This window comes from Rugamonas fusca (assembly GCF_014042365.1).
Taxonomy (GTDB): Bacteria; Pseudomonadota; Gammaproteobacteria; order Burkholderiales; family Burkholderiaceae_D; genus Rugamonas; species Rugamonas fusca.
The window spans coordinates 112,292-169,151 of the sequence record NZ_JACEZS010000008.1 but is presented as its reverse complement, the minus strand read 5'-3'; the positions used below and the strand labels follow the sequence as shown (position 1 = coordinate 169,151).

Sequence of the window (56,860 nt, the reverse complement as noted above, 5' to 3'; positions counted from 1 at the left end):
CGCGAGGTCGTAGTACGGGTTGGGCAGGGCGCGCACGTCGAACACGAAGTCGGCATCGAGTGGCACGCCCACCTTGAACGCGAACGATTCGAAGAACAGCGTCAGCGGCGCCCGTTCGATCGCCACCAGGTCCTTGATCCACGTGCGCAGCTTGTTGGCGCTCATTTCGGACGTGTCGATCACGTGGCCCAGCTGTTCGATGGCCGACAGCCGTTCGCGTTCCTCGGTGATACATTCGATCAGGGTGCGGCGCGAGGCCGGGTTCTGGCCCGGCCGCATTTCATGCGACAGCGGATGGCTGCGCCGCGTTTCGGAGAAGCGCGCCACCAGCGAGTGGGTGTTCGCCGTCAGGAACATGACCTTGACGTCGTGGCCCGCCTCGCGCAATTTCTTGACGTCGCCCGGCAGCGTGGCCAGCGACTCGGCACTGCGCGCATCCACGGCCACGGCCAGCGCTTCCGTGCCTTCTTCCAGCAAGGTCGTGACGAGGCTCGACAGCAGGGCAGGGGGCAGGTTGTCCACGCAATAGTAGCCCGTGTCCTCAAGTACATTGAGGGCGACGGATTTGCCGGAGCCGGAGATGCCGGTGATTAGGACGATGCGCATGGGGGAGATGATAGCCTAAGGATTGGTGGGCTGCATCAGTCTCCGCTCATTGCTTGTCGTTGCCGCTCCATGAACTCCTGTAGCGTATCGATACCGCGCAGTTGCAAGATGGTGTTGCGCACGGCGGCTTCCAGCAGCACGGCGATGTTGCGGCCGGCCGCCACGGGGATGACGACCTTGCGGATCGGCAGGCCCAGCACGTCCTCGGTGGGGAACTGGAACGGCAGCCGTTCCACTTCTTCTTCGAGCGCGCTGCGGCGCACCAGGTGCACGATCAGCTTGAGGCGCATCTTGCGGCGCACGGCCGTCTCGCCGAAGATGGCCTTGATGTCGAGCAGCCCCAGGCCGCGCACTTCCAGCAGGTTCTGCAGCAGGGCCGGGCAGCGGCCTTCGATCATGTTGGGCGCGATGCGCGAGAACTCGACCGCGTCGTCGGCCACCAGGCCGTGGCTGCGCGAGATCAGTTCCAGGCCCAGCTCGCTCTTGCCAAGGCCCGAGTCGCCCGTGATCAGCACGCCCACGCCCAGCACGTCCATGAACACGCCGTGCATGATGATGCGCTGGGCCAGTTTCTTGGACAGGTAGACGCGCAGGAAGTCGATCACTTGCGCGGCTGGCAGCGGGGTGGAGAACAGCGGGATGTTCTTCTCGTCGCAGATGGAGAGGATGTCAGGCGGCGTTTCCAGCCCTTGCGCGATGATCAGCGCCGGCGGTCCGCCCGCGATCAGTTCGCCGATCACGTGGGTGCGCGTGAGCGATTTCAAACGCTGGTAGTAATTGATTTCCTGGTGGCCGAACACCTGGATACGGCCGGGGTGGATGGTGTTCAGGTGGCCCACCTGGTCGGCGGCCGAAGCCACGTCGCCGGAGATCAGGCGTTCGCCGCCGGGAAACCCGGCGAACCAGCCGAGCTGCAAACTTTCGCGATTGTCGTCGTACAGCCTTTGTATCGTCAGCGGGGTTTGCAGCATGGGCGCTCTTTGCAAGGAGTGATAGGCAGCCCGTAGTTTAGCATGGCGGCAAAAGTGCAGCCCCGGCGCCGCTGCGGATCAGCCCGTCGCTTGCAGGGTGGGCACCCAGTTGATGATGCGCGAGTGGACCGATTTCGGGTCCGGGTCCGTCGTCAGGGCGGCGCGGAAGGCGTCGTCGGAGAACATTTCCGCGATTTCAGACAGGATCTCGAGGTGCTGCTGGGTCACGTGGTCGGGAATGAGCAGGAAGAACAGCAGGTTGACGGGCTTGCCGTCGGGCGATTCGAACGGGATCGGCTCAGCCAGGCGCACGAAGGCCGCCAGCGGCGACTTCAGGCTCTTCATCCCCTTGATGCGCCCGTGCGGCACGGCCACGCCATGCCCCAGGCCGGTGGAGCCCAGGCGCTCGCGCGCGAACAGATTGTCGGAGACGGTGGAGCGGGCGATGCCGCAGTTGTTCTCGAAAATCAGGCCAGCCTGTTCGAAAGCGCGCTTCTTGCTCGACACTTCCAGATCGAGCAGGACGTTTTCAAGAGAAAGTATTTTGCTGAGGTTGTTCATAACACGACAAGATATGGTGCAACGCACAATGGTGGTGGCTTGCGAGCAGAATTATAGGCTGGTTTCACCACCTTGTAACATGAATTCGCTTGCACTGGCGTGTCCGCCACGAGGTGCGCGGGGCAGGTCTTGCTGTTGTAAAAAATACACTGCGTTCGGCATACGCCATTTCCGCTTGAAAAATTCGGAAAGCGCCGCTGATTCGACAGGATACGGCCGGTTTTTCCGATTTTTTCCTGTTTTCACTGCAACTGTGCCGGAACAAACCTCGTCCAGCCCATTTTCACATCATACGCCGAAGTTTTATTGTCTGATTGAAAATTGTATTCCTTTCGCTGGTGGCGTGCGCGCCACGCCACGGCAGGCGTGCGCCTGCTTGCGCCAGCGCAAAAGGCTGGCGCTGGTCCGCGTTTATTGGCGCGCACCGCGCAGGTTGGGCGGGCGCTGGGCGCTGCTGAAGTTGCTGCGCCAGGGGTTGATGTCGAGACCGCCGCGCCGGGTGTAGCGGGCGTACACGGCCAGTTGCTGGGGCGCGCACTGGCGCAGGATGTCGGTAAAGATGCGCTCCACGCATTGCTCGTGGAATTCATTGTGGTCGCGAAAGCCGATCAGGTATTTGAGCAGGCTTTCCTGGTCGATCTGGGGGCCGCAGTAGTGGATCTGCACGCTGGCCCAGTCCGGCTGGCCCGTCACCAGGCAATTGGACTTGAGCAGGTGCGACACCAGCGTTTCCTCCACGGGCAACTCGTCGTGGTTGGCCTTGAGCAGTTCGGGCGCGGGGCGGTAGTGGTCGATCTCCACGTCCAGCCGGTCCAGCAGCGTGCCTTCCAGTTCGCCCATGGCGATGCTGGAGAAGGCGTCGGGCAAGGTCAGCACCACGTGCACATTGGCGCCGAAGCCGGCCGACAAATCCTTTTGCAGCAAGGCTTTCAGCGCTTCCGGGCTGTCGAGGCGGGTCTGGTTGAACGAGTTCAGGTACAGCTTGAACGACTTCGATTCGATGATGTTGGGCGAATCGGCCGGTACCGTGAAGCGGGCGATGGCCACTTGCGGCTTGCCGCGCTGGTTCAGCCACGACAGTTCGTAGGCGTTCCAGATGTCGACCCCGAAGAAGGGCAGCGTGCCGTGCAGGCCCAGTTCATCGCGCTTGCCCTGGCGCGGGATGGGGAACAGCAGTTCGGGCGCATAGTCGGTGCGGTAGGCGGAAGTTTTGCCCAGCGGCGACAGGTCGGCGAGGTCGGCGGTATTGGTCATGGCGGTGAGGAAATCGATGTGCAAAAGCGCATGGTAGCGCATCGGCGGCGGCCATGCCCATGGGGTCAACGCCAACATGCCTATATGCGCTCGCATACGAATGGTGGCGTTGACCCCGCAGGGGAGGGTTAGCCCAGGAACAGCTTGTAGACGGGGTTGGCCGTCTCGTCCCAGTAGCGGTAGCCCAGCGTGGTGAGGAAGCGCGAGAACTCGCCCATTTCCTCGGGCGGCACTTGCAGGCCGATCAGGATGCGGCCCACGTCGCCGCCCTGGCTGCGGTAGTGGCACAGCGAAATGTTCCAGTTTGGCGCCATGCTGTCGAGGAAGCGCATCAGCGCGCCGGGACGCTCGGGGAACTCGAAGCGGTACAGGATCTCGTCCTGCGCCAGGGTGCTCTTGCCGCCCACCAGGTGGCGGATGTGGGCCTTGGCCAGTTCGTCATGGGTGAGGTCCAGCGTGCGGAAGTCGTTCTGCTCGAACTTGCGGGCCACGGCGCTGGACTCGCCGCGGTCGGCGATCTGGATGCCGACGAACACGTGGGCCTGGTCCTGGTCGCTGATGCGGTAGTTGAACTCGGTCACGTTGCGCGGGCCGATCAGCGAGCAGAAGCGCTTGAAGCTGCCGCGCTGTTCCGGCATCGTCACGGCGAACACGGCTTCACGCGCCTCGCCCAGTTCGGCCCGTTCGGCCACGAAGCGCAGCCGGTCGAAGTTCATGTTGGCGCCGCTGGCCACCGTGATCAGGGTGGCGTTCTCGATCGGATCTTTGGTCAGCGCAGCGCGCTCCACGTAAGCCTTGGCGCCGGCGATGGCCAGCGCGCCCGACGGTTCCAGGATGCTGCGCGTGTCCGTGAACACGTCCTTGATGGCGGCGCAGATGGCGTCCGTGTCGACCAGGATCACGTCGTCCACGAACTGCTGGCACAGGCGGAAGGTTTCCTCGCCGGCCAGACGGACGGCCGTGCCGTCGGCGAACAGGCCCACGTCGGCCAGCGTGACGCGCTCGCCCGCCTTCAGGCTGCGCGCCATGGCGTCCGAATCCAGGCTCTGCACGCCGATGATCTTGATGTCGGGACGGATCTGCTTGACATACGCGGCGATGCCGGCGATCAGGCCGCCGCCGCCGATGGGCACGAAGATGGCGTGGATGGGGCCGGCGTGCTGGCGCAGGATCTCCATGCCGATGGTGCCCTGGCCGGCGATCACTTCGGGATCGTCGAACGGGTGCACGAAGGTCAGCTTCTGTTCTTTTTCCAGTTGCAGCGCGTGGTTGTAGGCGTCCGTGTAGGACTCGCCGTGCAGCACCACTTCCACGTCCGCGCCGCCGCGCGCCTTGACGGCATCGACCTTCACCAGCGGCGTGGTGGTCGGCATCACGATGACGGCCCGGCAACCCATGCGCGCAGCCGACAGCGCCACGCCCTGGGCATGGTTGCCGGCCGAGGCGCAGATCACGCCGCGCTTGCGCTGCGCGTCGCTCAGGTGGGCCATCTTGTTGTAGGCGCCCCGAATCTTGAAGCTGAACACGCTCTGCATGTCCTCGCGCTTGAAATAAATTCGATTGGCGTAACGCTGCGACAGCGTGGGGGCCAGTTCCAGCGGGGTTTCGGCGGCGACGTCATAGACGCGGGCGGTCAGGATCTTCTTCAGGTAGTCGATAGTCATGGTCTGCAAACAAAATGATTCTGGGCCGGGCGGGGGATGCCAGTCCGGGGCGATGCAAAGACAAGCTACTCTCGTATCCGGCGGGTGGCCGGGGGCGGCATGGTGCCGGCGTGGCGCGGGTGGGCGTAAAACCGGACTGTTCCTTGGTACTGCTGAACGGGTGAGCTTAATTATAATGGACACCTTTCGCCAACTTCAAAATCACGATGATCGCTTCCGCCATCAGTTGGCTGCTGCACGTGCTGGCCGCGCCCGAAGTGGGGCTCACGTCCGTGTTCCTGGTCAGTTTTATCTCCGCCACCTTGTTGCCGCTGGGGTCGGAGCCGGCCGTATTCGCCGTCATCAAGGCCAATGGCGCGCTGTTCGTGCCTGTCATTCTCGTGGCCACGGTCGGCAACACGCTGGGCGGCATGGTCGATTACTGGATGGGCTACCAGGCCAAGGAGACCTTCGCGGCCGAGCGCGCAAGCCGCTGGTTCCACTGGCTCGAGCGCTACGGCGCCAAGACCATGCTGCTGTCGTGGTTGCCCGGCGTGGGTGATCCGCTGTGCACTCTGGCCGGCTGGCTGCGCCTGCCGTTCTGGCCCAGCGTGGCATATATGGCGGCCGGCAAGCTGGCGCGCTATATTTGCATGACGACGGCCTTGTTGTACGTCCCTGACGGCTTGTGGCACCGGATCGGCGCCTTGCTGGGCTGATTTTGCTGGCAAACGTCATTTCGCAAACTATACTGAAAGCGGAATAATATTTGCTGGTGAAATTGCAATTTGCGCAAACGTGCCAACGATCTCGTCGTTTTGCAAATTAATTTCGGCATCACACGTCACGAATAGCCCTTAGCGAGGCTAAGGCTGTTCCGGCATGGTGCGGCGCAATACGCTAGAATGACCCTCCCGGGTTCAGTTTACACGTCCAATCTCAATGAATGCCCCAGCACAACTCCAAGCTTTGTTAGCCGATACGCCTCATGGTCCCGCGCCCACCCGGCTGCGCGAAATCCCCTACAACTACACGTCGTTTTCCGATCGCGAAATCGTCATCCGGTTGCTGGGCGAAGCGTCGTGGGGTCTGCTGGACGAGCTGCGCGGCGCGCGCCAGACGGGCCGCTCGGCCCGCATGCTGTACGAAGTGCTGGGCGATATCTGGGTGGTACGGCGCAATCCCTACCTGCAGGACGACATGCTGGACAACCCCAAGCGGCGCCAGGAACTGATCGACGCCCTGCATCACCGCCTGGCCGAAGTGGACAAGCGCCGCCTGCAGGTCGATACGGCAGAGGCGGGCGAGGCGGCCGACGTGGCCCGCCGCCGCAGCGCCAACGTGGAGCAGCTGCTGAAGGCGGCCAGCAAGGCCGTGGCCGACTTTGGCGAGGAATTCCGCCAGACCTGGGACTTGCGCAAGCGCGCCACCAAGGTGCTGGGCCGCTACACGGAAAAACACAACATCAAGTTCGACGGCATGTCGCGCGTGGCCCACGTGACCGACGCCACCGACTGGCGCGTGGAATACCCGTTCGTCGTGCTCACGCCCGACACGGAAGACGAGATGGCCGGCCTGGTCAAGGGCTGTATCGAACTGGGGCTGACCATCATCCCGCGTGGCGGCGGCACCGGCTACACGGGCGGCGCCATTCCGCTGACGCCCATGTCGGCCGTCATCAACACGGAAAAGCTGCTCAACATGGGCGCCGTGGAAATGAAGGTGCTGCCTGGCCTGGAGCAAGAATACGCGACCATCTACACGGGCGCCGGCGTGATCACCAACAAGGTGTCGGAAGCGGCCGAGAAGGCTGGCTTCGTGTTCGCCGTCGATCCGACTTCGGCCCATGCTTCGTGCATCGGCGGCAACATCGCCATGAACGCGGGCGGCAAGAAGGCCGTGCTGTGGGGCACGGCGCTCGACAACCTGGCCTCGTGGCGCATGGTGGACCCGAACGGCGACTGGCTGGAAGTGACCCGTATCGAGCACAACCTGTCCAAGATCCACGACGCGCCGGTGGCCAAGTTCAAGCTCGAATGGACCCATCCGAACGGCCGCGGCGAAGCCAAGGGCCAGCCGTTCAAGACGGAAATGCTGGAAATTCCCGGCCGCAAGTTCCGCAAGGAAGGCCTGGGCAAGGACGTGACGGACAAGTTCCTGGCCGGCCTGCCCGGCATCCAGAAGGAAGGCTGCGACGGCCTGATCACGTCGGCGCGCTGGATCCTGCACAAGATGCCCAAGCACGCCCGTACCGTGTGCCTGGAGTTCTTCGGCCAGGCGCGTGACGCCATCCCATCGATCGTGGAAATCAAGGATTACCTGGACGGCTTGCCGGCCAAGGGCGAGCAGTTCCGCACCATCCGCCTGGCCGGCCTGGAGCACCTGGACGAGCGCTACCTGCGCGCCGTCGGCTACTCCACCAAGTCCAAGCGCGGCGTGCTGCCGAAGATGGCGCTGTTCGGCGACATCGTGGGTGACGACGAGAACGCGGTGGCGCTGGCCGCCTCGGAAGTGGTGCGCCTGGCCAACACCCGCGTCGGCGAAGGCTTCGTGGCCGTGAGCCCGGAAGCGCGCAAGAAATTCTGGCTCGATCGCGCCCGCACGGCCGCCATCGCCAAGCACACCAACGCCTTCAAGATCAACGAGGACGTGGTGATCCCGCTCAACCGCATGGGCGAATACACGGACGGCATCGAGCGCATCAACATCGAGCTGTCGATCAAGAACAAGCTGGAACTGGCCGGTGAACTGGCCGCCTTCATCGCCGCCGGCAATCTGCCGGTGGGCAAGAGCGACGACGCCACCGACGACCGCGTGACCGACGCCGAGATGCTGGGCGACCGCGCCCAGCAGGCCAGCACCCTGCTGGAACAGGTGACGGCGCGCTGGAGCTTCCTGCTCAAGGAGCTGGACCAGCCGCTGGCCGCCGTGACGGCACAACTGGCCGCGCTGGGCCTGGAGCACCTGGCGCCCGTGCTGGCGCAGCGCCTGCAGGACCAGCCCAAGGCCACGGTGTTCGACGTGGTGCAGGACCGCACCATCCGCATCTCGTGGAAGCAGGAAATCCGCGCCCAGCTGCGCCAGATCTTCAACGGCGCCGCGTTCAAGCTGATCCTCGACGAAGCGACCGCCATCCATAAGCGCGTGCTGCGCGGGCGCGTGTTCGTGGCGCTGCACATGCACGCCGGCGACGGCAACGTGCACACCAACCTGCCCGTCAACTCGGACCATTACGAAATGCTGCAGGATGCGCACCACGCCGTGGCCCGCATCATGAAGCTGGCCCGTTCGCTCAATGGCGTCATCTCGGGCGAGCACGGCATCGGCATCACCAAGCTGGAGTTCCTCACCGAGGATGAGATCGGCGAATTCCGCGACTACAAGCTGCGCATCGACCCCGAAGGCCGTTTCAACAAGGGCAAGCTGCTGAACCTGGACGGCATGGGCGCCGACTTGCGCAACGCCTACACGCCATCGTTCGGCCTGATGGGCCACGAATCGCTGATCATGCAGCAGAGCGACATCGGCGCCATCGCCAACAGCGTCAAGGATTGCCTGCGCTGCGGCAAGTGCAAGCCCGTCTGCTCGACCCACGTGCCGCGCGCCAACCTGCTGTACTCGCCGCGCGACAAGATCCTCGCCACCTCGTCGCTGATCGAAGCGTTCCTGTACGAGGAACAGACGCGGCGCGGCATCTCCGTCAAGCACTGGGAGGAATTCGAGGACGTGGCCGACCACTGCACCGTGTGCCACAAGTGCGTCACGCCATGCCCGGTCAACATCGACTTCGGCGACGTGTCGATGAACATGCGTAACCTGCTGCGCAAGATGGACAAGAAGAGCTTCAATCCGGGCAAGGCGGCCGGCATGTTCTTCCTGAACGCGACCGACCCGGCCACCATCAACGCCACCCGCACGGCCATGATAGGCTGGGGCTACAAGGCGCAGCGCCTGGGCCACGACTTGCTGTCCAAGTTCGCCAAGAAGCAGACCAAGGCGCCGCCGCCGACGGTCGGCAAGGCGCCCGTGCGCGAGCAGGTGATCCACTTCATCAACAAGAAGATGCCGGGCAACCTGCCCAAGAAGTCGGCGCGCGCCCTGCTCGACATCGAGGACAACAAGTTCATCCCCATCATCCGCGATCCGAAGAAGACCACGGCCGATACGGAAGCCGTGTTCTACTTCCCCGGCTGCGGTTCCGAGCGCCTGTTCTCGCAAGTGGGCCTGGCCACCCAGGCCATGCTGTGGGAAGTGGGCGTGCAGACCGTGCTGCCGCCGGGCTACCTGTGCTGCGGCTATCCGCAACGCGGCAGCGGCGAGTACGACAAGGCCGAGAAGATGATGACGGATAACCGCGTGCTGTTCCACCGCATGGCCAACACGCTCAACTACCTGGACATCAAGACCGTGCTCGTGTCGTGCGGTACCTGCTACGACCAGCTGGCCACCTACGAATTCGAGAAGATCTTCCCTGGCTGCCGCATCATGGACATCCACGAATATCTGCTGGAAAAACAGGTCAAGCTGGACGGCGTGACGGGCACGCGCTATATGTACCACGAGCCCTGCCACAACCCGATGAAGCTGCAGGAGTCGAGCAAGACCGTCAACGCGCTGATCGAGACCGTGGACCACGTGAAGATCGAGAAGAACGACCGCTGCTGCGGCGAGTCCGGCACGCTGGCCGTGGCCCGTCCCGACATCTCGACCCAGGTGCGCTTCCGCAAGGAAGAAGAAATGGTCAAGGGCGCCGACAAGCTGCGCGCCGACGGTTTCAACGGCGACGTCAAGATCCTCACCAGCTGCCCGGCCTGCCTGCAAGGCTTGTCGCGCTACAATGACGATTCGGGCACGACGGCCGACTACATCGTGGTCGAGATCGCCCGCCACCTGCTGGGCGAGAACTGGATGCCCGACTACGTCAAGCGCGCCAACGATGGCGGTATTGAAAGGGTGCTGGTATGACGACGCATTGCCACCTGTGCAAGCTGAACGCGGCCATCGACCAGGGCACGGCGCCGGCTGGCACCGTGGTCTGGCGCGATGCCCAGGTGTCCGTGATCGCCGTGGACGAGCCTGAGTATCCGGGCTTTTGCCGCGTGATCTGGAACAGCCACGTGAAGGAAATGAGCGACCTGATGCCGCGCGAGCGGCACTGGATCATGGATGTCGTATGGCAAGTCGAACTGGCCCAGCGTGAAATCATGCTGCCGGAGAAAATCAACCTGGCCAGCTTCGGCAACCAGACCCCGCACGTACACTGGCACGTGATCCCGCGCTACCTGGACGACGCCCATTTCCCCCATCCGACCTGGGCTGCAGCCCAGCGCAGCTCGCTGCCGGAAGTGCTGGCCGCGCGCCGCGCGCTGCTGCCGCAACTGCATGCCGACATCGTCGCCCGCCTGGGCGGCTGAAAGGGACCTGAGCCATGAGTAACAGCCCACTGCCGACCGGCCTCACGGTGCACAACAAGTCGCGCATGCTCGACGTGAGCTTCGACGACGGCGCCAGTTTCACGATTCCCTTCGAATTGCTGCGCGTGTATTCGCCATCGGCCGAAGTGCGCGGCCACGGCGCGGGCCAGGAAGTGCTGCAAGTCGGCAAGCGCGAGGTAGGCATCGCCGCGCTGGACCCGGTGGGCAACTACGCGGTCCAGCCCACCTTCACGGACGGCCACAACACGGGCCTGTACAGCTGGGATTATCTGTACAAGCTGGGCCGCGAGCAGGCGCAACTGTGGACCGACTACCTGGCCCGTCTGCACGCGGCCGGTTTCGAAGGCGACAGCGGCCGCGAGCCCGGCGCCACGCTGGCCGCCTCGGCGCCCAAGTCGCACGGCTGCGGCGGCCGGCATTGAGCTCAACGGCAGCGCCTGACGCTGCCTTTTTTTCGTCTGTCACGCGCTCCCGCATCCGCATCCGCATCGGTCATCCGGACGCCGCAAGCACTGCAGGACCGCTGCGACGTCTGGGATCATATCGCTGCCGATAGCCTGCACGCCGCCATCCGCATGGACGGGTTGTTCAGCGCCGCAGCGGATAACCTGGCCACACACCCAAAGCTGGGGCACCCCGGCAAGATATCTGGCACGCGCGAACTGTTACCCCATGCCCCCTATGCCCATTTCCGGCTCGTTTACGAAATCCGTGACGATGTTGTATGGGTACTGGCGCTGGCCCACACCGCACGGCGGTGGCCCTCCGATTCTCCTTAGACCGCTCCCGGCCACACGATGGCCTGGCACACGATCACTTGCTTGCCGTTGAAGGTGGCTGCCGGCGAGCCGTGCAACTGGTAGCCGAGCGCCAGCGCTTCGCTCACGCGGCGGCAGAAGGCGGAATCGTCCGGCCCCGTCAGCAGGCGGTAGATGGGTAGCTCGTTCGGTGGCAAGGCGGCGTGTGTCATGGCTGATTCCTCCCGTGTTGGTGTCGTCGCGCGGCTTGTCGTCCGCGCATGCTTGCATGTTTGTCTATGATAAAACAGACGGACGACCATGGTGTGACACGATTCTCCAAATTGCTGTTTATGGCGTAACAAATCAGTACAATCTGTATTCGCAGCAACGGCGTCAGGCGCAATCCGGCAGGCATTAACGAGGCGGAGACGGCATATGTTGGGCTTTTTGGCGAATTTCTTCAGCGAAGACGGCTTCATGCCCCACGGGCATTGTTACCTGTGGACGCCAGATTTGTTGTGGACCTATGTAGTGTCCGATTCCATGATCGGCCTCGCGTATTACACGATCCCGGTGGCCATGCTGTATTTCGTGCGCAAGCGCAGCGACCTGCAATTCTCGTGGATCTTCGTTTGCTTCTCGATCTTCATTTTCGCCTGCGGCACCACCCATTTCCTGGCCGTCTGGACCATCTGGCACCCCGACTACTGGGTCGATGCCTTGCTCAAGGCCGTCACGGCCGCCGTGTCCATCATCACGGCAATCCTGCTGTGGCCGCTCGTGCCCAAGGCGCTGCAGATCCCCAGCATGCGCCAGCTGAACCAGGCCCTGCAGGACCGCGAGCGTGAGCTGGCCGAGCGCAAGCGGGTCGAGACGGCCCTGGTGGCCCTGAACGAAAGCCTGGAATTGCGCGTGGCCGAGCGCACGGCCGAAGTGTTGGCCGCCCAGCGCGAGGTCAACGAGTTGCTGGTCAAGGAGCGGGCCGGACGCAAGGAGGCCGAGCGCGTCAGCCTGATGAAGGATGAGTTCCTGCTCACGTTGTCGCACGAGTTGCGTACGCCCCTCAATTCCATCTTCGGCTGGACCCAGATCCTCGACAGCAATTACGAGGATGCGGCCATCGTGCGCAAAGGCATTGAAGTGATCGACCGTAACGTGCGCCTGCAAACCCGGCTCATCGACGAGTTGCTGGACCTGTCCTCCATCGCGTCGGGCAAGATACGGCTAGAGATGCAGCCGGTTGAGCTGGCCACGGTGATCGGTGCCGCCGTGGAGTCGATCATGCCGGCCGCCGAGTCGAAGCACATCGAGCTGGAATACGTGGCCGACCCGGCCGCGCCCCTGGTCAGCGGCGATCCGGCCCGCCTGCAGCAGGTGTTGTGGAACCTGCTCACCAACGCCGTCAAGTTCACCCCCAGGCAGGGCCGCATCAGCGTGCTGCTGGAACAGGCCGGCAGCCACATGGTGCTCACCATCGCCGACACGGGCGAAGGCATCCCCGAGGACTTCCTGCCGTTCGTGTTCGAGCGTTTCAGCCAGGCCGACTCGTCCACGCGGCGCCGGCATGGCGGCCTGGGCGTGGGCCTGGCCGTAGCCAAGAACCTGATCGAGCTGCATGGCGGCCACATCAGCGTCAGCAGCGCGGGGGCGGGGCAGGGCACCACCTTTTGCGTCAGCCTGCCGATCCGGGTGCGCAACGAGGCCGAGGCGCGTGCCGTGCGCGAGCGCGCCGGCAGCCGGACCGAGGCGCCCGCAGCCTTGCCGGCGCTCGATGGCCTGCGGGTGCTGGTGGTGGACGACGAGCCCGATGCGCGCGGGCTGCTGCAGCAATTGCTGCAGCAGCAGCGGGCCCAGCCCGTCTGCGCCGCCTCGGTGGACGCAGCGCTGGCCGCCGTGGAGCGCGGCGATCCCCACGTAATCATCTGCGACATCGGCATGCCGGGCCAGGATGGCTACGACTTCATCGCCGCCCTGCGCGGGCGCGGCGACACGCGCCCAGTGGTGGCCTTGAGCGCGTTCGCCCGCTCGGAGGACCGGGTACGCAGCCTGAAGGCCGGTTTCCAGGCGCACCTGGCCAAGCCGGTGGACCCGGCCGAACTGCTGTCCGTGGTGGCCAGCCTGGCCGGGCAGTACAGCTAGGCGGCCGGGTGGGCATGGCGCCCACCCGGACCGGCCCGCCTACGATGGCATGCCGAAGTTGATGGCGGCGGCCAGTCCGCTAACGCTGGCCACGCCCACCAGCACGATCGAGCCGCCCGGCAGGCTGATCAGCAGGTCGTTGCCCGTGTCTGTCACGTATTTCGCCACGAAGGCGTCGGCCGTCATGGGCGTGGACAGGATGTCGGCGAAATACAGCTTGTCGCCTTCGGCCAGGTGGAAGTCCGTGATGCGGTCGTTGCCGAACTGCGGTTCGAACACGAACTTGTCGGCGCCGCTGCCGCCGGTGAGAATATCGTTGCCTTTGCCGCCGAACAGGTAATCGCCTTCCGTGCCGCCGTCGAGCGTGTCGTTGCCCAGGTCGCCGTACAGGTAGTCGATGCCGGCGCCGCCCGACAGCTTGTCGTCGCCGTTGCCGCCGTACAGGGCGTCGGTGCCGCCGTAGCCGGTCAGCGTGTCGTTGCCGTTCCCGCCTTGCAGCACGTCTTCCGCGTTGTTGGTGGCGTTGCCCGACAAGCTATCGTTACCGTTGCCGCCGACGAGATTGACGCCCTTGTCGGCCGTCGAACCGTTGATCAGCAGCGCGATGCTGTCGCTGCCCGACAGGCCGCCGTGGTCGGTCACCGTATAGTTCAGCGTGGCGCGGATGACCTGGCCGGTGGTCATCCAGTCCAGTTCCGTCGGGGTGGTGATGGTCAGGTTGCTGCCATCGGCCGACAATGTGGCTTGCGCCGCCAGCGTGGCCAGGCTGACGGCCGCGTGGGTGACGGGATTGATCAGCGACTGCGACGTCGAGTCCGCGCTCCAGGACAGCGACACCGTGCCGGAGGCCAGCGCGAAGCTCAGCGTGTCGCCCGCGTCCACGTCGCTGACGGCGTTGGAGAGCGAGGTGGTGATGACGGCGTTCTCGATAGTGGTCAAGCTGACGGGCGAGGCGGTGGGCGCTTCGTTGACGTCGGTGATGCCCAGCGTGACGGCTTGCTGGCTCGCGTTGCCGAAGCTGTCCGTGGCCAGCACGGTGAAGTGGTAGCTGCTCTTGGTTTCGAAGTCGGGATTGGCGGTCAGCGTGACGGCGCCGTTGGCACCGATGGTGAAGGCGGCCGCGTCATCGTTGTTGTTGCCGAGCAGGCTGTAGGTGATGGCATGCGCGTCGCTGGCCGCGGCCGCGTAGACCACCTGGCTGGCGCCCGTGTTCTCGGCAATGGAGGCCGTGCTGGCGGAACTGAAGGCGGGGCCGTGGGTGTCGAGCGCCAGGCTGGTGCCGGCGCCGGCCGCCGAGTTGCCCGCCAGGTCGTTCGCGCTGATGGAGACGCTGATGGGGCCATCCGTCAGCGTGCTCAAGTCCGCGACGCCGTTCGCGCCCAGCACGCTGTGGCTGCCGTCGCTGAAGGTGATGGTGGCGTTGGCATCGCCGTCCAGGCCCAGCACCGTGTAGGCCACGGCCGCTTTCTCGGCATTGTTGATGGCATGGTCGGCGACGGTCACGGCCAGGTTGGCACCCGCGTCGGCCGTGGTGTCGAGCGTGGCGTTGGCGCCGGCGCCGTTGGCGTGGTTGCCGGCTGTGTCGGTGGCGGCGACAGTCACGGTGATGGCGCCGTCAGTGAGCGTGGACAAATCGGCCGTGCCGCCGCTGCCGGTAACGGTGTTGGTGCCATCGCTGAAGATGACGGTGGCCGTGGCGTCGGCGTCGAGGCCGGACACCGTGTAGGCGACGGTGCCTTTCTCGGCGTTGTTCACCAGGCTGTCGCTGACGTGGACGGCCAGGTCGCCGCCAGCATCGGCTGTCGTGTCGAGCGTGGTGGATGCGCTTGCGCCGCTGGCGTGGTTGCCGGCCGCGTCGGTGGCGGCGACAGTAACGGTGATGGCGCCGTCAGAGAGCGTGGACAAATCGGCCGTGCCACCGCTGCCGGTGACAGTGTTGGTGCCATCGCTGAAGATGACGGTGGCCGTGGCATCGGCATCGAGGCCGGTCACGGTGTAGGCCACGCTGGCTTTCTCGGCGTTGTTCACCAGGCTGTCGCCGACGTGGACGGCCAGGTCGCCGCCAGCATCGGCTGTCGTGTCGAGCGTGGTGGAGGCGCTTGCGCCGCTGGCGTGGTTGCCGGCTGTATCGGTGGCGGCGACAGTCACGGTGATGGCGCCGTCAGTGAGCGTGGACAAATCGGCCGTGCCGCCGCTGCCGGTAACGGTGTTGGTGCCATCGCTGAAGATGACGGTGGCCGTGGCGTCGGCGTCGAGGCCGGACATCGTGTAGGCGACGGCACCTTTCTCGGCATTGTTCAGCAGGCTGTCGCCGACGTGGACGGCCAGGTCGCCGCCAGCATCGGCTGTCGTGTCGAGCGTGGTGGATGCGCTTGCGCCGCTGGCGTGGTTGCCGGCCGCGTCGGTGGCGGCGACAGTCACGGTGATGGCGCCGTCAGAGAGCGTGGACAGGTCGGCCGTGCCGCCGCTGCCGGTGACGGTGTTGGTGCCATCGCTGAAGATGACGGTGGCCGTGGCGTCGGCATCGAGGCCGGACACCGTGTAGGCGACGGCACCTTTCTCGGCATGGTTCACCAGGCTTTCGCCGACGTGGACGGCCAGATCGCCGCCAGCATCGGCTGTCGTGTCGAGCGTGGTGGAGGCGCTTGCGCCGCTGGCGTGGTTGCCGGCTGTGTCGGTGGCGGCGACAGTCACGGTGATGGCGCCGTCAGAGAGCGTGGACAGGTCAGCCGTGCCACCGCTGCCGGTGACAGTGTTGGTGCCATCGCTGAAGATGACGGTGGCCGAGGCGTCGGCGTCGAGGCCGGACACCGTGTAGGCGACTGTGCCTTTCTCGGCGTTGTTCACCAGGCTGTCGCTGACGTGGACGGCCAGATCGCCGCCAGCATCGGCTGTCGTGTCGAGCGTGGTGGATGCGCTTGCGCCGCTGGCGTGGTTCCCGGCTGTGTCGGTGGCGGCGACAGTCACGGTGATGGCGCCGTCAGTGAGCGTGGACAAATCGGCCGTGCCGCCGCTGCCGGTGACGGTGTTGGTGCCATCGCTGAAGATGACGGTGGCCGTGGCGTCGGCATCGAGGCCGGACACCGTGTAGGCGACGGCACCTTTCTCGGCATGGTTCACCAGGCTTTCGCCGACGTGGACGGCCAGATCGCCGCCAGCATCGGCTGTCGTGTCGAGCGTGGTGGAGGCGCTTGCGCCGCTGGCGTGGTTGCCGGCTGTGTCGGTGGCGGCGACAGTCACGGTGATGGCGCCGTCAGAGAGCGTGGACAGGTCAGCCGTGCCACCGCTGCCGGTGACAGTGTTGGTGCCATCGCTGAAGATGACGGTGGCCGAGGCGTCGGCGTCGAGGCCGGACACCGTGTAGGCGACTGTGCCTTTCTCGGCGTTGTTCACCAGGCTGTCGCTGACGTGGACGGCCAGATCGCCGCCAGCATCGGCTGTCGTGTCGAGCGTGGTGGATGCGCTTGCGCCGCTGGCGTGGTTCCCGGCTGTGTCGGTGGCGGCGACAGTCACGGTGATGGCGCCGTCAGTGAGCGTGGACAAATCGGCCGTGCCGCCGCTGCCGGTGACGGTGTTGGTGCCATCGCTGAAGATGACGGTGGCCGAGGCGTCGGCGTCGAGGCCGGACACCGTGTAGGCGACGGTGCCTTTCTCGGCGTTGTTCACCAGGCTGTCGCTGACGTGGACGGCCAGGTCGCCGCCAGCATCGGCTGTCGTGTCGAGCGTGGTGGATGCGCTTGCGCCGCTGGCGTGGTTGCCGGCCGCGTCGGTGGCGGCGACAGTCACGGTGATGGCGCCGTCAGTGAGCGTGGACAAATCGGCCGTGCCGCCGCTGCCGGTAACGGTGTTGGTGCCATCGCTGAAGATGACGGTGGCCGAGGCGTCGGCGTCGAGGCCGGACACCGTGTAGGCGACTGTGCCTTTCTCGGCGTTGTTCACCAGGCTGTCGCCGACGTGGACGGCCAGATCGCCGCCAGCATCGGCTGTCGTGTCGAGCGTGGTGGATGCGCTTGCGCCGCTGGCGTGGTTGCCGGCTGTGTCGGTGGCGGCGACAGTCACGGTGATGGCGCCGTCAGTGAGCGTGGACAAATCGGCCGTGCCGCCGCTGCCGGTAACGGTGTTGGTGCCATCGCTGAAGATGACGGTGGCCGTGGCGTCGGCATCGAGGCCGGACACCGTGTAGGCGACTGTGCCTTTCTCGGCGTTGTTCAGCAGGCTGTCGCTGACGTGGACGGCCAGATCGCCGCCGGCATCGGCTGTCGTGTCGAGCGTGGTGGAGGCGCTTGCGCCGCTGGCGTGGTTGCCGGCTGTGTCGGTGGCGGAAATGGTGACGCTGATCGCGCCGTCAGAGAGCGTGGACAGGTCGGCCGTGCCACCGCTGCCGGTGACAGTGTTGGTGCCATCGCTGAAGATGACGGTGGACGTGGCGTCGGCGTCGAGGCCGGACACCGTGTAGGCGACGGCACCTTTCTCGGCATTGTTCACCAGGCTGTCGCCGACGTGGACGGCCAGGTCGCCGCCGGCATCGGCTGTCGTGTCGAGCGTCGTGGATGCGCTTGCGCCGCTGGCGTGGTTGCCGGCCGCGTCGGTGGCGGCGACGGTGACGGTGATGGCGCCGTCGCCCAGCGCGGACAGGTTGACCGTGCCGCTGGTGCCGCTGGCGGTGACGGTGTGGCTGCCGTCGCTGAAGGTGGTGGTGGCGCTGGCGTCGGCGTCCAGCCCGGAGACGGTAAAGGCCACGGCGCCTTTCTCGGCATTGTTGACCAGGCTGTCGCTGACGTGGACGGCCAGGTCGGCGCCGGCGTCGGCCGTGGTGTCCACCTTGACTTGCTGGGTCGCCGACGCGGCGCTGGCGTTGCCCGCCGCGTCGCTGGCCTTGGCCGTGAAGTTGTAGCTGCCGTCGGCCAGCGCGGCCGAGGTGTAGGTGTAGACGCCGCTGTGGGGCGCCGTCTGGGTGGCGCTGCCCACCAGCACACCGTCCTGGTAGATGGCAACGGTTGTGTCGGCTTCCGCCGTCACGGTCAGGGTGGGGGTGTTGTCGTTGCTGATGGTGTCGGCCGGCGAGCCGCTGTTGTCGGCAAAGCCCGTGATGACGGGCGCGCCGGGCGCCGCCGTGTCGATGGTCACGCTGATAGCCGCCGCCGTGGCGCTGTTGCCGGCCGTGTCCGTGACCTGGGCGCGGAACTGGTAGCTGCCGTCGGCCAGCGCCGTCTGGTTGGTGCCGGTGGCGTTCCAGTGCGCGCCGCCGTCCGTCGATACCTGGTACACGACGGCCGCACCGGCCTCGTTGCCCGTCAGCGCCAGGCCGAAGCTGTTGTCGTTGGTGATGCCGTCGCCAGCCGCGCCGCTGTCGGCCAGGCTGGTGAAGGCCAGCGTGCCGGCGGCCGGCGCGGCCGTGTCGAGCACATAGGCTTGCGCGTGGGCCGGGCCGGCGTTGCCGGCCGCGTCTTCCACTTGCACCTTGAGCGTGTTGCTGCCGGTGAGCGTCACGCCGGACAGGCTGTAGCTGTTGCTGCCGACCGTGTTGCTGGCCGTTTGCCAGCTGGCGCCGTTGTCGAGCGAGATTTTGACCACTTCGCCGCTGGCCGTGTTGGCGCTGAGCGTGCCGGAGATGGTCTGGCCGGCCACATTGGTGTTGAAGTCGCTGGCGCTGCTGCCGCTGTCATTGCTGAAGGCGACCGTGTTGACGGTGGTGGCGGGCGCCGTCGTGTCGAGCGTGTAGGCGTGGGTCGAGCCGAGCGGGTTGTTGCCGTTCGCCGCGCCCCAGAACTGGATGCTCTTGCCGGCGCCCGCTGCCAGCGTGACGGTGGCCGTGAAGGTGCCGGCGGCCGCGCTGGTGGGGTAGGTGACGGTGGCAGCCGTGCGGGTGGCGCCGCTGCCATCGGTGGACACATACACGGTCGGCACTTGCGAATTGTTGGTGCTGGCCGTGAAGATGCCGCTGATGGTCTGGGTGGCCACGTTGGTGACGAAGTCCGTGGCGGAGGTGCCGCTGTCGGCCGACATGGTGAAGGCCGTCACGGCGGTGGCGTTGTCCAGCGTGCCGGAGTAGGTGGCGTCGCTGATGGCGGCCGTCTCGATGGTGCCGGTGCTGGCCTCGAGCACCCAGTCGCCGCCGGCGGCGGCAGCGCCCGTCAGATCGGTCGAGGCGGCCACGTCGGCGCCGGTGGCGGCGGCCAGGCTGGTGATGAATTGCTGGCCCGTGGCGCCGGCCGCCACGTCGCAGCCGTACAGCAGGATGTCGGCGCCGGTCGTGAGGTGGCTGCCAATGTCGGCCAGGGTGGCGCTGTAGGCGGCCATGTTGTCGGCGTTCAGCACGGTGGTGCCGAGATGGATTTCGCCCGGGCTGCCATGCGAGACCACGTCCACGCTGGCCAGGTTGGTGACGATGTCGATGGCCGCCACCAGGCCCGTGTTGTGGGCCAGGAAGTCATGGATTTGCTGCACGCCATCCTTGGCCGCATCCAGCACTACGATGGTGGCGTTGGCCGGGGTGGCGGCGATGATGCTCTGGTAGTCCGCCACGCTGGGGTCGACGAACACCACGCGCGGCGTGAACAGCCCGTTCAGGCTGGCGCTGGCCGACACCACGTTGATGGCGGCCGTGCTCGCGCCGTGCGCGCTGATCCAGTCCTGGATCTGTTGCGGCCCGGGCGTGGCGCCGTCGAGCATGACGACGTCGAAGACATTGGCGTCGTATTGCGCCGCGAGCGACGCGGCATCGGACAGGGCGGAATCGATAAAGACGGTGCGGATGGTGGCCATGATCTTCTTGCTCTCACTGTGTGGTTAGACGGCACAAGTTCCGGACGGGAAATTTTTATTTCCCTGTCCCACCTATTTGACGCTCAAGCTGCAAGTTACGCATGGGAGAAACCGCTCTTTTTTCCGGTAGCCAATTACAATTTCCTGTGATAAAACTGTGACAAACATCATGGGAGGCGGCATGAACGGCAGGGCTGGAATGCCAGTACGGCGTGGCAAGGCGGGGCGGCCGGGAGTGGTCCCATGAGCGCCGCCGCGCGCGGCCCCGATAAGCCGATCCGGGTGTTGTTGATTTGCGACTTGCCGATCACGGCCTGGGGGCTGGCGCAGCTGATCGAGTCCCGCCAGCCGCAGTTGCAGTTGGCCGGCAGCGTGGCGACGGTGACCGAGGCGCGCGAGCACCTGCGCGGCCATGGTGTCGACGTGGTGCTGTACGACCTCGATGGCGCCAACCCGCTGGCGCTGATTGGCGAACTGTTGCCCGGCTTTCGGGGCAAGGTGCTGGCCATCAGCAGTTCGCGCGTGTCCACCCTGGCCGACGAGGCCGTGCTGGCCGGCGCCAATGGCCTGGTCTGCAAGAGCGAGCCGGTGGAGATGCTGGCCAAGGCCATCGAAAAAGTGCGGGGCGGGGAGTTCTGGGTCGACCGTCTGGCCACCGTGCGCATCCTGGAGACCATCGCCCGCAGCAAGGCGCAGGAAGATCCGGCCCATGCCAGGCTGGCCCGCCTCACGCGCAAGGAGCGGCTGGCGGTGGCCGAACTGGTGCGCGACCCGCGCGCCAGCACGGCCGCGATCGCCACCCGCCTGGCGATCGGCGAGCGCACGCTGCGCAACCACCTGACGGCCATCTACGCCAAACTGGGCGTGAGCAGCCGGGTGGCCCTGTACGACTTCGCCGCGCGCCACATGCCGGCGCACGAACTGGGCCTTGAACGCTAGCGCGTCCTCTGCCGGCGCCGTTTTCACGATCGCCTCGTTGGCGCAAGCCTGACGCCGCCCACGCTGCGTTTGCCCCTCGCGCTAGTATAATGCTGGCACACTAACAGGCTGCCCACCATGACCAACACCACCCATTTCGGTTACAAGACCGTCTCCGAAGACGAAAAAGTCCACGAAGTCGCCAAGGTTTTCCACTCCGTCGCCGCCAAATACGATGTGATGAACGACGTCATGTCCGGTGGCCTGCACCGCTTGTGGAAGATGTTCACCATCGCCCAGGCCGGCGTGCGCCCCGGTTTCAAGGTGCTTGACATCGCCGGCGGCACGGGTGACCTGACCAAGGCCTTCGCCAAGCAGGCCGGTCCATCGGGCGAAGTGTGGCTGACCGACATTAACGAATCCATGCTGCGCGTGGGCCGCGACCGCCTCTTGAATCGCGGCCTGCTGACCCCCACCATGCTGTGTGACGCGGAAAAACTGCCGTTCCCGGACAATTACTTCGACCGCGTCAGCGTCGCCTTCGGCCTGCGCAACATGACCCACAAGGACCAGGCACTGAAGGAAATGCGGCGCGTGCTCAAGCCGGGCGGCAAGTTGCTGGTGCTGGAGTTTTCCAAGGTGGCGGCGCCGCTGCAGAAACCGTATGACCTGTATTCCTTCCACGTGCTGCCATGGATGGGCCAGAAGATCGCCGGCGACGCCGAGAGCTACCGCTACCTGGCCGAATCGATCCGCATGCACCCGGACCAGGAAACGCTGAAGAAGATGATGGAAGAGGCGGGCCTGGAGCGGGTCCAGTACTACAACCTGACGGCGGGTGTGGCCGCTTTGCACACTGGTATCAAACTGTAAAGACATGATGAACATGAAGAAGATCCTGGTCGGCGCAATGCTGGCCGTGTCCGCCCTCTCGCTGATGGCCGAAGCGACGGCCCGTCCCATGGGCGGCGGCCGTTCGTTCGGGCGCCAGTCGCAAAGCGTGAGCCGCATGGCGCCCGCGCCGGCCCCGGCGCCCACGGCGCCGCGCCAGGCCGCCACGCCCGCGCCGGCGCCGGTGGCGCCGCCGGCCGCGTTGCCGCCCAAGCCGGCCAGTCCATGGAAGGGCATCGTGGGCGGTGCCTTGCTGGGCCTGGGCATGGGCGCGCTGATGTCGCACTTCGGCATGGGCGGCGGCATGTTCGGTTCGCTCTTGACGGTGCTGATGCTGGGCGCGCTGGCCTTCCTCATCATCCGCATGCTGCGCGGCCTGAGCGGCGGCGCCAAGCCGGCGCCGGCCACCGTCTACAGCGGTAACTTTGGCGCTAACGCTGGCGGCAACTTTGGTGGCCAGGGCAACGTGGCCACGCCGGAGATCGGCGCGCGCCTGCAGCCAGCCACGTTCGAGGCCCAGCCTGCCACTGCGGCAGCGCAGGCCGCGCCGCACGCGCCCTGGGGCGTGCCGGCCGACTTCGACACGGCCACCTTCCTGCGCGTGGCCAAGGGCAATTTCATCCGCCTGCAAGCGGCCTGGGACAAGGGCGACGTGGCCGACATCCGCGAATTCACCACGCCGGAAGTGTTCGCCGAGCTCAAGATGCAGATCACGGAACGCGGCGCGCAAGCCGATTTCACGGACGTGGTCAGCATCGAGGCCGAACTGCTGGGCATCGAGACGTCGGACCAGGATTACCTGGCCAGCGTCAAGTTCACCGGCATGATCCGTTCCGCGCCGGGCGCGGCGGCCGAGCCGTTCCACGAAGTGTGGAACCTGGCCAAGCCCGTCAACGGCAGCATGGGCTGGCTGCTGGCCGGTATCCAGCAACTGGCCTGAAAATCGGGGACGTAACACAGTTTTCCCCACAAGCAAAATCGGGGACGTAACACGATTATTCCTGCAGGAAAAATGGTGTTACGTCCCCGATTTTGCTTTGAACTGGTAAGATCGACTCCGCCTGACACCTATCGACACCACTGTGACTTCTTCCACTTCCCTTCCGCTTCCTCCCGCGACGACGCTGCTGGCGCCGCTCGCCGCCACTCTCAACCATCTACTGGCCCAGGAACCGTGGGCGCGCGGCGAGCTCATGCCCCATGCGGGCAAGGTCGCCTGTGTGGCCTGCGTCGATGCCCCGTCCGTGGCCGTGCGCCTGCGCGTGGCGGGCGATGGCTACCTGGCCGTGGCCGAGGCCGATACGCCGGCCAGCGTCACCATCCACGTCAAGCTGGCGGACGTGCCGCTGATCGTGCAACACCGCGAGCGGGCGTTTTCCTATGTGCGCATCGAGGGCGACGCGGAGTTCGCCAATTGCCTGTCGGGCCTGAGCAAGTCGCTGCGCTGGGAAGCCGAGCATGACCTGGAGAAGGTGGTGGGCCCGGTGGCGGCCGTGCGCATGGTGGCCGGCGCGCGCGCCGCGTTTGCGGCCGTGCAGAGCGGGCATCGCAAGCTGGCCGAGAACGTGGCCGAATTCCTGGCCGAGGAACGGCCCGTGCTGCTGCGCCCGCCCGTGGTGGCGGAATTCTCGTCCGGCGTGTCGCGCCTGCGCGATGACGTCGAGCGCGCCGCCAAGCGCGTGGCCAGGCTGGAACAATTGCTGGCCGCCCGCGCCGCCAAGTAACACACACTGGATCTTTGATGATATTGAAATTTTTACGCCTGCTGAAAATCCTGCGGGTGTCGGTCAAGTATGGCCTCGATGAAATCGCCATCGCTGGCCTGAAAGTGCCGCGTATAGCCAAGCTGATCGATACCGTGATCTTCTGGCGCGACATTTCCGCCCCGCGCGGCGAACGCCTGCGCATGGCGCTCGAGGAACTGGGGCCCATCTTCGTCAAGTTCGGCCAGGTGCTGTCGACCCGGCGCGATTTGATCCCGCTCGACCTGGTGGTGGAGCTGTCCAAGCTGCAGGACCGGGTGCCGCCGTTCGATTCCGAGCTGGCCATCGCCCAGATCCGCAAGTCGCTGGGCGACCACCCGGACCAGCTGTTCTCCACCTTCGAGCGGATTCCGGTGGCGTCGGCCTCGATCGCCCAGGTGCACTTCGCCACGCTCAAGGATGGCAAGGAAGTGGCCGTCAAGGTGCTGCGCCCCGGCATGAAGAAGTCCATCGACGAGGACGTGGCGCTGATGCACATCGCGGCCGACTGGATCGAGCGCATCTGGACCGACGGCAAGCGCTTGAAGCCGAAAGAGGTGGTGGCCGAGTTCGACAAGTACCTGCACGATGAACTGGACCTGATGCGCGAGGCGGCCAACGCCAGTCAGTTGCGCCGCAACTTCGCCAATTCCAGCCTGCTGCTGGTGCCGGAAATGTTCTGGGACTACTGCTCCAGCAGCGTGATCGTGATGGAGCGCATGCATGGCATCCCCGTGTCGCAGATCGACCGGCTGGAAGCGGCCGGCGTGGACTTGAAGAAGCTCTCGAGCGATGGCGTGGAAATCTTCTTCACCCAGGTATTCCGCGATGGCTTCTTCCACGCCGATATGCACCCCGGTAACATCCTCGTGTCGATCGACCCGGCCAGCTTCGGGCGCTACATCGCGCTCGATTTCGGCATCGTCGGCACGCTCAACGATTTCGACAAGGATTACCTGTCGCAGAACTTCCTGGCCTTCTTCCGGCGCGACTACAAGCGCGTGGCCGAGGCCCACATCGAATCGGGCTGGGCGCCGCGCGACACCCGCGTGGACGAGCTGGAGTCGGCCGTGCGGGCCTGCTGCGAACCGATCTTCGACCGGCCGCTGAAGGACATCTCGTTCGGCCAGATCCTGCTGCGCCTGTTCCAGACCTCGCGCCGCTTCAACGTGGAAGTGCAGCCGCAACTGGTGTTGCTGCAAAAGACGCTGCTCAACATCGAAGGCCTGGGCCGCCAGCTCGATCCGGACCTGGACCTGTGGAAGACGGCCAAGCCCTACCTGGAAAAATGGATGGCGGCGCAAGTGGGCTGGCAAGGCATGCTGGAGCGCCTGAAGGGCGAAGCGCCGCGCTACACCCACGTGCTGCCGCAACTGCCGCGCCTGTTGCACCGGGCGCTGGAGCAGGCCGGCGAACCGCCGGCCAGGGACGGGGAGCTGATCCGTGTGCTGATCGCCGAACAGCAGCGCACCAACCGCTTGCTCAGTTTCGTCGTCTATTTCGCGGGCGCCTTCGGGCTCGGTGTGGCCGGTTTCCAGCTCTACCTGCGCATGCATAACATGCATTAAGTTTATAGAACGGTGGCCGTACCATGCAGGAATTTCATGAACGTGATCCGCGCTCACCGGCTTTCTGGGATGAGCGTTTTGACAAGCAATTCACGCCCTGGGACCGGGGCGGGGTGCCGCAGGCGTTGCGCGAGTTCGTCGCCGCCGCGCCCGCGCCGCTGGTCACGCTGATTCCCGGCTGCGGCAGCGCCTGGGAACTGGCGTACCTGGCCGAGGCCGGCTGGGATGCGACGGCCATCGATTTTTCACCGGCCGCCGTGGCGGCCGGCAAGGCGGCCGTGGGCCGCTGGGCCGAGCGGGTGGTGGAAGCCGATTTCTTCACCTGGCAGCCCACCGAGCCCTTGCAGCTGATCTACGAACGGGCCTTCCTGTGCGCCATGCCGCGCGAACGCTGGCCGGACGTGGCGGCGCGCTGGGCCGCGCTGCTGCCGGCGGGCGGCTTGCTGGCCGGCTTCTTTTTCTTCGACGACGCGCCCAAGGGCCCGCCGTTCGGCATCGCGCGCGCGCAGCTGGACGCCTTGCTGGCACCGTATTTCGACTGCGAGGCCGATCTGGCCGTGGCCGATTCCATCCCCGTGTTCCAGGGCAAGGAACGCTGGCTGCAATGGCGGCGCCGTTGAAACCGGCGAGGGCGGCGAAAAAAGCTTTATAATTCAGGGTTTTTGATTGTTTTTGCGGAGTAATAGATGCCGATCTACGCTTACCGCTGCGAGGAATGTGGTTTTGCCAAGGATGTCTTGCAAAAGATTTCCGACCCGCAGCTGACGGAATGCCCTTCTTGCGGCAAGTCGTCGTTCAAGAAACAACTGACGGCCGCCGGTTTCCAGCTCAAGGGTACGGGCTGGTATGCGACCGATTTCCGCGGCGGTACGCCGCCAGCCACGGGCGTGTCCAGCGGCCCGGCCGCGCCCAAGGGCGACGCCGCCCCGGCGGCAGCGCCGGCTGCGCCTGCGTCCGGCGGCAACAAGGCGGATTGATCGGCAATGCCGCCTGGCGGCATTTTTATTCCATCTAGAGAGCACGAATGCGTAAATACTTCATTACCGGCTTGCTGATCCTGGTGCCGCTGGCCATCACGGCCTGGGTGCTGAATCTGGTGATCAGCACCATGGACCAGTCGCTGCTGTTCGTGCCTTTGCGGTGGCAGCCGCGCACCCTGATCGGCTTCGATATTCCCGGCCTGGGGACCATGCTGACGGTATTGATCGTGTTCCTGACCGGCCTGCTCACCAACAACCTGGTGGGCAATTACGTGGTGAGGCTGTGGGAGCGGCTGTTGCAGCGCATCCCCATCGTCAACTCGCTGTATTCGAGCGTGAAGCAGGTGTCGGACACCTTGTTCTCCTCGTCCGGCAACGCGTTCCGCAAGGCCGTGCTGGTGCCGTATCCGCACCGCGATTCGTGGACCATCGCTTTTCTGACCGGCGCGCCCGGCGGCGACGTGAAGAACCACCTGGTGGGCGATTATGTCAGCGTGTACGTGCCCACCACGCCCAACCCCACCTCGGGTTTCTTCCTGATGATGGCGAAGGAAAACGTGGTCGAGCTGGACATGAGCGTGGATGCGGCCCTGAAGTACATCGTGTCGATGGGCGTGGTGGCGCCTGATTACGTGCCCGGCGCCGAGACGGCCGGCAAACCATAAAACGGGCGCCTGCGCCCCGATAAATAAACTGAACTATTTAACCTGAACTGAGAAATAACATGTCCTCCATGCGTACTCACTACTGCGGCCTCACCACTGAGGCCCTGCTTGGCCAAACCGTCAGCCTGTGCGGCTGGGTACACCGTCGCCGCGACCACGGCGGCGTGATCTTCATCGACCTGCGCGACCGCGAAGGCCTGGTGCAGATCGTTTGCAATCCCGAGCAGGCCGACGTGTTCAAGGCCGCGGAAGCGGTGCGCAATGAGTACTGCCTGCGCGTGACGGGCGTGGTCAAGGACCGCCTGGAAGGCACCGTCAACGCCAACCTGAAATCGGGCAAGATCGAAGTGGTGTGCACCCAGCTGGAAGTGCTGAACGCTTCCGTGGCCGTGCCGTTCCAGCTGGACGACGACAACCTGTCCGAAACCACCCGTTTGACCCACCGCGTGCTGGACCTGCGCCGTCCGCAGATGCAGAACAACCTGCGCCTGCGCTACAAGGTGACGATGGAAGTGCGCAAGTACCTGGACGAACTGGGCTTCATCGACATCGAAACCCCGATGCTGACCAAGTCCACCCCGGAAGGCGCGCGCGACTACCTGGTGCCATCGCGCGTCAACGCCGGCAACTTCTTCGCGCTGCCGCAATCGCCGCAGCTGTTCAAGCAGCTGCTGATGGTGGCCAACTTCGACCGCTACTACCAGATCACCAAGTGCTTCCGCGACGAAGACCTGCGCGCCGACCGCCAGCCTGAATTCACCCAGATCGACTGCGAAACGTCGTTCCTGACCGAGCAGGAAATCCGTGACCTGTTCGAAGACATGATCCGCAAGGTGTTCAAGAACACGCTGGCGATCGACCTGCCGAACCCGTTCCCGGTGATGGACTTCGCCACCGCCATGGGCAAATACGGTTCGGACAAGCCCGACATGCGCGTCAAGCTGGAATTCACCGACCTGACGGACGTGATGAAGGACGTGGACTTCAAGGTGTTCTCGGGCGCCGCCAACATGCCCAACGGCCGCGTGGTCGGCCTGCGCGTACCGAAGGGCGGCGAAATGCCCCGTTCGGAAATCGACGCCTACACCCAGTTCGTGGCCATCTACGGCGCCAAGGGCCTGGCCTACATCAAGGTCAACGAGAAGGCCAAGGGCCGCGACGGCCTGCAATCGCCTATCGTCAAGAACCTGCACGACGCCGCACTGGCCAAGGTGCTGGAACTGACGGGCGCCCAGGACGGCGACCTGATCTTCTTCGGCGCCGACAAGGCCAAGGTGGTCAACGACGCCATCGGCGCGCTGCGCGTGAAGATCGGCCACAGCGAATTCGGCAAGAAGGCCGGCCTGTTCGACGACGTCTGGTCGCCGCTGTGGGTGGTGGACTTCCCGATGTTCGAATACGACGACGAGAACGACCGCTGGACCGCGACCCACCACCCGTTCACGGCGCCAAAAGACGGCCACGAGGACATGCTGGAAACCAATCCGGGCGCCTGCATCGCCAAGGCCTACGACATGGTGCTCAACGGCTGGGAACTGGGCGGCGGTTCGATCCGTATCCACCGCGAAGAAGTGCAGTCGAAAGTGTTCCGCGCGCTTAAGATCGACGCCGACGAAGCCCGCCTGAAGTTCGGCTTCCTGCTGGACGCGCTGCAGTATGGCGCGCCACCGCACGGCGGCCTGGCGTTCGGCCTGGACCGTATCGTGACCATGATGACCGGCTCCGATTCGATCCGCGACGTGATCGCCTTCCCGAAAACCCAGCGCGCCCAGTGCCTGCTGACCCAGGCACCATCGGAAGTGGACGAGAAGCAGCTGCGCGAACTGCACATCCGCCTGCGCGCCGCCGAGCCGAAAGTGGCCGGCTGATAGCGCCCCGCGCCCGCTTCGGCGGGCGCACGTTGTGTTCAAGAGGCGCGGGTGACTGCGCCTTTTTTATTGTCGGAACATGAAGCCCTACAAGATTCCCGAATCGGTGCTGGTGGTGATCCATACCGCCGACCTGCAAGTGCTGCTGATCGAGCGGGCCGACCGGCCCGGCTTCTGGCAATCCGTGACCGGCTCGCTGGACGCGCCGGACGAACCCCTGCTGCAAACGGCCACCCGCGAATTGCACGAGGAGACGGGCATCGTGGCCGATGGCACCCGCATCGTGCTGCGCGACTGGATGCTGTCGAACATCTACACCATCTACCCCGTGTGGCGCCACCGCTACGCGCCGGGCGTGACGGAAAACACGGAACACGTATTCAGCGTCGAAGTCCCGCGCGACATTCCCATCACGCTGGCGCCGCGCGAACACTTGAACCACGTCTGGCTGCCCTACCTGGAAGCGGCCGATAAATGCTTCTCCTCCTCCAACGCGGAAGCGATCCTGCAATTGCCGCAGCAGCTAAGGCGAGCATAAGTACGGCTTGCCGGAAACCGGGCCGATGGGGGTAGAATTACCCCATGAAGATCCGCGTCGCCACGTACAACATCCACAAAGGCGTTTCCGCCATCCGCAGCTTGCCGCGGGTGCACGCGCTGAAGCAGGCCATCGGCTTGTTCGATGCGGACGTGGTATTCCTGCAGGAAGTGCAGGGCCGGCACGACCTCAATGCGGCCCAGTACGGCGCCGAGCACCACGGCCAGCAGCATTGGCCAGAAACGGCCCAGCATGAATTCCTGGCCGGCGCATCGCGCCACGAGCACACGGCCTACGGCATGAACGCCGTCTACGACCATGGCCATCATGGCAACGCGCTGCTGAGCGCCTTCCCCATCGTCCACAGCCATAACCATGACGTGTCCGACCACGCGTTCGAGCAGCGCGGCATCCTGCACTGCGAGCTGCGGACGCCGCGTATGCTGGTGCATTGCTATGTGGTCCACCTGGGCTTGTTCGAGGGCGGCCGCAAGCGCCAGACGGCGGCCCTGATCGAGGCCGTGCGCACCTCGGCGCCCGATGGCGAGCCGGTCATCATCGCCGGCGATTTCAACGACTGGCGCAACAACCTCAGCGACGAACTGCGGCACGCGCTGGGCGTGGTGGAAGTGTTCGACCAGATCGGTTCCAACTCCACGCTCGACGAGCTGGGCCGTGCGCTGGGCCGCAAGAACGCCGTGCGCCAGGCCCGCACGTTCCCCGCCGCGCTGCCATTTTTCCGGCTCGACCGCATCTACGTGCGCGGCTTCGACGTGAAGGCGGCCGAGGTCTTGCATGGCACGCTGTGGGCCAAGCTGTCGGACCACGCGCCCATCGTCGCGTCGCTGTCGCTGGCCTGACAGGATCTATGCGTTCCGTTAATTTCCTGGCCAATAACGAGATCGAGCTGCTCTATTGCGGCACCGAGTATTTCCCGGCCCTCATCGCGGCCATCGACGCGGCCCAGTACGAGATCTATTTCGAGACCTATATCTTCGCCGACGACGAGACGGGCCAGGCCGTGCAGGGCGCGCTGATGCGGGCCGCCGCGCGCGGGGTGCAGGTGCGCATGATCACGGACTGGTTCGGCACGGGCCGGCACCGGGTCGACCGGCTGCACGCGCAACTGCTGGAGGCGCGGGTCGAACACCGCATCTTCAACCCGTGGTTCCGGCGCGGCATGACGCGTACCCACCGCAAGATTTGCGTGGTGGACCACGGCATCGCCTTCGTCGGCGGCATCAACATCAACGACGACCTGTTCTGCGACTACGACCACAACATTGCGCTGGCCGCGCCGCGCTGGGATTTCGCCGTGGCCGTGCGCGGGCCGCTGGTGGCCAATATCCAGCGGGAAGCGGAAGCCCAGTGGGCGCGCCAGGGCAAGCTGGGCCTCTTCAAGCGCATCAGCCTGTACCGTGACTTGCGCAAGCTGAACAAGGCGGCCAACCGCGCCATGGTGCAGGCCGGCTTCGTGGTGCGCGACAATTTGCGCAACCGCGTCACCATCCAGCGCGCCTACCTGCAGGCGCTGGGCCGGGCCCGCAGGAGCGTGCTGCTGGCCAATCCGTATTTCGCGCCGGGCCGCAAGTTCCGCCGCGCGCTGGCCGCCACGGCCGAGCGCGGGGTGGAGGTGGTGCTGCTGATCGGGGTGGGCGAGTTCTGGCTGCAGGACGCGGTCGCCCACTCCTTCTATCCGAAACTGCTGGCGGCCGGCGTCAAAGTGGTGGAATATCACAAGACCCAGTTGCACGCCAAGGTGGCCGTGATCGACGACAACTGGGCCACCGTGGGCTCGAGCAACGTCGATGGCCTGAGCCTGTTCCTGAACCAGGAGGCGAACGTGGTCGTCAAGGACGCCGTGTTCGCCCGCAGCCTGCGGGCCCACATCGAACAAGCCATCGCCGACGGCGTGGTGGTGCATGCGCACGAGTTCGCCAACGTGGGCCGCTGGCGCCGCCTCGGCTATGGCCTGGCCTACATGGGCTACAAGTTGCTGATGCGGATTTTTGCCGTGGGGAAATACGCTTGAACGAGACAGTCAGACTCGATAAATGGTTGTGGGCGGCGCGCTTCTTCAAGACCCGTTCGCTGGCCACGGACGCCGTCGACAGCGGCCGCGTCAAGCTTGGTGGCGAACATATCAAGCCGGCCCGCGCCCTGCGCGTGGGCGACAAGCTGCTCATCGATAACGGCGCGGACCGCTGGGAAGTGGTGGTGCTGGGCCTGTCGGACGTGCGCGCGGCCGCGCCCATCGCCCGCACCCTGTACGAGGAGACGGCGGCCAGCGTGGCGGCCCGCGCCGAGACGGCCGAACGGCGCCGCCTGTTCCGCGAGCCGGGGGCCGATATCAAGGGCCGGCCCACCAAACGCGACCGCCGCCAGCTGGGCAAGCTCGGCGATCCGGACTGAGCCACTGCCGCGGCTGCCCTTGCGGCAAAACGTCCACGGTTTACCTGTCTTGCGTCAAGAAAGGCGGTCGCGCCGGTGACAGCGCGATGGACATGGCTTAGGATTGCTAGCTGGCAAGAAAGGCAAGCACTGGCCATCCATCCCTGGCCAGCCATTCCCAAGCAGGCAAGGGGGGCGCCGCCGTCCCCGTTGCGGCGACGTCGAAAAGGCATGCATGAATCAGGTTGCGGAAATGCTCTGGCACCGTTTGATGGGGCTGATGCCCGGTGAGCTCAAGCAAAGCGAACTGGGCTGGTTATTTTCGCCGCACCGCCATCTGAGCTTGCTGGCGCGGCGCCGCGCCAAGCTGATCGTCAACCGCGTGCGCCTGTTCGCCTTCCTGTTCGCCGTGCTCACACCGCTGTGGAGCATCATCGATTTCATCGTGTTCCCGTTCCCGCTGTGGGGCCAGCTGGCGCTGATGCGCTTCGCCGCCAGCGCCGCCTTCGCCAGTTTGCTGGTCTACTATCGCTCCAACGGCGACCTGTTCAACGCCTACCGGGCCATGGCCCTGCTGTTCGCCATCCCCACCGTGTTCTATGTCGCGTCGCACACGCTGCTCACGCACTACCAGCTGACCGGCATGTCCGCCGCGATCGGGGCCGGCTACGCCTTCCTGCCCTTCGTGTTGCTGGGAGGGCTGGCGGTGTTCCCGCTGGCCATCGCCGAAAGCTTCGTGGTCGCCAGTCCCATCCTGGTCTGCCATGCCGTGTCCGGCTACCTGCGCTGGGCCGCCATGGACTGGCCCGCGTTCACCGGCGCGTTCTGGCTGCTGGTGCTGATCACGGGCGTGGCCGCGCTGGCCGGCATCTGCCAGCTCGCGTTCATGATCGCGCTGGTGCGCCAGGCCATCCGCGATCCGCTGACCAATGCCTTTTCCCGCAGCAGCGGCATGGAAATCCTCGACCTGCATTTCACCATGGCCGAGCGTGGCAACGCGCCGTTCGCCCTGGCCTTCCTCGACCTCGACCATTTCAAGCGCATCAACGACGGTTACGGCCACGAGGCGGGGGACCGGGCGCTGGTCACCATGACCGAACGGGTCAGCCAGCACATGCGCCACGGCGACGTGCTGGCGCGCTGGGGCGGCGAGGAATTCCTGCTGATCATGCCGGGCACGGGCCTGGAGCAGGCCCGGACGGCCATCGAGCGGCTGCGCAGCAGCGGCTTCGGCGAGCGCCCCGAGGGCGGGCCGGTGACGGCCAGCATCGGCATCGCCGAGCGCCGGGCCGACCATGTTGGCGACTGGAAACGGCTGGTCGAACTGGCCGATCAGCGCATGTATGCGGCCAAGCAGGGCGGCCGCGACCGGGTGGTCAGCGGCGAGCCGGCGGCCGTCCCTGCGCCATGCCATCAAGCGATGCCAGCCATCGCCGCCGCGGCGCCCGTGTGACCGTCCGGCAGCGGGCGGGCCGGCCAGGCCAGCGCCTTGCAGCCCCCGCCGGTGTCCCCCATTCCCCACAATACTGCTGCGACGCAGCAATAGAACCGCGCCTCTAACGGTACTGTTTGACTTTTACCACCCGCTGGATAATAGTACGAGCGTTCGCAATTCTTTTCACACGAAGTAAATTCAACTGCGAGAGAATGTTCTTTTCTCCTTTCAGATGAATTTTTACCTTGGGTGTACTTATTAATACTTCTATCAAATTTATGCGTAAGGGTGAACTGACTCGCGCGGCCATTCTCGATGTGGCGCTGGACCTGGCCAGTCGTGACGGGCTCGAAGGACTCACCATCGGCTTGCTCGCGGACAGGATGAACATGAGCAAGTCGGGGGTGTTTGCGCATTTCGGTTCGCGTGAAGACTTGCAGCTGGAAGTGCTCAAGCTGTATCACCACCGCTTTGAGCAGGAAGTGTTTTTCCCCAGCATGAAGGAACCGCGTGGCTTGCAGCGCCTGAAGGCGATGTTTGCGCGCTGGGTCAAGCGAGTGAGCGTGGAAGTCGCATCGGGCTGCATCTACATCAGCGGCGCGGTGGAATACGACGACCGCCCCGGTCCCATCCGGGAGGAGCTGATGTCGATGGTCAACGCGTGGCAGGGCGCCTTGCTGCGCTGCGTACGCCAGGCCATCGAATGCGGCGACCTCCGGCCGGATACCGACCCGCAGCAGCTGGTCTATGAGATGTACGGCCTGATCCTGGCCCTGCACCATGATGCGCGCTTCCTGCGCATCCCGGGCAGCCTGGACCGCGCCAGCATCGGCTTTAACCGGCTGATCGAGAATTACCGGAACCCGCATCCGCCCCACCAGGCGGAGGCAACAGAAAAAACGTAAGCGGCCGCGGTCACCGCTGCCATTCAACACTTATTTAGCTATACGCCATCAGGAGAAAATCATGGGTCAATACGTCGCGCCAATCCGGGATATGCAGTTCGTGCTGCACGAATTGCTGAAAGTGGAAGATGAGCTCAAGCAAATGCCATACTACGCCGATGTCGACGCCGACATCATCAACCAGGTGCTGGAAGAAGGCGGCAAGTTCACCTCGGAAGTGCTGTTCCCCCTGAACCACTCGGGCGACCGCGAAGGCTGCCACCACGACGCAGCGACCCAGACCGTGACCACCCCGAAAGGCTTCAAGGAAGCGTACAAGCAGTACGTGGAAGGCGGCTGGGCTGCCCTGTCGTGCTCGCCTGAATACGGCGGCCAGGGCTTGCCTATCGTGCTGAACAACTCGTTCTACGAAATGCTGAACTCGTCCAACCAGGCCTGGACCATGTACCCCGGCCTGTCGCACGGCGCCTACGAGTGCCTGCTGGAGCACGGCACCGACGAACAGAAGAAAATCTACTTGCCCAAGCTGGTGTCGGGCGAGTGGACCGGCACCATGTGCCTGACCGAACCGCACTGCGGCACCGACCTGGGCATGCTGCGCTCGAAAGCCGAGCCACAGGCTGACGGCTCCTGGCTGATCACCGGCAACAAGATCTTCATCTCGGCCGGCGAACACGACATGTCGGAAAACATCCTGCACCTGGTGCTGGCCCGCGTGCCGGACGCACCGGAAGGCTCGAAAGGCATCTCGCTGTTCCTGGTACCGAAATACCTGCCCACCGCTGACGGCCAAGTCGGCGAGCGCAACCCGATCACCTGCGGCGCCATCGAAGAGAAGATGGGCATCCACGGCAACTCGACCTGCCAGATGAACCTGGACGGCGCCCGTGGCTGGATCATCGGCCAGCCCAACAAGGGCCTGAACGCCATGTTCGTGTTCATGAACGCGGCCCGCCTGGGCGTGGGCATGCAGTCGCTGGGCCTGACGGAAGTGGCTTACCAGAACGCGCTGGTGTACGCCAAGGACCGTATCCAGATGCGCTCGCTGACCGGCCCGAAAGCACCGGACAAGCCAGCTGACCCCATCATCGTGCACCCCGACGTGCGCCGCATGCTGCTGACCGGCAAGGCCTACGCCGAAGGCGCCCGCGCCTTCTCGTCCTACGTGGCGCTGCAGATCGACCGCGAACTGCACCACCCGGACGAAGAAGTGCGCAAGGAAGCGGCCGACGAAGTGGCGCTGCTGACCCCCGTGATCAAGGCCTTCATCACCGACAACGCCTGGATCGCCACCTCGGAAGCGATGCAAGTGTACGGCGGCCACGGCTACATCGCCGAATGGGGCATGGAGCAGTACGTGCGCGACGCCCGCATCAACCTGATCTACGAAGGCACCAACACCGTGCAATCGCTGGACCTGCTGGGCCGCAAGATCCTGGGCGACAACGGCGCCAAGCTGCGCAAGTTCGGCGAGAAGGTCAAAGCCTTCGTCGAAGAAAACGGCACCGATGAAGCCATGAGCGAATTCATCACCCCGCTGGGCGACCTGGGCGACAAAGTCACCAAGCTGACCATGGAAATCGGCATGAAGGCGTTCCAGAACCCGGACGAAGTGGGCGCCGCCAGCGTACCGTACCTGCGCGTGGTGGGCCACATGATCTACGCCTACCTGTTCGCCCAGATGGCCAAGATCGCGCTGGAAAAAGAAGGCTCCGGCGACAACTTCTACAAAGCCAAGCTGGCGACGGCGCGCTTCTACTTCGCCCGCCTGATGCCAGAAACCGCAACCTTGATTCGCCAGGCCCGTGCCGGTTCCGCCAGCCTGATGGCACTCGACGCTGACCTGTTCTAAGTAGAGACTAAGGATACGACATGACCAATTTCATCGTTAAAAAAGTAGCCGTCCTGGGCGCCGGCGTGATGGGCGCGCAGATCGCCGCCCACTGCGTCAATGCCAAAGTGCCGGTCGTGCTGTTCGACCTGCCAGCCAAGGAAGGTCCGAAGAACGGCATCGTGCTGCGCGCCATCGAGAACCTGAAGAAGCTGTCGCCCGCACCGCTGGGCAACAAGGAACACGCCTCGCTGATCCAGGTGGCCAACTACGAAGACAATCTGGACCTGCTGGCCGGCTGCGACCTGATCATCGAAGCCATCGCCGAGCGCATGGACTGGAAACATGACCTGTACCAGAAGGTCGCCCCGCACATCGCCCCGAACGCGATCTTCGCCTCGAACACCTCGGGCCTGTCGATCACCAAGCTGTCCGAAGGCTTCGACGCCGACCTGAAATCGCGCTACTGCGGCGTGCACTTCTTCAACCCGCCGCGCTACATGCACCTGGTCGAGATCATCCCGACCGCCGCCACCAAGCCGGAAATCGCCGACCAGCTGGAAGGCTTCCTGACCACCACCCTGGGCAAGGGCGTCGTGCGCGCCAAGGATACGCCTAACTTCATCGCCAACCGCGTGGGCGTGTTCGGCATCCTGGCCATCGTGCATGAAGCCGAGAAGTTCGGCCTGTCGTGCGACGTGGTCGACGACCTGACCGGCGCCAAGCTGGGCCGCGCCAAGTCGGGCACCTTCCGCACCGCCGACGTGGTGGGCCTGGACACCATGGGCCACGTGATCAAGACCATGCAGGACTACCTGCCGAACGATCCGTTCGCCGCCGTCTACAAGACCCCGGCCGTGCTGGCCAAGCTGGTCGAGAAGGGCGCGCTGGGCCAGAAGACCGGCGCCGGCTTCTACAAGAAGGTGGGCAAGGAGATCCAGCGCCTGGACTTCGCCACCGGTGAATACGTGACCGGCGGCGGCAAGGCCGCCGACATCGTGGCCCGCATCCTGAAGGAAAAGGATCCGGTCAAGAAGATGAAGGCCCTGCGCGAATCGACCAATCCACAGGCGCAGTTCCTGTGGGCGATCTTCCGCGACGCCTTCCACTACATCGCCATCCACCTCGACACCGTGGCCGACAACGCCCGCGAAATCGACTTCGCCATGCGCTGGGGCTTCGGCTGGAACGTCGGCCCGTTCGAAACGTGGCAAGCGGCCGGCTGGTCGCAAGTGGCCCAGTGGGTCAAGGAAGACATCGACGCCGGCCAGGCGCTGTGCGACGCACCGCTGCCAGCCTGGGTGTTCGAAGGCCCGGTGGCTGAAAAAGGCGGCGTGCACACCCCTGAAGGTTCGTGGTCGTCGGTCTCGAAATCGTTCGTGCCGCGCTCCGACCTGGCTGTCTACCAGCGCCAGGAATTCCGCGCACCCGTGTTCGGCGCCGGCGCCGTGGATGGCCGCACCGCCGGCACCACCGTGTTCGAGGACGACTCGGTCCGCCTGTGGCACTCGGGCGACGAAGTGCTGGTGATCTCGCTCAAGACCAAGATGCACGTGATCGGCGACGGCGTGATCAAGGGCCTGAAGCTGGCGCTGGATGAAGCGGCCAAGAACTTCAAGGGCCTGGTGATCTGGAGCGCCGACGCGGCTGAAGGCGGCGCCTTCTCGGCCGGCGCCGACCTGCAGTCGGCACTGCCTGCGTTCATGCAGGGCGGCGCGAAAGCGGTTGATCCTATCATCCGCGAACTGCAAGACACCTTCATGGCCATGAAGTATTCGAACGTGCCCGTGGTGGCTGCCGTGGCCGGCCTGGCCCTGGGCGGCGGCTGCGAAATGGCGCTGCACGCTTCCAAGCGCGTGGCCTCGATCGAATCGTACATCGGCCTGGTGGAAGTGGGCGTGGGCCTGATCCCTGCCGGCGGCGGCCTGAAGGAAGCGGCCGTACGCGCCGCCAAGGAAGCCAAGGGCAACGACATCCTGCAATTCCTGAAAGCCGGCTTCACCAACGCCGCTACCGCCAACGTGTCCAAGTCGGCACTGGAAGCGCAAGCGATGGGCTACCTGAAGGAAGACGACGTGATCGTGTTCAACCCTTACGAGCTGCTGCACGTGGCCAAGGTGGAAGCGCGCGCCATGTTCGACAAGGGCTACCGTCCACCGCTGCAGGCGCCGGTGCAGATCACCGGCCGCTACGGCTACGGCACCATCAAGGCGCAACTGGTCAACATGCGCGACGGCGGCTTCATCTCCGCGCACGACTTCAAGCTGGGCGAGATGATCGCCGAGATCGTGTCGGGCGGCGACATCGACCAGGGTCAGTTCGTCAGCGAGCAGTGGTTCCTGGACATGGAGCGTAAAGCCTTCCTGGAGCTGCTGAACCATCCGAAGACGCAAGAGCGGATCATGGGCATGATGCAAACCGGTAAGCCGGTGCGCAACTAAGGTCATGTCGATCCTGTCCCTGGCATTCAAAGTTTTACTGCGCGTGAGGCCGAGCATGGTGTACGAACGTATCAAGCAACAGATGATGGACACCCTGCCTTTCGTGCGCTTGCTGGGGATCCGGATCGATGAAATCGGCAACGGCACCGCCAAGGTGTCGATGCCGGAAGACCCGAAGCTCAACAACCACCTGGGCACGCAGCACGCCGGGGCCTTGTTCACGCTGGCCGAAACGGCTTCCGGCGCGGCCATGGCGGGCGGCTTCGCGGACCTGATCGTGGGCTTGCGCCCCGTGGCCAAGGAGTCGCGCATCCAGTACCAGAAGGTCGCCAAGGGCGCCACCCGCGCCGAAGGCCGGGTACCGGGCGACCTGGCCGCGCTCAAGGCCGAGCTCAAATCGGCCGGCAAGGTGGCGTTCCCGGTGGAGGTCGATATTTTCGACGCCGCCGGTACGCTGGCCGCACAGGTCCAAGTGGACTGGTATTTGTCCGAGAAGCGCGCCTGAGACCAAGCAGACCCGCGCCCCCGGGCTGGTGAAACAGATTCGACAGAACTTCGACAGAACTTCGATCAAAAATTTTTGAAAGAATAAAATGAGCAAACAACTTCAAGACGCATACATCGTCGCCGCTACCCGTACCCCGATCGGCAAGGCGCCGCGCGGCATGTTCAACAAGACCCGTCCGGACGACCTGCTGGTGCGCGTGCTGCAAAACGCGCTGGCCCAGGCGCCTGGCCTGGACCCGGCCCTGATCACCGACGCCATCATCGGCTGCTCGTTCCCGGAAGCGGAGCAGGGCTTCAACATCGCCCGCCAGTCCGTGCTGCTGGCCGGCATGCCCAAGACCATCGGCGGCGTGACCGTCAACCGTTACTGCGCCTCGGGCATCACCGCCATCGCCATGGCCGCTGACCGCATCCGCGTGGGCCAGGCCGACGCCATGATCGCCGGCGGCGTGGAATCGATGTCGATGGTGCCGATGATGGGCCACCATCCATCGATGAACCTGAACATGTTCACCGACGAAAACGTGGGCATGGCTTACGGCATGGGCCTGACGGCCGAGAAGGTCGCCCAGCAGTGGAAAGTGTCGCGCGAAGCGCAGGACGCGTTCTCGGTCGAATCGCACCGCCGCGCCATCGCCGCCCAGCAGGCCGGTTTCTTCAAGGACGAAACCACCCCGGTCGAGATCATCACCCGCACGCCTGACCTGGCCACGGGCGAAATCACCATCAAGAAGCGCACCGTGGACACCGACGAAGGCGCCCGCACCGACTGCACGCTCGAATCGCTGGGCAAGCTCAAGCCCGTGTTCGCCGCCAAGGGTTCCGTCACGGCCGCCAACAGCTCGCAGATGTCCGACGGCGCCGGCGCGCTGCTGATCGTGTCGGAGAAATTCCTGCGCGAGCACAACCTGACCCCGCTGGCCAAGTTCTCGTCGTTCGCCGTCAAGGGCGTGCCACCGGAAATCATGGGCATCGGTCCCAAGTTCGCCATTCCTGAAGCGTGCCGCCTGGCCGGCATCACCCAGGACCAGCTGGACTGGATCGAACTGAACGAAGCGTTCGCCGCGCAAGCGCTGGCCGTGATCGGCGACCTGGGCCTGGATACGGCCAAGGTCAACCCGATGGGCGGCGCGATCGCGCTGGGCCACCCGCTGGGCGCCACGGGCGCCATCCGCGCCGCCACCGTGGTGCACGCCCTGCGCCGTAACAACCTGAAGTACGGCATGGTCACCATGTGCGTCGGCGCCGGCATGGGCGCGGCAGGTATCTTCGAGCGCGTATAAACCCGGTACGCTAGAATAGCGAGCATCAAGGGCGCTGCGGATTTTCCCCGGCGCCCTTTCCTTATTTTGGAGACGACATGGAAATTTTGAGCAGCAAGGCCGACGGCATCCTGACCATCGAATTCAACCGCCCCGAGCGCAAGAACGCCATCACCAGCGCCATGTACCAGAGCATGGCCGACGCCATCAACGACGGCGAGCGTGACGCGTCCGTGCGCGCCATCCTGATCACCGGCAAGCCCGAGATTTTCACGGCCGGTAACGACCTGGAAGACTTCCTGAAAAGCGCGCGCAGCAGCGATGGCGTGGCGCTCGAAGACCGCGCCGTGTTCCGCTTCATGCTGGCGCTGAGCGGCACCACCAAGCCCGTGGTGGCGGCTGTCGCCGGCGCGGCCGTCGGCATCGGCACCACGCTGCTGATGCACTGCGACCTGGTGTACGCGGCCGACAACGCCAAGTTCTCGATGCCGTTCTCGCAGCTGGGCCTGTGCCCCGAGTTCGCGTCCAGCCTGCTGCTGACGCAAGTGGCCGGCTACCCGCGCGCGGCCGAGAAGCTGATGCTGGGCGAAGCGTTCCCGGCGCAGGAAGCGCTGGACATGGGCCTGGTATCGAAAGTGCTGCCGGTGGCCGAGCTGCTGCCGTTCGCGCGCGCGCAAGCGGCCAAGCTGGTGGCCTTGCCGGCCAGCTCCGTGCGCGCCACCAAGCAGTTGATGAAGGCCAGCCGCAACGCCGCCATCACGCAAACCATGACGGCCGAGAACAAGCTGTTCGGCGCCATGCTGGAAGCGCCGGAGGCGAGGGAAGCGTTCACGGCCTTCTTCGAGAAGCGCAAGCCGGATTTTTCGAAGTTCGCTTGAGTGAGACCAGGGGCCGGTGCGCCGGCCCTTTGAACACTCGTCGTTCCGTTCAGGCCCCGATCAGCCCCTGGCCGCACACCCGCACCGTATTGCCCGTGATGCCGCAAGCGCCCGGCGTGGCCAGGAAGGCGATCAGCTCGGCCACGTCGCGCGGCAGGCCGGCCTGCTTCAGCGAATTGAGGCGGCGGCCGATTTCGCGCGTCAGGAACGGCATCTGGTCCGTCATGGCGGTCTGGATGAAGCCCGGCGCCACGGCGTTGATGCAGATGCCGCGCGCGGCCAGCAGCGGCGCTTGCGCGGCCACGTAGCCGATCAGCGCGGCCTTGCTGGTGGCGTAGTTGGTCTGGCCGAAATTGCCGGCCACGCCGCTCACGGACGACAGGCAGACGATGCGTCCATCCTGTTTCACCAGGCCCCGTTGCAGCAACTGCGCGTCGATCGCCATCACGGCCGCCAGGTTGATCTGCATGACGAGATCCCATTGCGGCGCGGTCATATTGGCCAAGGTCCTGTCGCGTGTGATGCCGGCGTTATGGACCATGATGTCGACCCCGCCGAAGCGCTCGGCCAGGAAGCCGGCCAGCTCTCTGGGCGCCGCTTCCGACGCGATATCCATCGCCAGCGGCACCCCGCCGAACGATACGCAGACGCGCCGCAGTTCCTCCTCGGCCGCCGGCACGTCCAGCGCCACCACGGTGGCGCCTTCCTGCGCCAGCCGTTCGGCCGTGGCCCGGCCGATGCCACGGGCCGCGCCCGTCACCAGCGCCACCTTGCCGGCCAGCGCCTTGCTGAACGGCGTGTCCGCTGGCGCCGTTGCTTGCGCCGTCACGTGCAGCACCTGGCCCGTCACGTAGGTCGATGGCACGCCGCAGAAGAAACGCAGCGGCCCCGCCAGCCGCGCCAGCGCGGCGCGCTCCACGTACAACTGGTTGACGGTGATGCCTTTCGGCCCCAGTTCTTTCGCCAGGCTGCGCACGAAGCCTTCCATGCCACGGCAGACGGCCAGCGCGGCCGGCGTCGTGCAGTCGGCCGGGCTGGCCGCCACCAGCAGCACCCGGCCGTTGCGGGCGATGCGGCGCATGATGGGGTGGAACGCGTCGTACAGCGCGCGATAGTCGGCGGGGGCGGCGCAACCGGTGGCGTCCATCACGACGATGTCGGCGCGCGCGGTGCTGTCCGGCGGCAGCCGGTCGGCGTGGCTGGCGCCGGCGTCGGCCAGGGCATGCAGCAGGACGTCGGCCGCGTAGCCACCGGGACTGCGGCACAACAGCGCCTGCTTGCCTTCGAATGGCCGCTCGGCATAGCCGCCATCGGCCCGCGCCAGCGTGACGGGATTGGGCACGCCCAGCGCCTTGACCAGGCGCGAGGTGAGGGGATTGCGGTGCAACTTGATCAGCATATCTGCCATACGTGGCCCATGTTAGTTCATCAGCGACGTCATGATAGCGCCCCGGCGATAGACGCCGGGCTCTATTTATTCCGTTGTGGCGCCAGGTGCGAGGTTGTTCGGAGGACGCCTGGTTTGGCGCCGCATCACGCTGGCGCGATGGGCGTCGCCACGCTGCGCGCCGCTTCGCCGGCGGCATCGGCCAGCCAGCCGCGCAGCGCCTGTTCGCCTGTGGCGCTGAATGTGATGACACGGGAATCGGTTGCCCGCCGCGCCCAGCCCAGTGCCTCGAAGCGCGCCAGCAGCGCGCTGCCGAGCGAACCGGCGAGGTGGTGGCGCCGCTCACTCCAGTCCAGGCAGGTGCGGCAGAAGGCCCGTCGCCGGTTGGCGTGCAGCGCCTGTGTATCGATGCCCAGCGCCCGCACGCATTGATGGCCTGCCGGTGTCAGTGCAACGCCATGGGCGCCGAAGGTGAAGGCGTCCGAGCGTAGCAGCTGGTCGTACAGGAGTACGCCCAGTTCGCCGGCAAGGTGGTCATAGCACACGCGTGCCTTGCGCAGCGCCGGCTCGCGCGGGCTCGATCGCGTGCGTACCGCGCCGCTGCGGAATGCGACGTTCATGAGCGACTCAAGTAATTGCGCCACGTCCTGATCGGCCAGGCGGAAATAGCGGTGCCGGCCTTGTGCCTCCACCACCAGCAGCCTGGCGTCGACCAGCTTGGCCAGGTGGCTGCTGATGGTCTGCTTGGTCACGCCAGCCACTTCGGCCAGTTCGGTGGCGGTCAGCGCCATGCCGGACATGAGCGCAGTCAGCACTTCGGCGCGCGCGTGGTCGCCGATCAGCGCGGCGATGCCGATGATGTTGGGGCCGTCTTTCATGGTTCGATCTTAGTCGAACCATCTGCCAGCGACAAGCTCGTATAGTGGGCGCACTGCACAACCACGAGGGCACCATGACCATCACCTGCTTCATCCGCTATCAGATCGATCCGTTCCAACGCGAAGCTTTCAAGGCGTACGCCGAGAACTGGGGCCGCATCATTCCGCGTTGCGGCGGTAACCTGGTTGGCTATTTCCTGCCGCACGAAGGCAGCAACGACGTGGCGTGGGGCTTGATCGCCTTCGACAGCCTGGCGGCATACGAGGCTTACCGCGCGCGCTTGAAAACCGACGAGGAGGGGCGGGCCAACTTCAGCCTGGCGCAGGAGAAACGCTTCATCTTGCGCGAGGAGCGCAGCTTCCTGCACGTGGTGGACGGTACGCTGCATCAGGAGGCGCACGATGTTCGCCGTGATCTTTGAGGTTGTGCCGCACGCCGAGCACCGGCAGGCCTACCTGGATGGCGCGGCCATGCTGCGCCCGCACCTCGAGGCGATGGATGGCTTCTTGTCGATAGAGCGCTTTGAGAGCCTGTCGCAGCCGGGGAAGATACTGTCGCTCTCGTTCTGGCGGGACGAGGAGGCGGTGCGCGGCTGGCGTAATTTCGGGCCGCACCGGGAACTGCAGGCGCAGGGCCGGGCGCGCATCTTCGCGGATTACCGGCTGCGCGTGGCCGCCGTGGTGCGCGACTACGGCCTCCACGAGCGTGTCGAAGCGCCCGCCGACTCCCGCGCACGGCACAGTTGACGCGGCGGCCCGGTTTGTCTGATTTCTTCCCGGACTTGATTTCACAGAGATGCCATGCGGGCATTGTGGTTGATTCTGTTCAAAATTTAATTGATAATGCGAGTCATTCTCATTTGTATTAAGGAAGAAATCATGTCGTGCCGCGCCTCCGCCGTTCCCGCCATCCAGCCCCGCTTGTCCACCATCGCCCACGCCGCCCGGCTGGTTGCCGGCGCCGCGTGCGCATCCGCGCTGCTGGCCCACCTGGCCGCGCGCGCGGATGACGACATGCCCATGCAGCAGGTGACGATCACGGGCACGGCCGAATCGGGTTACGGCGCCAGCCGCAGCACCACGGCCACCAAGACCGACACGGCGCTGCGCGACACGCCGCAAGCGATCACGGTGGTGACCAAGGAACTGATCCGCGACCAGGCCATGCAATCGATGGCCGACGTGATCCGCTACGTGCCCGGCGTGGTGACGGCGCAGGGCGAGGGCAACCGCGACACGGCCGTCTTCCGCGGCAACAGCTCGACGGGCGACTTCTTCATCGACGGCATGCGCGACGACGTGCAGTACTACCGCGACTTCTACAACATCGACAGCGTGGAAGCGCTGAAAGGCGCGAACGCGATGATCTTCGGCCGGGGCGGTTCGGGCGGCGTGATCAACCGCGTCAGCAAGCAGCCCGAGTGGAACAATCTCCGCGAAGCGTCGCTCACGCTCGGTTCCTGGGCCAACCGCCGCCTGACGGCCGACGTGGGCCAGGTGGTCAACGACGGCGTGGCCGTGCGCGTGAACGGCCTGTACGAGAAGTCGGGCAGCTTCCGCAATGGCGTCACGGTCGAGCGTTCCGGCATCAACCCGACGGTGGGCATCCGCGCTGGCGCCAACACCAGCGTGGTGCTGGGCTACGAGCATTTCGAGGACGAGCGCACGGCCGACCGCGGCATCCCGTCCTACCAGGGCAAGCCGTTCGACACCGATCCGTCCACCTTCTTCGGCAACGCAAAACTGAGCCGCGCCAGGGCCAGCATGGACGCCTTCACGGCCGTGATCGAGCATGACCTGGGCCACGGCGCCATGCTGCGCAACCGCACCCGCTACGCCGACTACGACAAGTTCTACCAGAATGCTTTCTCCGGTGCCGTCAACGCGGCCGGCACCAGCGTGGAGATCAAGGCCTACAACAACGCTACCCAGCGTACCAATTTGTTCAACCAGACCGACCTCACGTTCGACGTGCAAACGGGCGCGCTGCTGCACAAGCTGGCCACGGGCGTGGAGCTGGGCCGGCAGGTGACGGACAACTACCGCAACACCGGCTACTTCCCGACCGTGGGCGCGAACGCCACCACGATCAGCGTGCCGACCTCCAACCCCATCGTTACCGCGCCCATCACCTTCCGGCAGGCCGCCACGGACGCGGACAACCACGGCACCTCGACGGTCGCCTCCGTGTACGTGCAGGACCAGTTGCAGCTTTCGCCGCAATGGCAAGCCATCGCCGGCCTGCGCTACGACCGCTTCAAGGTGGACTTCCTGAACCATCGCAACAACTCCACCATCAGCGTGACCGACACCCCCGTCTCGCCGCGCGCGGGACTGGTGTACAAGCCGGTGGAAGCCGTGTCGATTTACGGCAGCTACAGCCTGGCCTACCTGCCGCGCGCCGGCGACCAGCTGGCGTCGCTCACGCCGACCAACGCGGCCTTCGATCCGGAGCAATTCAAGAACCTGGAGGTGGGCGTGAAGTGGGACGTGCTGCCCAAGCTGGCGGCCACGCTGGCCATCTACCGGCTGGACCGCAAGAACGTGGTGGTGGCCGATCCCACGGACGCGAGCAAATCCGTGCTGGCCGACGGCCAGCGCAGCAAGGGCGTGGAGCTGGGCCTGAGCGGCAACGTGTGCAAGAACTGGAGCGTGATGGGCGGCTATGCCTACCAGGATGCGAAGCTGACGGCCGATGTGGCCAGGACGGGACCGTACGCGGGCGCCGTGCTGGCGCAGGTGCCCAGGCACAGCGCTTCGCTGTGGAACCGCTACGATTTCAGCGACGCGCTGGGCGCCGCGCTGGGCATCGTGTACCGCAGCAGCATCTTCCCGTCCACGGCCAACAACGTCGTGCTGCCCGGCTTCACCCGCTTCGACGGTGCGCTGTACTACACCGTCAACCGCAAGCTGCAGGTGCAGCTCAACGTCGAGAACCTGTTCGACAAAAAATACTACGCGTCGGCCAACAGCAACGACAACATCTCGCCCGGTTCGCCGCGCGCCGTCAAGCTGGGTTTGAACGCGAAGTTCTGACCAGCCTCAGACCAGCAGGTTGAAGTCGGCGCGGTAGCTGGCGCCTTGGGCGTCCGAGCCGGTCGCTTCCAGGTACATGGGCACCTGGCCGATGGCCGCGTGCTCCACCGTGTAGGTGCCGCTGGGCAGGGTGGCGCCGGCGCCGTGGAAGCTCAGGCGGAACTGCTCGTGGCCGGCGCCCGATGGCTGCTGTTTCACGGCCACCAGTTGCATGGCCACGCCGCGCTGGCTGGCGTACACGTTGAACGATTGGTTGACCAGGCGCGCGAAGGTGGCTGCGCGCAGGGCGGTGGCGGTGGCCAGGCCGGGCGTGGCCAGTGCGGCCAGCGGCGCCGCATGGCCGGCGCCGCTGGCGCCAAGCAGGCCGCCGGTGGCCAGGATGAAGGTACGCCGTTCCATAGTGATGTCCTTTACGAAGTGTGAGTGGTGGCGCGCTGCACGGCGGCTTGGGCCTCGTTCTGCGCGGCCTGCCATTCCATGGCGCGGTGCATGCCGCGCAGGTCGACCGGCATGAAGCCCAGGCGCTGGTACAGGTGAATGGCCGGGTTGTCCATCGCCACCAGCAGCCGCACCGGCAGCGCCGTCGCCGCGCCTTCCTCCTGCAGCTCGCGCAGCAGCGCCGCGCCGATGCCATGGCGCCGGTAGTCGGGCAGCAGGCAGATGTCGATCAAACGAATTTCCTCCGAACCGCGCGCCACGTACAGCCGGCCCACCGGCACCTCGTCGGCCAGGATCAGGTTGACGTCGGCCTGCGGATACTGGGCCCGGTACCAGCTTTGCTGCGCCTCGAACTGCATGCGCACGATCAGCTGGCGCGTCGTTTCCGAATCGAGCTGGGCCAGGTCGGCGCGGGTGCTGGCGTACAGCTCCAGCAGGAAGGGCAGGTCGGCCTCGGTGGGCGGACGCAAGGTGATGGCGTGGTCGAAGTCCATGGTGGCTTAGGCGCGTGGAGGGAATATGCCCTGCAGCGCGATGATGAAGTTGACCGTCAGGTAGGGCTGCTGGTTGTTATGGGCCGCGTTGCCGCCGGCGACGCCGATCACGCCCGGCGCCATCGGCTGCAGCGCGACCGGGTCGTGGTAGGGCGGGGTGGGGCAGGTGGTCTTGGCCAGCATGCCATTGTTGGCCGTGCCGGTGGCGGCCGGCGCGCCCGAGGCGCGCGGCGCGTGGCTGTGGGCCGGCAGTTCCGCCGTGCTCAGCGTGTGGCTCGCTTCACCGCCCATTTCCCCCAGCAGGCGCTCGGTCAGGCCCGGGCCCTGGCCCGCGTGCAGCGGGATGCGCTGTCGCAGGTCGGGCAGGGCGAACGTGCTCCGGCCATCACCGCCGTAGGTGGTGCCCAGCAGCGAGAACAGGGCCGTGTTCTGGGCGATGGGCATCAGCTGGCCATCGCACATGGCCCAGCCCTGGGGCGGGAAATTGCCGGCGAACATGCGAATCTCGGCGACGAATGGATCCATGTCGAACTCCTCAGCTTTGGCTCGGGAAAATACCGAACAGCGAAATGATGAAATGCACGCCCAGGTAGGGTGCCATGTTGTTGTGGGGCTGGCTGCCGCCGCTGGCCGTCACGGCGCCCGCGTACATGGGCGTGGCCATGCCGGGCGCGACGTACAGCTTGGGCTTGGCGCCGGGCGAGGCCGGCACGTAGGGCACGGCGCCCGTCACGTTGATGCCGGTGCCGGTGGCCGGCGGCACGGCGCCGCTGGCGCCCATCAGGTGGTTGTGGGCCGGGATCTGGTTCTGCGTCAGCGTCACGTCTTCGCTGCCGCCCTGCTGGCCCAGCGCATAGAAGTTGCCGGCCAGGTTGCCCTGGTGCACGGGCACCCGGCCGCGCAAGTCGGGCAGCGCGAAGGTGGACTGGCCGTCGCCGCCATAGGTGGTGCCGATCAGCGCGAACAGCGCGTCATAATCCGAAATGGGCAGGATGGCGCCATCGCAAAATGCCCATCCTTGGGGCGCGAAATTGCCCGCGAACATGCGGATCTCGCCGATAAAAGGGTCAGCCATGGGGTCTCTCCTGGGATGGGCCGGTCACGCGCGCGAAGGGAAGATGCCCTGCAGCGCGATGATGAAATTGGTGGTGGTGTACGGTTGCATATTGTTGTGCGCCTGGTTGCCGCCGGCCTGGCTCAGCGTGCTCGGGTGCAGCGCGGCCGAGCCGTCGGCCGTGTGGTAGATGTTGAGCGCGCCCGCTTCCACCGAACCGAGCACGCGGCCGGTGGGATCGGATGCGTGGCTGATGGCCGTGGACGCCAGCATGGCGTGGTTGTGGGCCGGCAGTTCGGCCGACGTCACCGTGTGTTGGGCCTCGCCCCCTGGCGTGCCCACCAGGTTGCCATGGACGGGCACGCGACCGCGCATGTCGGGCAGGGCGAACGTGGTGCGGCCGTCGCCACCGTAGGCCGTGCCCAGGATGCTGAACAGCGCCTGGTTCTGGTTGATCGGCAGCAGCTGGCCGTTGCACAGGGCCCAGCCGCGCGGCGCGAAGCCGAAGCTGGTCATTTTTATTTCGCCGAGAAAGGGTTCCGACATTGCGCGCTCCTCGTGGATGACGGCGCCGCGCGGCGAGCGCCGGCACGGGCCGTGGATGAATGGGGGAAAACGGGGCCGCGCGGGCGCGGGCCGGGCTTGCTTAGAACGGTGGCGGACGGCGCAAGCGGCGCGTGGCCATCAGCACCAGGCCGCCCATCAGCATCAGGGCCGTGGCCGGTTCGGGCACGGCCGACATCACCAGCGAGACGTTGTCGAGCTGGGTGTAATCGTAGTGGTTGCTGTCGCCAAACTGCAGCAGGGTGTGGGCGCCAGTGGCCGTCAGGTTGCTCACCGTGTAGTGGGTCCAGTCGCCGCTGGTGTCGCTCTGGTGGAACACCGTGTTGCCGCCGAAGGTGACCAGCACTTCATTGCTGAGCGTCTGGCCCAGGCCGCCATTGGCGCTGTTGATGCGCTGCAGGTCGAATTCCAGCGTGTATTTGGCGCCGGCCACGGTGGCGATGTTCTGGCCCAGGTAGCCCAGGCCGGGGTAGGCGCCATCGGCGAACACCGTGTTGGCACTATTGGACAGCGGCGAGCCGCTCCAGTCGGCGCTGAAATACTGGGCCGAAGTATCGCCCGATTGCAGCCACATGCTGGTGTCGGCGTTTTCGAAATCGCCGTTGATGACGAGATTGCCTGCCAGCGCGGCGGGCGCGGCCAGGATGAACGCCACACTGGCGAGGGCGGAACGGAAGGTCGGCATAGCGGGCACTTTCTGTCGTAACAAGGTGCGATGACCAGTCCCTGTCGCATGCCGCCGCGCGGGGGGGGGCGCGGGCGTCGATATGGCCGGGACCGTCTGGAGGCACCGATCATACCGTCATTTTCTTATCATTTACATATTTCTTGTTGTCAACGTGGTATTTCCAGAACAATTGCAAAATTGCATTTGACAATTGTCATGATCTTTGTAACAAGTTTCATTTGGTGTCATGGCGGGCGCGGATCGCGTCCTGCAGGACCAGGCGGCCGCCCATGCAACGCCCTTTCGGCAAGATAGTCACATGGTCGGCAGCGCCGGGCGTCATCTCAAGCGGTCAGCCGGGTCAGCGCGGCCACCAGCTGCGCGCATTCGTCGTCGGTGCCGATGGAGATGCGCAGGAACTGTTCGACGCGGGGCTGGCGGAAGTGGCGCACCAGGATGCCCTGTTCGCGCAGGCCGGCGGCCAGGCGTGCGCCGTCATGGCCCGGGTGGCGGGCGAACACGAAGTTGGTGGCAGAAGGCAGCACCTCGAAGCCGAGCGCGGCCAGCTGTTGCGTCAGGCGCTCGCGGCTGGCCATGATGGCCGCGCGCGTCTGCTCGAACCAGGCCCGGTCTTCCAGCGCGGCCACGGCGCCGGCCTGGGCCACCTGGCCCAGCGGGTAGCAGTTGAAGCTGTTCTTGACCCGCTCCAGCCCCGCGATCAGGTCCGGATGGCCGGCCGCGAAGCCGACCCGCAAGCCGGCCAGCGAACGGGACTTGGAGAAGGTTTGCACCACCAGCAGGTTGTCGTAACGGTCGAGCAGGGTGATGGCGCTGTCGGCGCCGAAGTCCACATAGGCTTCGTCGATCACCACCACCTGGTCGCGGTGGGCGGCCAGCAGGCGTTCGATCTGCTCCAGGCCCAGCGCGCGGCCGGTCGGCGCGTTGGGATTGGCCAGGATGATGGCGCCGCACGGCTGGGCGTAGTCGTCCACCTCGATCTCGAAGTGCGCGTTGAGGGGCACGGCGCGGTACGCGATGCCGTACAGGCTGCAATAGGTGGGGTAGAAGCTGTAGCTGATGTCCGGGCACAGCAGCGGCAATTCGTGCTTGAGCAGCGCGTGGAAGGTGTGGGCCAGCACTTCGTCCGAGCTGTTGCCGACGAAGATGTGCGCGCGCGTCAGGCCGTGGTACTGGGCCAGGGCATCCTTGAGCGCGCTGGCGTTGGGGTCGGGATACAGGCGCAGCTGGTCGCCCACGGCCTGTTGCATGGCGGCCACCGCCTTGGGCGAAGGGCCATACGGGTTTTCGTTGGTGTTGAGCTTGACGAGCTTGGGCAACTTGACCTGCTCGCCAGGCGTGTAGGGGGTGAGGCTGTGGACGACGGGACTCCAGAAACGGCTCATGATGGGTACGGATTGGTTGGCGGATGGCCCATGATACAGGCTATGCCGCCATTTTTCCCACCCCGGCGCCGCCCGTGTGCGCAAGATTCGCAAGAATTGGAGGCGTAACACCGTTTTAAATTGTGCTACGTCCCCAATTAATCGAATGAAGACCGGTTATGGCCAGCCCACCGGCAGCTCAGGGTACTCGTCGGCCAGCGCGTAGCGCACCCCGTTGACCGTGATGGTGTAGGCGCATGGTCCGCTGATGGGCAGGCGGTAGTTGAGCGTGACGGCCAGCGACGCGCCCGGCGCCAGCGTTTGCCAGGCCGGCAGCGTGAACCGGGCGTGGTTGAAGGTGGCCTTGAAACCGCCGATGTTGTTGGGGCCGCTGTAACCGGCCCGCGTGACCTGCAAGCCCACGCCGGACTGGTCGCTCATGTCGGCCGGGGCCGAGACGGGGTAGTCGAACTCCACCACCGCGCCGCCCGGGATGGCCGTCGTGGCATTGTTCGTGAGCGTCAGCACGGGATTGATCGGGTAGTTGTCGTCACCGCGCTTCCAGCCGCCCAGCGTGATGGCCACGCGCGCGCTGCTGGCCGGCATGGCGCCCTCGGCCCGCACGTTGCCGTATGGGCCGGCCGTGCTGAAGGCGCTGTAGATGGCGCTGGTCAGCGTGTTGCCCATGTAGTACTCGCCCTTGCCGCCGTTGCGGCCCGCGTGCCACGCATAGTCGCCGGCCAGCTCCCAGATCATGATGCCGCCAATGTCGTTGGCCACCACGTAGTTGGCCTTGGCGGCGATCGATTGCGCCGTCTCGGTCGAGATGAAGACGCGCTTGCTGGCGTTCCACAGCCATGGCGCGGCCATGGTGGCGCTGTAGTTGGCCACGTAGCTGCCCGTCAGCGTCCGGTCGCTGACCTTGTAGGCGTCCAGGTAGTCGGGCACGATGCCTTGCTGCAGGTTCAGCGCGTGCCACAGCGGGTTGCCGCCGCCGGGCACGGGCTGGCCGTTGGCGTCCAGGTCGTACCACAGGTTGTCGATGCCGACGGCGCCCGTGCCGCAGGTGGCCACGCCGGCGCAGGTGGTGGTGGAGCTGACCTGCGCCGTGCTGCCCCACAGGCCGTTGCTGCCGCCCGTCACGTCCTTCCAGCCGCGCGTGTAGTAGGGCACGCCGATGTTGATGCGCCCGGCCTGCAGCGCGCCGCGATAGTAGCGGTAGGCCCAGTCCACGTTCAGGTAACCGATGTTGGCGTACTGGTAGGCGTTGCCGGCCTTGAGTTCGGCGTCGTTGCCATCGTCGAACAGGGGCGCGTTGGGGCCCACGTACTGGTTCCAGGCGCCGTGCAGGTCGTATGACATCAGGCTCGCATAGTCCAGGTACTTGAGCGCCGACAGGTTTTCCTCGCCGCGCAGCACCCAGCCGGAGGCGGAACCGGCGATGGTGAGCAGGTAGTACTTCTGGTCGGCCACGGCGGCCGTGTCCAGTTTTTGGCGCACGGTCTTGAGCAGCACGTTGTAGCTGGCCATGAGCCCGCCCAGGCGCGGCTTGGACAGGCTGAAATCGAGCGGGTTGCCGGCTTCGTTGTTGGTGGTCGGGTGCTCGTAGTCGATGTCGATGCCGTCGAAGAAGGTGTACTGGCGCAGCACGGCCACCATGGAGTCGGCCAGGGTGTCGATGCCGGCCTGGTTGAGCGTGCCGTCGGCGTTGGTGGTGGCCGTGTAGAAGCCGGTGCTGCCGGCCCAGCCGCCCACGGACAGCATGATCTTCACGTCCGGGTATTTTTTCTTGTATTGGGCCAGCAGGTTGAAGTGACCCTGGTATGGCAGCGAGGGGTCCATGGCGGCGGCCGGGATGGCGGGCCAGGTCAGGCCCGTGTCCGGGTTCGAAGCGCCGCCGCCCAGGACCACCTTGTAGCTGCTCTTGTCGACGGTGGCGAAGGCGTAGTTCAGGTGGGTGATCTTGTCCCATGGGATGTCGTTGACCAGGTAACTAGGGCTGCCGTCCACGCCTGTGCGCCAGCTGGCGAAGTAGCCGACGATGCGGCGCTTGAGGCCATGGGCGATGATCTCGCGGCCGTCTCGGTCGTAGGCATTGCAGTAGGGGACGTTGGCGACGGGCGAGGCCAGGCCGTCCGGACGGCAGGCGACGGGTGCCGGTGCCGGCGTTGGCGTGGGGGTGGGTGTTGGCGTGGGCGCTGGCGTGGGCGTCACGCCGCTTTCCTCCCACGGTCCCCACTGGTCGGCGCCGGGCGCGTTCCCCTGCGTCCACCATTTTGCCGTGTAGGTCTTGCCCTGGTAGCTCACGCAATTGCCTTGCGTGTAGATGGCCGACGCGTCCCACGCGCTGCACGCGGTGGTGACGGCGGCCAGCGTGCGCGCCGTGGCCGTGCTGGCTGGCTCGGTGGTGCCGCCGCCACAGGCCGCCAGCGTGGCGGCCAGCAGGGCAAGCAGCGGATAATGGCTGGGTATTTTCATCATTGCAGTCTCCGGATGGTGGTGCTCGGGGTGGCCGCTGAAGGAAAAAACCCGCCGGCGGCGCGGCCTGCGCCGCCGGCGGGTGGCGGGGATCAGCGTCCCAGCCACACGGCGCTGGTCAGCGTGCCGCTGGCGTCGCCGTCCAGCTCCCACGAGAACGCGCCGCCCAAGCCCTGGTCGCGCATGTACTGCATCTTGGTGGCGATGACGGTGGGGTCGTCATAGCTCCACCACTCGCCGCTGGCCGTGTACAGGAACAGCTGCTTCGTCACCGGGTGGTACCAGCGCGTGCCGGCCTTGTTCACCAGCACCTTGTAGTCGTCGATGCCCGCTTCATAGGTGCCGCTGGCGCCACCCGTGGCCGCCTGGTACAGGCCGTCGCCGCTGGGCCCGGCCGGCACGCCTTTCCAGCCGCGGCCGTAAAACGGCACGCCGAGCACGATCTTGTTGCGCGGCATACCGGCCGCCACCAGCGCCGTGATGGCGTCGTTGGTGTTGTACTTGGCCAGGACGCCGGTGGCCGGGTCGGCCGGATCGTGGTACAGCGGCGCATGGAAGTTGGTGGACCCTTCCCACGCCCCATGGAAGTCGTAGCTCATCAGGTTGACCCAGTCCATGTACTGGCTGTACAGGGCCGGTTCCGTCTGCGCGATCTTTTCCGCGCCGGCGCCGATGGCGGCCGTGAGCGCGTAGCGTTTGCCGTCGGCGGCGCCCTGGGCGTCGAGCTGGGCGCGGAATTCGGCCATCAGCAGCGTGAAGTTGTGCTTGTCGTTGGCCGCGTCCACCGTGTTGTAGGGCTGGCCGCCGCCACCGGGATATTCCCAGTCGATGTCGATGCCATCGAACACGCCCTTGGCAGCGCCGGGGCCGCCGCGCCCATCCTGCAGCGGCAAGTCGCCGGCGATGAATTGCTTGACGCACGAGCGCGCCAGTTGCTTGCGCAGCGCGTCCGTCTTGGCGGCGGCCGAGAAGTATTTCGACCAGGTCCAGCCGCCCAGCGAGATGAATACTTTCAGTTTGGGGTGGGCCGCCTTGAGCAGCTTGAGCTGGGCGAAGTTGCCCGTCAGTGGCGCGTCCCAGGCGATGGTCTTGCCGTCCACCGTGCGCGCGGGCTGGCGCTGGTAGTCGGCGTAGGCATCGCCGCCGGTGCCGGCGTCGGCCGGCGGCGGGTTGTCGTTGCCCGTCTCCATCCTGGTCACCATGTCGCATTCATAGCCGCCATTTTTGGCGTAGATGTTGCCGAAGGCGTAGTTGATGAAGGTGAGCTGGTCGGCCACGCTGGTCATCACGCCGGCCACCGGGGTCTGGGTGGTGTGGATGTCGGCCACTTCGTAGCCGCGGCCGTACACGCCCCACTGGGCGAAGTAGGAACCGATTTCGCGTCCGCCGGTTGGGGTGGGCGTCGGCGTCGGCGTTGGCGTCGGCGTCGGCGTCGGCGTCGGCGTCGGTGTGACCGTGCTTTCCTGCCATGGGCCCCATTGCTCGGTGCCGGGCACATTGCCTTGGGTCCACCATTTGGCCGTGTAGGCCTGGTCCTGGTACGTCACGCAATTGCCCGCCGTGTAGACCTGGCTCGCCACCCAGGCCGGGCAACTGGCGTCGGCGCTGGTGGCGCTGAGGCCCAGCAGCCGGGTGCCGGACGCGCCGGCGTGCTCGTCCGCGCCGCCGCCGCAGGCGGCCAGCGCGGCGCCGATCAGCATGAGGATCAGGCCATTTGCTTGTCGTGCATAAGTCATCTCGTCTCCCTGGTTGATTGCAACGCTTCGCCCTGCGCAAGCGGGAAACCAGACGCTGCACGGTTTTCCGGCATGGCACCGGGGAGAATGGAACCGTGAAAAGTGGTGGTCAAGTGGTTTTATGGATGTCTGATTTTTCCAATACCAATTCAGGGCGGAGCGGGCCGGCGCCCAAAAAGTGGCGCAACTTTCAAGCAGGAGGTGTGCTACCACTAAATGACCAGACTTCAAGTGGTCTTGCCATCCGATCCAGCCCGGCGTCCGGAAAGTTAGCAAAAACAATTGTCTTTTTCGTAAATAATCAATTAAAATAGCCGTAAGGAAACTTTTTGAATATCCGCTATGGAATTAATCTACAAGAATGAAAAAGCACTGTTCGGCTGGATGCTGGCCATCTCCCTGCTGATCTGGCTGGGCCTCATCGTCGGCACGGTGGGGGGGGCGCTGGTGTATCTGCTGCTGTTTTTTGTCGCCTATTGCTTTGCCCAGTCGGCCCTGATTTCCTACCTGAAGGGGACGGCCGTCAAGATCACCTGGCAGCAGTTCCCGGACTTGAAGGAACGCATCGACCAGTGCTGCCAGCGGCTGGGCCTGGAGCAGGTGCCGGACGCCTACCTGTTGCAGATGGGCGGCGTGTTCAACGCCTTCGCCACCCGCTTCCTGGGCAGCAATTTCATCGTGCTGTATTCGGACGTGGTTGACGCGCTCGAAGCCAAGCCCGACGCGATCAACTTCTACATCGGCCATGAGCTGGGCCACATCAAGCGCAACCACCTGCGCTGGGCGGCGCTGCTGATGCCGGCCTCCCTCGTCCCGCTGCTGGGCGCGGCCTACGCGCGGGCCCGCGAGTACACCTGCGACCGCCACGGCTTCCATGCCTGCGACGACCTCAAGAGCGCCCAGCTGGGCCTGGCCGCGCTGGCGGCCGGCGGCAAGCGCTGGCGCCAGATGAACGTGGCCCATTATGCGGCACAGGCCGAGCAGACGTCCGGCTTCTGGATGTCGTTCCATGAGCTGGTCAGCGATTATCCCTGGCTGGTCAAGCGCATGGCCGTGATGCGGGGCCTGGCGCACGGCACCGAAGTCAGGCAGCCGGGCCGCAGCAAGCTGGCCTATGTGCTGGCCCTGTTCATCCCGCGCTTGGGCGTGGGCGGCGCCGGCGCGCTCGTTGCCGTGGTCGCCGTGGTGGGGATGCTGGCGGCCGTGGCCATTCCCGCCTACCAGGATTACACGTCCAAAGCGCGCCTGGCGCAGGCCGTGGTTGTGGGGCGCGCCGCCAGCGCCAAGGTGGAGCGCTACTTCTACGCCAATGGCAGCGGCCCGGCGTCGCTCGAGCAGGCCGGCTTCGCCCTGTCCGATCCCGGCCATGCCGTGCAGGACGTGCGCGTCAACCCGGACAATGGCGTGGTGCGGGTGTTCCCGGCCGATCCCGCCCTGCGTGGCAAGGCTATTGCGTTCACGCCCAGGCTCGATGAGAATAAGAAGGTCGCCTGGCATTGCGGCGGCGAGGACATCCCGCCGCAACTGCTGCCGCCCGACTGCCGCGGCGACTGAGCCGCCCATGGCGGCGCCGCCGTGGTAGTCGGCAGCGGCCGGCGCTGCCATGTCGCGCCGCGCCTGGCTGCGCTATGCACGGCGCCGGGGCACTCCCGTTGAACCCACCGCCAAGGAAGCCGTCTTGACCTCGCCATTGGAAATCGCCGCCAACGCGGTCATGACCGTCTCCATCTTCCTCGCCGGGCGCAACAACGTTCATTCGTGGTGGCTGGGCGCGCTTGGCTGCGCCATGTTCGCCACCCTGTTCTACCGCGT

49 protein-coding genes (2 of these 49 cut by a window edge) are annotated in these 56,860 nt (G+C 65.6%); 31 read left to right on the top strand and 18 right to left on the bottom strand.

Annotated elements, in window-relative coordinates; genetic code table 11:
• The 5 genes from rapZ to ilvA all read right to left on the bottom strand — a co-directional run.
• A protein-coding gene (gene rapZ / locus H3H36_RS11505) for an RNase adapter RapZ (protein WP_182217542.1) crosses the window boundary here: on the bottom strand, window positions 1-606 show its 5' portion. The gene continues 258 nt to the left of window position 1, outside the view; 606 of the gene's 864 nt are visible here — the first part of the coding sequence; its start codon is at window positions 604-606; the stop codon falls past the left edge of the window.
• A 35-nt stretch (window positions 607-641) separates the two neighbouring features.
• Window positions 642-1,577 carry an HPr(Ser) kinase/phosphatase gene (gene hprK, locus H3H36_RS11500; protein ID WP_182161986.1) on the bottom strand — a complete coding sequence of 312 codons (936 nt, stop codon included), beginning with the start codon at window positions 1,575-1,577 and terminating at the stop codon, window positions 642-644.
• A 78-nt stretch (window positions 1,578-1,655) separates the two neighbouring features.
• Window positions 1,656-2,138, bottom strand: a complete 483-nt coding sequence (locus H3H36_RS11495) for a PTS sugar transporter subunit IIA (RefSeq protein ID WP_182217539.1) — start codon at window positions 2,136-2,138, stop codon at window positions 1,656-1,658.
• Window positions 2,139-2,549: 411 nt separating this feature from the next.
• Window positions 2,550-3,392 (bottom strand): NADPH-dependent 7-cyano-7-deazaguanine reductase QueF, encoded by an 843-nt coding sequence (gene queF, locus H3H36_RS11490; protein WP_182217536.1) that lies wholly within the window; start codon window positions 3,390-3,392, stop codon window positions 2,550-2,552.
• 128 nt (window positions 3,393-3,520) lie between these two features.
• Entirely contained in the window at window positions 3,521-5,056 is a 1,536-nt protein-coding gene (gene ilvA / locus H3H36_RS11485) for a threonine ammonia-lyase, biosynthetic (RefSeq protein WP_182217533.1), read from the bottom strand.
• Between the two features lie 206 nt (window positions 5,057-5,262).
• Between ilvA and H3H36_RS11480 the strand changes: the two genes are divergently transcribed.
• From H3H36_RS11480 to H3H36_RS11460, 5 genes are all read left to right on the top strand, one after another.
• Window positions 5,263-5,754, top strand: coding sequence for a YqaA family protein (locus tag H3H36_RS11480; protein WP_182217531.1), 492 nt, complete (start codon window positions 5,263-5,265; stop codon window positions 5,752-5,754).
• 223 nt (window positions 5,755-5,977) lie between these two features.
• A complete protein-coding gene (locus H3H36_RS11475) occupies window positions 5,978-10,000 on the top strand; it encodes a DUF3683 domain-containing protein (RefSeq protein WP_182217529.1) in 4,023 nt (1,340 codons plus the stop codon).
• Window positions 9,997-10,449, top strand: a complete 453-nt coding sequence (locus tag H3H36_RS11470; RefSeq protein WP_182217527.1) for an HIT family protein — start codon at window positions 9,997-9,999, stop codon at window positions 10,447-10,449. Before H3H36_RS11475 ends, H3H36_RS11470 begins: the two co-directional genes overlap by 4 nt.
• A 14-nt stretch (window positions 10,450-10,463) precedes the next feature.
• Window positions 10,464-10,892, top strand: a complete 429-nt coding sequence (locus tag H3H36_RS11465) for a gamma-butyrobetaine hydroxylase family protein (protein WP_182217525.1) — start codon at window positions 10,464-10,466, stop codon at window positions 10,890-10,892.
• Window positions 10,893-10,907: 15 nt separating this feature from the next.
• Window positions 10,908-11,249: a type II toxin-antitoxin system RelE/ParE family toxin gene (locus H3H36_RS11460; RefSeq protein WP_311196628.1), complete on the top strand. Its 342-nt coding sequence runs from the start codon at window positions 10,908-10,910 to the stop codon at window positions 11,247-11,249.
• Here H3H36_RS11460 and H3H36_RS11455 read toward each other — a convergent pair.
• Entirely contained in the window at window positions 11,246-11,440 is a 195-nt protein-coding gene (locus H3H36_RS11455; protein ID WP_182217523.1) for a DUF1737 domain-containing protein, read from the bottom strand. The genes H3H36_RS11460 and H3H36_RS11455 overlap by 4 nt on opposite strands.
• 205 nt (window positions 11,441-11,645) lie before the next feature.
• Here H3H36_RS11455 and H3H36_RS11450 point away from each other — a divergent pair, with 205 nt between their 5' ends.
• Window positions 11,646-13,349: an ATP-binding response regulator gene (locus H3H36_RS11450; protein ID WP_446033176.1), complete on the top strand. Its 1,704-nt coding sequence runs from the start codon at window positions 11,646-11,648 to the stop codon at window positions 13,347-13,349.
• A 39-nt stretch (window positions 13,350-13,388) separates the two neighbouring features.
• Here H3H36_RS11450 and H3H36_RS11445 read toward each other — a convergent pair whose 3' ends face one another.
• Complete coding sequence (locus H3H36_RS11445) at window positions 13,389-20,114, bottom strand: Ig-like domain-containing protein (RefSeq protein WP_182217518.1); 6,726 nt, start codon at window positions 20,112-20,114, stop codon at window positions 13,389-13,391.
• Window positions 20,115-20,357: 243 nt separating this feature from the next.
• Here H3H36_RS11445 and H3H36_RS11440 point away from each other — a divergent pair, with 243 nt between their 5' ends.
• The 20 genes from H3H36_RS11440 (at window position 20,358) to H3H36_RS11345 (ending at window position 40,934) form a co-directional block, all read left to right on the top strand.
• A complete protein-coding gene (locus H3H36_RS11440; protein WP_182217516.1) occupies window positions 20,358-21,053 on the top strand; it encodes a response regulator transcription factor in 696 nt (231 codons plus the stop codon).
• A gap of 117 nt (window positions 21,054-21,170) precedes the next feature.
• Complete coding sequence (gene ubiE / locus H3H36_RS11435) at window positions 21,171-21,905, top strand: bifunctional demethylmenaquinone methyltransferase/2-methoxy-6-polyprenyl-1,4-benzoquinol methylase UbiE (protein WP_182217513.1); 735 nt, start codon at window positions 21,171-21,173, stop codon at window positions 21,903-21,905.
• A gap of 7 nt (window positions 21,906-21,912) precedes the next feature.
• Window positions 21,913-22,863 carry a Tim44 domain-containing protein gene (locus H3H36_RS11430; protein WP_182217671.1) on the top strand — a complete coding sequence of 317 codons (951 nt, stop codon included), beginning with the start codon at window positions 21,913-21,915 and terminating at the stop codon, window positions 22,861-22,863.
• Window positions 22,864-23,005: 142 nt separating this feature from the next.
• Window positions 23,006-23,647, top strand: a complete 642-nt coding sequence (locus H3H36_RS11425) for a ubiquinone biosynthesis accessory factor UbiJ (protein WP_311196627.1) — start codon at window positions 23,006-23,008, stop codon at window positions 23,645-23,647.
• A gap of 17 nt (window positions 23,648-23,664) precedes the next feature.
• Entirely contained in the window at window positions 23,665-25,233 is a 1,569-nt protein-coding gene (gene ubiB, locus H3H36_RS11420; RefSeq protein ID WP_182217511.1) for a ubiquinone biosynthesis regulatory protein kinase UbiB, read from the top strand.
• 23 nt (window positions 25,234-25,256) lie between these two features.
• A complete protein-coding gene (locus H3H36_RS11415) occupies window positions 25,257-25,853 on the top strand; it encodes a methyltransferase domain-containing protein (RefSeq protein WP_182217509.1) in 597 nt (198 codons plus the stop codon).
• A gap of 66 nt (window positions 25,854-25,919) precedes the next feature.
• On the top strand, window positions 25,920-26,210 hold the full coding sequence (locus H3H36_RS11410) for an FmdB family zinc ribbon protein (protein ID WP_182217506.1): 291 nt from the start codon (window positions 25,920-25,922) through the stop codon (window positions 26,208-26,210).
• A gap of 47 nt (window positions 26,211-26,257) precedes the next feature.
• A complete protein-coding gene (locus H3H36_RS11405; RefSeq protein ID WP_182217503.1) occupies window positions 26,258-26,878 on the top strand; it encodes a DUF502 domain-containing protein in 621 nt (206 codons plus the stop codon).
• Window positions 26,879-26,946: 68 nt separating this feature from the next.
• Window positions 26,947-28,746: an aspartate--tRNA ligase gene (aspS, locus tag H3H36_RS11400; RefSeq protein ID WP_182217501.1), complete on the top strand. Its 1,800-nt coding sequence runs from the start codon at window positions 26,947-26,949 to the stop codon at window positions 28,744-28,746.
• A gap of 79 nt (window positions 28,747-28,825) precedes the next feature.
• Complete coding sequence (gene nudB, locus H3H36_RS11395; RefSeq protein ID WP_182217498.1) at window positions 28,826-29,284, top strand: dihydroneopterin triphosphate diphosphatase; 459 nt, start codon at window positions 28,826-28,828, stop codon at window positions 29,282-29,284.
• A 44-nt stretch (window positions 29,285-29,328) separates the two neighbouring features.
• Complete coding sequence (locus tag H3H36_RS11390; protein ID WP_182217495.1) at window positions 29,329-30,144, top strand: endonuclease/exonuclease/phosphatase family protein; 816 nt, start codon at window positions 29,329-29,331, stop codon at window positions 30,142-30,144.
• Between the two features lie 8 nt (window positions 30,145-30,152).
• On the top strand, window positions 30,153-31,316 hold the full coding sequence (gene clsB / locus H3H36_RS11385; RefSeq protein WP_182217493.1) for a cardiolipin synthase ClsB: 1,164 nt from the start codon (window positions 30,153-30,155) through the stop codon (window positions 31,314-31,316).
• Window positions 31,313-31,696 carry an Hsp15 family ribosome-associated heat shock protein gene (locus H3H36_RS11380; RefSeq protein WP_182217490.1) on the top strand — a complete coding sequence of 128 codons (384 nt, stop codon included), beginning with the start codon at window positions 31,313-31,315 and terminating at the stop codon, window positions 31,694-31,696. The genes clsB and H3H36_RS11380 overlap by 4 nt, the downstream gene beginning before the upstream one ends.
• A 232-nt stretch (window positions 31,697-31,928) precedes the next feature.
• Window positions 31,929-33,128: a GGDEF domain-containing protein gene (locus tag H3H36_RS11375; protein WP_220459716.1), complete on the top strand. Its 1,200-nt coding sequence runs from the start codon at window positions 31,929-31,931 to the stop codon at window positions 33,126-33,128.
• Window positions 33,129-33,388: 260 nt separating this feature from the next.
• Complete coding sequence (locus H3H36_RS11370) at window positions 33,389-34,015, top strand: TetR/AcrR family transcriptional regulator (protein ID WP_182217666.1); 627 nt, start codon at window positions 33,389-33,391, stop codon at window positions 34,013-34,015.
• 61 nt (window positions 34,016-34,076) lie between these two features.
• On the top strand, window positions 34,077-35,867 hold the full coding sequence (locus tag H3H36_RS11365; protein WP_182217486.1) for an acyl-CoA dehydrogenase C-terminal domain-containing protein: 1,791 nt from the start codon (window positions 34,077-34,079) through the stop codon (window positions 35,865-35,867).
• A gap of 20 nt (window positions 35,868-35,887) precedes the next feature.
• Window positions 35,888-38,287 carry a 3-hydroxyacyl-CoA dehydrogenase/enoyl-CoA hydratase family protein gene (locus H3H36_RS11360; RefSeq protein WP_182217483.1) on the top strand — a complete coding sequence of 800 codons (2,400 nt, stop codon included), beginning with the start codon at window positions 35,888-35,890 and terminating at the stop codon, window positions 38,285-38,287.
• A gap of 55 nt (window positions 38,288-38,342) precedes the next feature.
• Window positions 38,343-38,792 (top strand): PaaI family thioesterase, encoded by a 450-nt coding sequence (locus H3H36_RS11355; RefSeq protein WP_182162031.1) that lies wholly within the window; start codon window positions 38,343-38,345, stop codon window positions 38,790-38,792.
• 88 nt (window positions 38,793-38,880) lie between these two features.
• On the top strand, window positions 38,881-40,077 hold the full coding sequence (locus H3H36_RS11350; protein ID WP_182217481.1) for an acetyl-CoA C-acyltransferase: 1,197 nt from the start codon (window positions 38,881-38,883) through the stop codon (window positions 40,075-40,077).
• 77 nt (window positions 40,078-40,154) lie between these two features.
• A complete protein-coding gene (locus H3H36_RS11345; RefSeq protein ID WP_182217479.1) occupies window positions 40,155-40,934 on the top strand; it encodes an enoyl-CoA hydratase in 780 nt (259 codons plus the stop codon).
• A gap of 49 nt (window positions 40,935-40,983) precedes the next feature.
• On the opposite strand, the gene H3H36_RS11340 is transcribed toward H3H36_RS11345, so the two are convergent.
• Both H3H36_RS11340 and H3H36_RS11335 read right to left on the bottom strand, forming a co-directional pair.
• Window positions 40,984-42,342, bottom strand: coding sequence for a 3-oxoacyl-ACP reductase (locus tag H3H36_RS11340; protein WP_182217477.1), 1,359 nt, complete (start codon window positions 42,340-42,342; stop codon window positions 40,984-40,986).
• A gap of 125 nt (window positions 42,343-42,467) precedes the next feature.
• Window positions 42,468-43,199: an ArsR/SmtB family transcription factor gene (locus H3H36_RS11335; protein WP_182217475.1), complete on the bottom strand. Its 732-nt coding sequence runs from the start codon at window positions 43,197-43,199 to the stop codon at window positions 42,468-42,470.
• Window positions 43,200-43,273: 74 nt separating this feature from the next.
• Between H3H36_RS11335 and H3H36_RS11330 the strand changes: the two genes are divergently transcribed.
• The 3 genes from H3H36_RS11330 (at window position 43,274) to H3H36_RS11320 (ending at window position 46,235) form a co-directional block, all read left to right on the top strand.
• Window positions 43,274-43,621: an NIPSNAP family protein gene (locus tag H3H36_RS11330; protein WP_182217473.1), complete on the top strand. Its 348-nt coding sequence runs from the start codon at window positions 43,274-43,276 to the stop codon at window positions 43,619-43,621.
• The gene (locus H3H36_RS11325; protein WP_182217471.1) at window positions 43,602-43,946 is read left to right on the top strand and encodes an antibiotic biosynthesis monooxygenase family protein; all 345 of its coding nucleotides are present in this window, start codon (window positions 43,602-43,604) and stop codon (window positions 43,944-43,946) included. The genes H3H36_RS11330 and H3H36_RS11325 overlap by 20 nt, the downstream gene beginning before the upstream one ends.
• Before the next feature lie 132 nt (window positions 43,947-44,078).
• Window positions 44,079-46,235 (top strand): TonB-dependent receptor, encoded by a 2,157-nt coding sequence (locus H3H36_RS11320; RefSeq protein WP_182217469.1) that lies wholly within the window; start codon window positions 44,079-44,081, stop codon window positions 46,233-46,235.
• A 6-nt stretch (window positions 46,236-46,241) separates the two neighbouring features.
• On the opposite strand, the gene H3H36_RS11315 is transcribed toward H3H36_RS11320, so the two are convergent.
• The 9 genes from H3H36_RS11315 to H3H36_RS11275 form a co-directional block, all read right to left on the bottom strand.
• Window positions 46,242-46,634, bottom strand: a complete 393-nt coding sequence (locus tag H3H36_RS11315; RefSeq protein ID WP_182217467.1) for a DUF6916 family protein — start codon at window positions 46,632-46,634, stop codon at window positions 46,242-46,244.
• Window positions 46,635-46,645: 11 nt separating this feature from the next.
• Complete coding sequence (locus tag H3H36_RS11310) at window positions 46,646-47,167, bottom strand: GNAT family N-acetyltransferase (protein WP_182217465.1); 522 nt, start codon at window positions 47,165-47,167, stop codon at window positions 46,646-46,648.
• A 6-nt stretch (window positions 47,168-47,173) separates the two neighbouring features.
• Window positions 47,174-47,692 (bottom strand): phage tail protein, encoded by a 519-nt coding sequence (locus H3H36_RS11305; RefSeq protein ID WP_182217463.1) that lies wholly within the window; start codon window positions 47,690-47,692, stop codon window positions 47,174-47,176.
• Window positions 47,693-47,702: 10 nt separating this feature from the next.
• Entirely contained in the window at window positions 47,703-48,242 is a 540-nt protein-coding gene (locus H3H36_RS11300) for a phage tail protein (RefSeq protein WP_182217461.1), read from the bottom strand.
• Between the two features lie 24 nt (window positions 48,243-48,266).
• Window positions 48,267-48,767, bottom strand: coding sequence for a phage tail protein (locus H3H36_RS11295; RefSeq protein ID WP_182217458.1), 501 nt, complete (start codon window positions 48,765-48,767; stop codon window positions 48,267-48,269).
• A 100-nt stretch (window positions 48,768-48,867) separates the two neighbouring features.
• Window positions 48,868-49,470 (bottom strand): PEP-CTERM sorting domain-containing protein, encoded by a 603-nt coding sequence (locus H3H36_RS11290; protein ID WP_182217456.1) that lies wholly within the window; start codon window positions 49,468-49,470, stop codon window positions 48,868-48,870.
• Window positions 49,471-49,796: 326 nt separating this feature from the next.
• The gene (hisC, locus tag H3H36_RS11285; protein WP_182217454.1) at window positions 49,797-50,855 is read right to left on the bottom strand and encodes a histidinol-phosphate transaminase; all 1,059 of its coding nucleotides are present in this window, start codon (window positions 50,853-50,855) and stop codon (window positions 49,797-49,799) included.
• 156 nt (window positions 50,856-51,011) lie between these two features.
• Window positions 51,012-53,315, bottom strand: a complete 2,304-nt coding sequence (locus H3H36_RS11280) for a chitinase C-terminal domain-containing protein (RefSeq protein ID WP_311196626.1) — start codon at window positions 53,313-53,315, stop codon at window positions 51,012-51,014.
• 89 nt (window positions 53,316-53,404) lie between these two features.
• Window positions 53,405-55,048, bottom strand: coding sequence for a glycosyl hydrolase family 18 protein (locus H3H36_RS11275; RefSeq protein ID WP_182217452.1), 1,644 nt, complete (start codon window positions 55,046-55,048; stop codon window positions 53,405-53,407).
• Between the two features lie 342 nt (window positions 55,049-55,390).
• On the opposite strand from H3H36_RS11275, the gene H3H36_RS11270 reads away from it, so the two are divergent.
• Together H3H36_RS11270 and pnuC are read left to right on the top strand one after the other, a co-directional pair.
• Window positions 55,391-56,602 carry a M48 family metallopeptidase gene (locus H3H36_RS11270; protein ID WP_182217450.1) on the top strand — a complete coding sequence of 404 codons (1,212 nt, stop codon included), beginning with the start codon at window positions 55,391-55,393 and terminating at the stop codon, window positions 56,600-56,602.
• A 124-nt stretch (window positions 56,603-56,726) separates the two neighbouring features.
• On the top strand, window positions 56,727-56,860 hold the 5' portion of the coding sequence (pnuC, locus tag H3H36_RS11265) for a nicotinamide riboside transporter PnuC (protein ID WP_182217448.1). It continues 478 nt past the right edge of the window; 134 of the gene's 612 nt are visible here — the first part of the coding sequence; its start codon is at window positions 56,727-56,729; its stop codon lies off the right edge, out of view.

What these genes read in the sequence shown, in the direction of transcription:
- aspS (WP_182217501.1), top strand. Translation starts at nt 26,947, where the DNA reads ATGCGTACTCACTACTGCGGCCTCACCACTGAGGCCCTGCTTGGCCAA.
- H3H36_RS11330 (WP_182217473.1), top strand. Translation starts at nt 43,274, where the DNA reads ATGACCATCACCTGCTTCATCCGCTATCAGATCGATCCGTTCCAACGC.
- H3H36_RS11345 (WP_182217479.1), top strand. Translation starts at nt 40,155, where the DNA reads ATGGAAATTTTGAGCAGCAAGGCCGACGGCATCCTGACCATCGAATTC.
- H3H36_RS11335 (WP_182217475.1), bottom strand. Translation starts at nt 43,199, where the DNA reads ATGAAAGACGGCCCCAACATCATCGGCATCGCCGCGCTGATCGGCGAC.
- ubiB (WP_182217511.1), top strand. Translation starts at nt 23,665, where the DNA reads ATGATATTGAAATTTTTACGCCTGCTGAAAATCCTGCGGGTGTCGGTC.
- ubiE (WP_182217513.1), top strand. Translation starts at nt 21,171, where the DNA reads ATGACCAACACCACCCATTTCGGTTACAAGACCGTCTCCGAAGACGAA.
- H3H36_RS11275 (WP_182217452.1), bottom strand. Translation starts at nt 55,048, where the DNA reads ATGACTTATGCACGACAAGCAAATGGCCTGATCCTCATGCTGATCGGC.
- H3H36_RS11355 (WP_182162031.1), top strand. Translation starts at nt 38,343, where the DNA reads ATGGTGTACGAACGTATCAAGCAACAGATGATGGACACCCTGCCTTTC.
- H3H36_RS11450 (WP_446033176.1), top strand. Translation starts at nt 11,646, where the DNA reads ATGTTGGGCTTTTTGGCGAATTTCTTCAGCGAAGACGGCTTCATGCCC.
- H3H36_RS11375 (WP_220459716.1), top strand. Translation starts at nt 31,929, where the DNA reads ATGCTCTGGCACCGTTTGATGGGGCTGATGCCCGGTGAGCTCAAGCAA.
- H3H36_RS11390 (WP_182217495.1), top strand. Translation starts at nt 29,329, where the DNA reads ATGAAGATCCGCGTCGCCACGTACAACATCCACAAAGGCGTTTCCGCC.
- H3H36_RS11405 (WP_182217503.1), top strand. Translation starts at nt 26,258, where the DNA reads ATGCGTAAATACTTCATTACCGGCTTGCTGATCCTGGTGCCGCTGGCC.
- ilvA (WP_182217533.1), bottom strand. Translation starts at nt 5,056, where the DNA reads ATGACTATCGACTACCTGAAGAAGATCCTGACCGCCCGCGTCTATGAC.
- H3H36_RS11370 (WP_182217666.1), top strand. Translation starts at nt 33,389, where the DNA reads ATGCGTAAGGGTGAACTGACTCGCGCGGCCATTCTCGATGTGGCGCTG.
- hisC (WP_182217454.1), bottom strand. Translation starts at nt 50,855, where the DNA reads ATGAGCCGTTTCTGGAGTCCCGTCGTCCACAGCCTCACCCCCTACACG.
- H3H36_RS11290 (WP_182217456.1), bottom strand. Translation starts at nt 49,470, where the DNA reads ATGCCGACCTTCCGTTCCGCCCTCGCCAGTGTGGCGTTCATCCTGGCC.
- H3H36_RS11305 (WP_182217463.1), bottom strand. Translation starts at nt 47,692, where the DNA reads ATGGATCCATTCGTCGCCGAGATTCGCATGTTCGCCGGCAATTTCCCG.
- H3H36_RS11455 (WP_182217523.1), bottom strand. Translation starts at nt 11,440, where the DNA reads ATGACACACGCCGCCTTGCCACCGAACGAGCTACCCATCTACCGCCTG.
- H3H36_RS11480 (WP_182217531.1), top strand. Translation starts at nt 5,263, where the DNA reads ATGATCGCTTCCGCCATCAGTTGGCTGCTGCACGTGCTGGCCGCGCCC.
- H3H36_RS11475 (WP_182217529.1), top strand. Translation starts at nt 5,978, where the DNA reads ATGAATGCCCCAGCACAACTCCAAGCTTTGTTAGCCGATACGCCTCAT.
- H3H36_RS11470 (WP_182217527.1), top strand. Translation starts at nt 9,997, where the DNA reads ATGACGACGCATTGCCACCTGTGCAAGCTGAACGCGGCCATCGACCAG.
- H3H36_RS11430 (WP_182217671.1), top strand. Translation starts at nt 21,913, where the DNA reads ATGAACATGAAGAAGATCCTGGTCGGCGCAATGCTGGCCGTGTCCGCC.
- H3H36_RS11295 (WP_182217458.1), bottom strand. Translation starts at nt 48,767, where the DNA reads ATGTCGGAACCCTTTCTCGGCGAAATAAAAATGACCAGCTTCGGCTTC.
- H3H36_RS11365 (WP_182217486.1), top strand. Translation starts at nt 34,077, where the DNA reads ATGGGTCAATACGTCGCGCCAATCCGGGATATGCAGTTCGTGCTGCAC.
- H3H36_RS11310 (WP_182217465.1), bottom strand. Translation starts at nt 47,167, where the DNA reads ATGGACTTCGACCACGCCATCACCTTGCGTCCGCCCACCGAGGCCGAC.
- H3H36_RS11360 (WP_182217483.1), top strand. Translation starts at nt 35,888, where the DNA reads ATGACCAATTTCATCGTTAAAAAAGTAGCCGTCCTGGGCGCCGGCGTG.
- clsB (WP_182217493.1), top strand. Translation starts at nt 30,153, where the DNA reads ATGCGTTCCGTTAATTTCCTGGCCAATAACGAGATCGAGCTGCTCTAT.
- H3H36_RS11320 (WP_182217469.1), top strand. Translation starts at nt 44,079, where the DNA reads ATGTCGTGCCGCGCCTCCGCCGTTCCCGCCATCCAGCCCCGCTTGTCC.
- H3H36_RS11465 (WP_182217525.1), top strand. Translation starts at nt 10,464, where the DNA reads ATGAGTAACAGCCCACTGCCGACCGGCCTCACGGTGCACAACAAGTCG.
- H3H36_RS11300 (WP_182217461.1), bottom strand. Translation starts at nt 48,242, where the DNA reads ATGGCTGACCCTTTTATCGGCGAGATCCGCATGTTCGCGGGCAATTTC.
- H3H36_RS11270 (WP_182217450.1), top strand. Translation starts at nt 55,391, where the DNA reads ATGGAATTAATCTACAAGAATGAAAAAGCACTGTTCGGCTGGATGCTG.
- nudB (WP_182217498.1), top strand. Translation starts at nt 28,826, where the DNA reads ATGAAGCCCTACAAGATTCCCGAATCGGTGCTGGTGGTGATCCATACC.
- H3H36_RS11280 (WP_311196626.1), bottom strand. Translation starts at nt 53,315, where the DNA reads ATGATGAAAATACCCAGCCATTATCCGCTGCTTGCCCTGCTGGCCGCC.
- H3H36_RS11410 (WP_182217506.1), top strand. Translation starts at nt 25,920, where the DNA reads ATGCCGATCTACGCTTACCGCTGCGAGGAATGTGGTTTTGCCAAGGAT.
- H3H36_RS11445 (WP_182217518.1), bottom strand. Translation starts at nt 20,114, where the DNA reads ATGGCCACCATCCGCACCGTCTTTATCGATTCCGCCCTGTCCGATGCC.
- H3H36_RS11415 (WP_182217509.1), top strand. Translation starts at nt 25,257, where the DNA reads ATGCAGGAATTTCATGAACGTGATCCGCGCTCACCGGCTTTCTGGGAT.
- H3H36_RS11350 (WP_182217481.1), top strand. Translation starts at nt 38,881, where the DNA reads ATGAGCAAACAACTTCAAGACGCATACATCGTCGCCGCTACCCGTACC.
- queF (WP_182217536.1), bottom strand. Translation starts at nt 3,392, where the DNA reads ATGACCAATACCGCCGACCTCGCCGACCTGTCGCCGCTGGGCAAAACT.
- hprK (WP_182161986.1), bottom strand. Translation starts at nt 1,577, where the DNA reads ATGCTGCAAACCCCGCTGACGATACAAAGGCTGTACGACGACAATCGC.
- H3H36_RS11440 (WP_182217516.1), top strand. Translation starts at nt 20,358, where the DNA reads ATGAGCGCCGCCGCGCGCGGCCCCGATAAGCCGATCCGGGTGTTGTTG.
- H3H36_RS11315 (WP_182217467.1), bottom strand. Translation starts at nt 46,634, where the DNA reads ATGGAACGGCGTACCTTCATCCTGGCCACCGGCGGCCTGCTTGGCGCC.
- H3H36_RS11495 (WP_182217539.1), bottom strand. Translation starts at nt 2,138, where the DNA reads ATGAACAACCTCAGCAAAATACTTTCTCTTGAAAACGTCCTGCTCGAT.
- H3H36_RS11325 (WP_182217471.1), top strand. Translation starts at nt 43,602, where the DNA reads ATGTTCGCCGTGATCTTTGAGGTTGTGCCGCACGCCGAGCACCGGCAG.
- H3H36_RS11340 (WP_182217477.1), bottom strand. Translation starts at nt 42,342, where the DNA reads ATGGCAGATATGCTGATCAAGTTGCACCGCAATCCCCTCACCTCGCGC.